We start from the raw sequence: 56,705 nt of genomic DNA, 5'->3' as shown, positions 1-56,705 counted from the left end.
CGCTATCCTGTCCCGCGCGAACCAGGCCCTGGCGACCCTGGAGCGCTACAAGCTCCGCCTCGACGAGGTCGCGGGCACGCTGTCCGCGCTGGAGATCGAGGACCTGGTGACGGTCCGGGACGTCTCCGCGGTGGTGCAGCGCCTGGAGATGGTCCGCCTCATCGCGATGGAAATCGCCGGGTACGTGCTCGAGTTGGGCACCGACGGGCGGCTTCTGGCCCTCCAGCTGGAGGAATTGATCGCGGGCGTGGAGCCGGAGCGCGAGCTGGTGGTCCGGGACTACGTCCCCGAGCCGACCGCCAAGCGCTCCCGCACGGTCGACGAGGCGCTCGGTGAACTCGACGCGCTCAGCCACGCCGAGCTGCTCGAACTCTCCACAGTGGCCAAGGCCCTGGGCTACACGGGTTCACCCGAGACGCTCGACTCGGCGGTCTCCCCCCGCGGCTTCCGCCTCCTGGCGAAGGTGCCGCGCCTGCCCGGCGCGATCATCGACCGCCTGGTGGAGCACTTCGGCGGCCTCCAGAAGCTGCTGGCGGCGAGCGTCGACGACCTCCAGACGGTGGACGGGGTGGGCGAGGCGAGGGCACGCAGCGTCCGGGAAGGGCTGTCGCGGCTGGCGGAGTCGTCGATTCTGGAGCGGTACGTGTAGGAGGCGGGATGTACGGAGATGGGCTTGTAGGGCCGAGCAGGTCGGCCCTACAAGCCCATCAGGCCTTTCCCAGCCCTGCTCAGCCCTTCTCGGTACTGCTCAGTCCTTGTCCAGGACGAAGGACGTCTGGGCCTTCGGGAAGCCCTGGGCCTGTGCCTCCACGAGGTAGGTGTCGGCCGTTGCCGAACCCGCCTTCGGGGTGGCGCACTCGGGGGCACTCGCCCTGCGGTCCCACTCGAAGGTGTAGGTGATGCTGCCGCCGGCCGGGACCCGGAACATCAGACCGGCCGTGTCCTTGGGGCAGTCGTCCGAGGCCCAGATGTCGTCGTCGCTGCTCGCCTGTGTGATGGTCACGACCGCCGCCTTCGGACCGAGGTCGATCTTGCAGTCGTTGGCGGAGGAGTTCCGGGCGACCAGCTGGAAGGTGGGCGTCTCGTCGGGCGCGTAGGTGTTCTGGACACTGCGCAGGCTCAACCGGACGACGCCGGCGGTGCAGTTGGGCAGGGTGGAACCGGCCGGAAGGGTATCGCCGCTTCCTACGCTGCCGTTGACACTGCCACTGACGCCGTCGTCCGTGCCGGTGTCGCCGCCACCCGTCCCGGCGGAACCGCTGTCGCCGCCGGAGCCCGCCGAACCCCCGGAGCCCGCCGAGCCGGAGCCCGAGCCGCCGGTGTCCGTGCTGCCCGACCCGCCGGTGCCCGTGCCCCCCGACTCGTCGCGTCCGCCCGGGGCTTGACTGATCGCGGGCCCCGAACCGGACGGTCCCGGGGTGATCGTCTGCACGGGATCCTTGCCGTTGGCACCGTCCGTGCCCTTGTTGCCACCTCCACCGCCGGAAGCCACGATCCAGATGCCCAGCAGCGCCAACAGGGCGAGCACGGACAGCAGAACAGCCCTCCGTCGCCAGTAGATGGAGGAGGGAAGCGGCCCGACCGGATTGCGCATAGATCCCACGGCGCAAACTGTACGAGAGATCGGGCAGTTCACTCGCCCCACCCGCCGCCCAGGACGCAACTTTTCCGGATCATCATCCCGGCGAAGGGGGTTGGTGACGTGGGTGAACTCCTGTCGGGCGGGAAGCAGTTCACGGCGGGCCGGCGCTGACCCTCCGGCTCGGCAGTACCTCTTCAGCGCCGGCCGGCACCCTCCAGCCCGTCTGGGGTCCCCCCTCTGGGGGAGGGATGGGACGGGTAGGGGCGGCGGGGGCGACGAAACCACCCGAGCCGTACCGCACCGCATCGCACACCCCCGCACCCCCACATGGCAGGATCGGAACCGCCATGACTGCGCCCACGAAACCCCCGCACCGCGACGCCGGCCCCACACCCCTCCCTGACCCCGCCACCGACGGCACCCCCCTCCACTTCCCCGTCATCGACTGGTTCGACGAGCACGCCCGCGACCTCCCCTGGCGGCGCCCGGACGCCGGCCCCTGGGGCGTGATGGTCAGCGAGTTCATGCTGCAGCAGACGCCGGTCAGCCGCGTCCTGCCCGTCTACGAGCAGTGGCTCGCCCAATGGCCCCGCCCCGCCGACCTCGCCGCCGCCCCCTCGGGCGAAGCCGTCCGCGCCTGGGGTCGGCTCGGCTACCCGCGCCGCGCCCTGCGCCTGCACGGCGCCGCCGTCGCCATAACGGAACGCCACGGTGGCGACGTACCCACCGAGCACGCCCAGCTGCTCGCCCTGCCCGGCATCGGCGAGTACACCGCCGCGGCCGTCGCCTCCTTCGCCTACGGTCAGCGCCACGCCGTACTGGACACGAACGTCCGCCGGGTCTTCGCCCGCGCCGTCACCGGCGTCCAGTACCCCCCGAACGCCACCACCGCCGCCGAACGCAAGCTCGCCCGCGCCCTGTTGCCGGACGACGAGCCCACCGCCGCCCGGTGGGCCGCGGCCTCCATGGAACTCGGCGCGCTCGTCTGCACGGCCAGGAACGAGACCTGCCACCGCTGTCCGATCGCCGCCCAGTGCGCCTGGCGGCTCGCCGGGAAGCCCGAGCACGAGGGTCCGGCGCGCCGGGGCCAGACGTACGCGGGCACGGACCGTCAGGTGCGCGGCAAGCTGCTCGCCGTACTCCGCGAAGCCCACACCCCCGTACCGCAGGCCGCGCTCGACAGCGTGTGGCACGAGCCGGTGCAGCGCGCCCGGGCCCTCGACGGTCTTGTCTCCGACGGGTTGGTCGAGCCCCTGCCGGGCGGGCTGTACCGCCTGCCGCACAGCTGAGACAGACGGCCGGAGACCCGCACAGCCACAACACATGCCCGGCCCTCCGTAACGCCGCAACCCGCTTCCGCAACACACTCACCGCCCCACCAAATCACCCCAGACCACCACCAATTACCCCACCCGCTTACCCCTTCCCTATTTCCGTTACACAACCGACGGACAGCCGAGCGCTCCCCGAAGGCTGGCTCGGACAACCCCGTGACAACGGCTCCGTAACTTCATCCCTGTACAGACCACAGGGCAGTGAAAGCCGACCGGCAGGGCGGGTCGGAAACGGGGACGGAGGCGGTCGAGATGGCGCAGCAGGGCGAGGTGCTCGAGTTCGAGGAGTACGTCCGCACACGGCAGGACGCGCTGTTGCGCAGCGCCCGTCGACTGGTGCCGGACCCCGTCGACGCACAGGACCTGCTGCAGACCGCGCTCGTACGGACGTACGGCCGCTGGGACGGCATAGCGGACAAGCGGCTCGCTGACGCCTACCTCCGCCGGGTGATGATCAACACCCGGACCGAGTGGTGGCGGGCGCGCAAGCTCGAAGAGGTGCCCACCGAGCAGCTCCCGGACGCCTGTGTCGACGACTCCACCGCGCAGCACGCGGACCGCGCGCTCCTGATGGATGTCATGAAGGTTCTCGCACCCAAGCAGCGGAGTGTCGTCGTGCTGCGACACTGGGAGCAGATGTCCACGGAGGAGACGGCCGCCGCCCTCGGCATGTCGGCCGGAACGGTCAAGAGCACGCTGCACCGGGCGCTCGCCCGGCTCCGGGAGGAGCTGGAGGCCCGCGATCTGGACGCACGCGCGCTGGAACATGAGGAGCGGGAGCGTTGCGCGGCCTAGGCACAGGGGCGACCGATCCCGGGACCCCACGGACAGGGACTGAGAGAGAGAAAGGAACCGGGACCGGGACAGGGACAGGGACGACGGATTCGGACGTGGCCTCACCCCCGGGCCAAAGCGCTCGTCCTCATCCGGGTCCTGGCCCTGGTCCCGGTCCCGGCGCGGGCTCACGGGGGTGGTCGGGGCATGGTCCCGGGCTGCTCATGGGGCCGGCTCCGTCCGCCCCCGCCCGGCGGGCCTTTCAGGCGGCGATCACGGCTACGGCCGTGCTCGCCGCCCTCACCCTTTTTGTCTCCGCCTGCGCCACCGGCGGCACCGGCGCCCGTGACGAGGGTCCGGCCGGCGCCGACGCCGTCGCGGGCAAGCTGAGCGCCACCCCCATGCCCTCCGCGTACGCCACTCCGGACGACGTGGACGCGGTCGCGCTCGTCAAGGACGACCCGGGAGTCGCTCCCTCGGTCAAGCGCGCGCTGAAGCCGTGCGTCGGGGACGAGTACCCGGTCGACGTGTCGTACGGGGATCTGACCCACGGAACCGCCGACGACGTCGTCGTCAACGTCATGACGTGCAGCGATGCCGTCGGCGTCGGTTCCTACGTGTACCGCGCGGCGGGGGACGGGTACCGGAACGTCTTCAGGGCCGAGGAGTCACCGGTGTACGCGGAGATCGACCGCGGCGACCTGGTGGTCACCAAGCAGGTGTACAAGAAGGACGACCCGGTGACGAGCCCGTCCGGCGAGAATGTGATCACCTATCGCTGGACCGCGGGTCGCTTCGCCCTGGAGTACCGCACGCACAACGAGTACAGCGGCGCGGTCGACGGCGACGCACCGACGACGGCCCCGAACTGACCCGCACCACCCCTGTACGAGCACCGCCCCCGTACCCCGTACTCCCATTACCTCCTACCGCGTACCGACCCCGTACCGCCGCCACACACGAGACGAGAACTGAGAGCACCCGGGATGGCAGACCAGACCCACGTCCTCTTCGTCGAGGACGACGACGTCATCCGCGAGGCCACCCAACTCGCCCTGGAGCGGGACGGCTTCGCGGTCACCGCCATGCCCGACGGGCTGTCGGGCCTGGAGGCGTTCCGCGCCGACCGCCCCGACATCGCCCTCCTGGACGTGATGGTCCCGGGCCTCGACGGGGTCAGCCTGTGCCGCCGTATCCGCGACGAGTCCACCGTGCCGGTGATCATGCTCTCCGCGCGCGCCGACTCGATCGACGTGGTCCTGGGCCTGGAGGCGGGCGCCGACGACTACGTCACGAAGCCCTTCGACGGTGCTGTGCTGGTCGCCCGGATCCGCGCGGTCCTGCGCCGCTTCGGTCATGCGAGCGGCCCCAACGCGGCGGCTTCGGAAGCCGGTGGGCCCGTGACCGGCGGGGTGCTGGTCTTCGGGGACCTGGAGATCGACACCGAGGGCATGGAGGTCCTCAAGGAGGGCCGGCCGGTGGCCCTGACACCCACCGAGATGCGGCTGCTGCTGGAGTTCTCGTCCGCGCCGGGCACGGTCCTGTCCCGCGACAAACTCCTCGAACGCGTGTGGGACTACGGCTGGGGCGGCGACACCCGCGTCGTCGACGTCCATGTGCAGCGGCTGCGTACGAAGATCGGCCAGGACCGGATCGAGACGGTCCGCGGCTTCGGCTACAAGTTGAAGGCCTGAGCGGGCCCATGCGTCTCAGAGGAATCCGGTTCACGGGCATCGCCGGCATCGCGGGCATCGCCGGCATCCGCACCGGGCTCAGATGGAAGCTGAGCGCCGCCATCGCCCTGGTGGGCGCGCTCGTGGCGGTCACGCTCAGCCTGGTCGTGCACAACGCGGCCCGGGTCTCGATGCTGGACGGTGCGCGCGACCTCGCGGACGAGCGCGTCCTCATCGGGCAGAGCAACTACAACCTGTCGGGGCGGCCCAACTTCCCCGGCATCAAGGTCGACGACCCGAACCTGCCGGAGGAACTGCGGGAGAAGGCCGCGCAGGGCCGCCGGGCGACCTATGTGACCGACCGGCCGGACGGAGGGCCGGACATCTGGGCGGCCGTACCGCTCAAGGACGGGCACATCATGTCGCTGCACACCGGGTTCACCGACCGCAGTACGGACATCATGGCCGACCTCGACCAGGCGCTGATCATCGGCTCGATCGCCGTCGTCCTCGGCGGCAGCGCGCTCGGTGTGCTCATCGGCGCCCAGTTGTCGCGCCGACTGCGCAAGGCGGCGGCTGCCGCGAACCAGGTCGCCAGGGGCGAGACGGACGTACGGGTGCGGGACGCCATCGGCGGTGTCGTACGGGACGAGACCGACGACCTCGCCCGGGCGGTGGACGCGATGGCGGACACGCTGCGGCAGCGACTGGAGGCGGAACGGCGCGTGACGGCGGACATCGCGCACGAGCTGCGTACGCCGGTGACGGGCCTGCTGACAGCCGCCGAACTCCTCCCACCCGGGCGCCCGACCGAGTTGGTCCTGGACCGGGCGCAGGCCATGCGCACGCTGGTCGAGGACGTCCTGGAGGTGGCCCGTCTCGACGGCGCGTCGGAGCGGGCAGAGTTGCAGGACATCATGCTGGGGGAGTTCGTGGCCCGGCGGGTGCTCGCGAAGGACCCGGAGATCGCCGTACACGTGGTGCACGAGTCGGAGGTCACGACCGATCCGCGGCGGCTGGAGCGAGTGCTGTTCAATCTGCTGGCCAACGCGGCACGACACGGCAAGGCGCCCATAGAGGTCTCCGTCGAGGGCCGGGTCATCCGCGTACGCGACCACGGAACCGGCTTCCCCGAGGACCTGCTGGCGGACGGACCGAGCCGCTTCCGTACGGGGAGCAGCGACCGTTCGGGACACGGCCACGGCCTCGGCCTCACCATCGCCGCAGGCCAGGCCCGCGTCCTGGGCGCCCGCCTCACCTTCCGCAACATACGCCCACCGGGCGCCCCTGAGCACGTCCCCTCAGAGGGGGCGGTAGCGGTCCTGTGGCTCCCGGAACACGCCCCGACCAACACGGGCAGCTACCCCATGCTGCCGCGCACGGGGGGTCGAGGGGGCGGCAGCCAGGCCTGACATCCAGCCGTCCGGCACGAGTGCCAGGCCCGCCCTGCCAGCCCGTCTGGGGGTCCCCCTCTGGGGGAGTTTGAGGACAAGGCCCGTTCAGGGCCGGAGGGGGTCTGGGGGCGCAGCCCCCAGGAACGGGATGGGACGGGTAGGGGTGGCGGGGGCGAAGAACCACAGCCGAAGACCCCCGGGGCAGACACCACCCGAGGGCCTTCGACACCTCACCGCCCCCACCACCACGTCAAACCGCCTCGACCACAGCCCCCTTGGCCGAACCCGAACCCGAACCTGAGCCCGAGCCCTCATCCCCCTTCTCCGGCTCCGCCCCCTTCAACGGAACCTCCGTCACGAACACCGCCGCCACCAGCACCACGACCGCCACCACAGCCCCCAGCAGAAACGCCGAGTGCGTCCCCGAAGCCACCGCGTACTGGTACGCCTCCCGCGCCGCCGCCGGCAACTTCGCCAGACTCGCCGCATCCAGCTGCGCCGACTGCTCGGTCACCTTGGATCCCAGCGCCCCGGCCCGCTCGTTCATCACGTCCTGCACCCGGCTGTTGAACAGAGCCCCCATGATCGCGACCCCGAACGAGGACCCGAGCGTACGGAACAGCGTGGTCGTGGAGGACGCGACACCCATGTCCTTCATCTCGACGCTGTTCTGCGCGACCAGCATGGTGATCTGCATCAGACAGCCGAGGCCCGCCCCGACCACCGCCATGTACACACCGGACGTCAGCCGCGAGGTCTCCGTGTCCATCTGCGCGAGCAGGTACAGCCCGACGCTCAGCAGCACACCGCCGGCCAGCGGGAACACCTTGTACTTGCCGCTGCCCGTCGTCACCCGTCCCGCGACCATGGACACGACCATCATCGCCGCGAGCATCGGAAGCAGCAGCAGCCCGGAGTTGGTCGCGGACGCGCCCTGCACGGACTGCTGGTACAGCGGCAGGAACAGCACCGCGCCGAACATCACGAACCCGGTGATGAAGCCGATGATCGACATCAGCGTGAAGTTGCGGCTGCGGAAGATGTGCAGCGGAATGATCGGCTCGGCGGCCTTGGTCTGCCAGAACACGAACCCGACGAGCGAGGCGACACCGATCCCGATGAGCTCCATGATCACGACGGAGCCCCACGCGTACTCCGTACCGCCCCAGGTCGTGACGAGCACGATCGACGTGATGCCGACAGTCAGCAGCGCGACGCCCGGATAGTCGATCCGCGTCTTCGTCCGCCTCTTCGGCAGGTGCAGCACAGCGCTGACGGCGGCCAGCGCCACCACACCCAGCGGCAGATTGATGTAGAACGACCAGCGCCAGCCCAGGTGGTCCGTCAACGCCCCGCCGACCAGCGGCCCGCCGATCATGGCGAGCGCCATCACGCCGGCCATCATTCCCTGGTACTTGCCACGCTCACGCGGCGGAATCAGGTCCCCGATGATCGCCATGACCCCGACCATCAGGCCACCGGCACCGAGTCCCTGCACGGCCCGGAAGCCGATCAGCTGTCCCATGTCCTGGGCCATACCGCTGAGCGCCGACCCGATCAGGAAGAGCACGATCGAGCTCATGAAGACGCCCTTGCGCCCGTACATGTCGCCGAGCTTGCCCCAGATCGGGGTGGAAGCGGCGGTGGCGAGCGTGTAGGCGGTCACGACCCACGCCAGGTGTTCGAGCCCACCCAGTTCACCTACGATCGTCGGCATCGCCGTACCGATGATCATGTTGTCCAGCATCGCGAGCATCATCGCGATCATGAGCGCGAGCAGCACCACCCGCACGCTCCGCGGCTGCTTGCCCTGCTGAACCGGCTCGCCCTGCTCGTCCCGCTCGTCCGCCACTGCCCGCGTGTCCGCCATCGTCTCCGCCCCACTTCCCCGCGCACTCCTACTTACTTGCCGCCCGGCAAGTTGACTACACTGGGGAAGCTAGACCCGTAACTAGCCGGGCGTCAAGTAAGTTTTTCCCCAAGGGCACCCCCGAGGGTTCAGCAGCGGAAGCAGGAGTACGGGCATGGACCGCACCAAGCAGCGCCGACGCGGGGACACCCGTCAGCGCATCCAGGACGTGGCGCTCGAACTCTTCGCCGAACAGGGCTACGAGAAGACCTCACTGCGGGAGATCGCCGAGCACCTCGACGTCACGAAGGCGGCGCTCTACTACCACTTCAAGACCAAGGAAGAGATCATCGTCAGCCTGTTCGAGGACCTGACGAAACCGATCGAAGATCTGATCGAGTGGGGCCGGCAGCAGCCGCACACCCTCGACACGAAGCAGGAGATCGTACGCCGCTACAGCGAGGCGCTCACCGAGGCCGCCCCCCTCTTCCGCTTCATGCAGGAGAACCAGGCGACGGTACGGGACCTGAGCATCGGCGACATGTTCAAGACCCGCTTGCTCGGCATGCGGGAGATCATCATGGACCCGGACGCTCCCCTGGTCGACCAGGTCCGCTGCATCAGCGCGATGTTCACGCTGCACGCCGGGATGTTCGTGCTCCAGGACCTCGCGGGCGACGCGGACGAGAAGCGCCAGGCGGTCCTGGAGGTCGCGATCGGTCTCGTGACCCAGGCGCACGAGGGCACGGAACGACCCGCGTAACCGCAGCGCCCCGACCGGCCCGGTCACACACCGCCCAGGCAGGGCGGACAGGCAGCCGGGCCAGTCGGGTCAATTGAGTCAGTCGGGTCAATCCAGTTAGACAGTCACGCCCTTGGCCCGCAGAAAGGCCACGGGGTCGACGGCGGACCCGTAGTTCGCCGTCGTACGGATCTCGAAGTGCAGGTGCGGCCCGCTGGAGTTGCCCGTGTTGCCGGACAGGGCGATGCGCTGCCCGGTGGCCACGACCTGGCCGACCTTCACGTTGATCCGCGACAGATGGGCGTACTGCGAGTACGTCCCGTTGCCGTGCTTGATGACAACGGCGTTGCCGTACGCCGGCCCGTCACCGGCGCCGTTGCCGCCGGCCTTGACGACGGTGCCGCCGTGCGCGGCGACGACCTTGGTGCCGCTCGCCACGGCGAAGTCCTGGCCGGAGTGGGTGGACGACCACATGGTGCCGGCCTGGTTGAAGCTGGCGCTGAGCCTGTACTTCTTGACCGGGTCCACCCAGGAGGCGGCCTTCTTCGCGGCGACCTGGACCCGGACGGCACCCGTCGCACCGCTTTCGGCGGCAGCGGCGACCCCGGCCGTCCCCAGGACGAGCGATGCCCCGAGGCCGGCGGCGAGAACTGAGACGCGGGAGAGACGGGCCGTACGGGACTCACGGGACGGGGTGATGGCGCGCTGGAACATCGAGACCTCATGGGGACGGGGACAGAAAAGCCACCCGGCACGAGCGTTCCCGCCGGATGGGCAACCCCTTGGTACCCCCGGGCCCCGCCCATCCCCAAACCCCCGATCTACGACGCAAGTTCGTAGACGACCACAAATTTACCCACTTCTTGACAAAGCAACCAAGGCAACCGCCCCTCACAAACCGCTACTCACCCGCACCCTCACCCACTAATCACCCTAGTAACGGACATTTCGCCTGTGCGTCATGTCACCGGCCCGCAAGATCCATCCACGTACGACTGTGACGCGCACAACTCGCCGCCGTGGGACCGGCGGTGGGCCGAATAAACCCGCTCCGACTACTGGCACCTCGCCGCTACCCGTGAGTAATGTGCCCTTCCCGTCAGCGCCACTCACTCCCGCAAGCATGTCCCTGACATTTGCATGCCCTGGTACCGCACGGCCCTACGTGAGAGGACCCCCACCCTGATGACAAGAGGCTCCTGGACGCCCTGGACCCGCCGCATCGGCCTGACCGCAGCCGCCGCGGTCGCCGCGGTGACACTGGCCGGCCCCGGCACCGCCCAGGCCGCGACCACCACGGCCGCCACGGCCACCGCGTCCGTGTCGGCAGCCGCCGCCGAGGACGTCGACTACGCCACCTGGCAGCGGGACTGCCAGGCCGTGATGGACCAGGCCCTGCCCTATCTGAAGCAGCGCATAGCCGCCGCCTCCAAGGGCGAGAAGCAGGCGATCGTCTTCGACATCGACAACACCACCCTGGAGACCGACTACGGGTTCAGCTACCCCTCGCCGGCCAACGCACCCGTGCTGAAGGTCGCCCAGTACGCCCAGGAGCACGGCGTCGCCCTCTTCTTCGTCACCGCGCGCCCGGACATCATCAAGCCCTTCACGCAGTTCAACCTCACGCACGTCGGCTACGACGTGACCGGGCTGTACGTCCGCAATCTGATCGACCTCTTCAAGAACGTGGCCGACTACAAGACCGCGCAGCGCGTCGACATCGAGTCGAAGGGCTACACGATCATCGCCAACATCGGCAACAGCGCCACCGACCTGTCGGGCGGCCACGCGGAGAAGACGTACAAGCTGCCGGACTACGACGGCCAGCTGTCGTAGGTCGTCAGGGCACGCGAGAGGGGCCGGTGCTTTTCACAGCACCGGCCCCTCTCGTCCGGGCAGTACCCGCAGGCGGAACCTCGGGCACAACCCTCAGGCGAACCCCCGGAGGGTCACGCCTCCTTGCTCAGGTTCGGTCCGGCACCGCCGGCCGCCTGCTCGATCGGCGGGACGTCGGGCAGCGCCGACTTCTCCTCACCCCGGAAGGTGAAGGTCGCGGTCTCGCCCTCGCCCTCCGTGTCGACGACCACGATGTGACCGGGGCGCAGCTCGCCGAAGAGGATCTTCTCAGAGAGCGTGTCCTCGATCTCGCGCTGGATCGTGCGACGCAGCGGGCGGGCGCCCAGGACAGGGTCGTAACCCTTCTTGGACAGCAGCTCCTTGGCGGGCTGGGAGAGCTCGATGCCCATGTCCCGGTCCTTGAGGCGCTCGTCCACCTTGCCGATCATCAGGTCGACGATCTGGAGGATGTCCTCCTGCGTGAGCTGCGGGAAGACGACCACGTCGTCCACACGGTTGAGGAACTCGGGGCGGAAGTGCTGCTTGAGCTCGTCCGAGACCTTGTTCTTCATGCGCTCGTAGTTGGACTTCTTGTCACCGGAGGCCGCGAAGCCCAGGTTGAAGCCCTTCGAGATGTCCCGCGTGCCGAGGTTGGTCGTCATGATGATGACCGTGTTCTTGAAGTCCACGACCCGGCCCTGGGAGTCGGTCAGGCGACCGTCCTCCAGGATCTGCAGCAGCGAGTTGAAGATGTCCGGGTGCGCCTTCTCGACCTCGTCGAAGAGGACGACGGAGAACGGCTTGCGGCGGACCTTCTCGGTCAGCTGGCCGCCCTCTTCGTAACCCACGTATCCGGGCGGGGAACCGAAGAGACGCGACACCGTGTGCTTCTCGCTGAACTCCGACATGTCGAGGGAGATCAGCGCGTCCTCGTCACCGAAGAGGAACTCGGCCAGGGCCTTGCTCAGCTCGGTCTTACCGACACCGGACGGGCCGGCGAAGATGAACGAACCACCGGGACGCTTCGGGTCCTTCAGACCGGCACGCGTACGGCGGATCGCCTTCGAGAGCGCCTTGACGGCGTCCTTCTGGCCGATGACCCGCTTGTGGAGCTCGTCCTCCATGCGCAGCAGGCGGCTCGACTCCTCCTCGGTCAGCTTGAAGACCGGGATGCCGGTGGCGGTCGCCAGGACCTCGGCGATCAGCTCGCCGTCGACCTCGGCGACGACGTCCATGTCGCCGGCCTTCCACTCCTTCTCCCGCTTGGCCTTCGCGGCGAGGAGCTGCTTCTCCTTGTCACGGAGAGACGCGGCCTTCTCGAAGTCCTGCGAGTCGATCGCGGACTCCTTGTCCCGGCGCACGCCGGCGATCTTCTCGTCGAACTCGCGCAGGTCCGGCGGAGCGGTCATCCGGCGGATGCGCATCCGGGAACCGGCCTCGTCGATGAGGTCGATCGCCTTGTCGGGCAGGAACCGGTCGGAGATGTACCGGTCGGCGAGCGTCGCCGCCTGCACCAGGGCCTCGTCGGTGATCGAGACGCGGTGGTGCGCCTCGTACCGGTCGCGCAGGCCCTTGAGGATCTCGATCGTGTGGGGGAGGGAAGGCTCCGCCACCTGGATCGGCTGGAAGCGGCGCTCAAGGGCCGCGTCCTTCTCGAGGTGCTTGCGGTACTCGTCGAGCGTGGTCGCACCGATGGTCTGGAGCTCTCCGCGGGCCAGCATCGGCTTGAGGATGGAGGCCGCGTCGATGGCGCCCTCTGCGGCACCCGCTCCGACGAGCGTGTGCAGCTCGTCGATGAACAGGATGATGTCGCCGCGGGTGCGGATCTCCTTGAGGACCTTCTTCAGGCGCTCCTCGAAGTCACCGCGGTAGCGGGAGCCGGCGACCAGCGCGCCGAGGTCCAGGGTGTAGAGGTGCTTGTCCTTGAGGGTCTCGGGCACCTCGCCCTTGACGATGGCCTGGGCGAGACCCTCGACGACGGCCGTCTTGCCGACGCCGGGCTCACCGATGAGGACCGGGTTGTTCTTCGTGCGGCGGGACAGCACCTGCATGACCCGCTCGATCTCCTTCTCGCGCCCGATGACCGGGTCGAGCTTGGATTCGCGGGCGGCCTGGGTGAGGTTCCGGCCGAACTGGTCGAGGACCAGGGACGTCGAGGGGGTGCCCTCGGCGGGGCCGCCACTGGCGCCGGCGGTCTCCTTGCCCTGGTAGCCGGAGAGCAACTGGATGACCTGCTGCCGCACCCGGTTGAGATCTGCGCCCAGCTTGACGAGAACCTGGGCGGCGACGCCCTCGCCCTCGCGGATCAGGCCGAGCAGGATGTGTTCCGTGCCGATGTAGTTGTGGCCCAGCTGAAGGGCCTCGCGGAGCGACAGCTCCAGGACCTTCTTGGCACGGGGGGTGAAGGGGATGTGGCCGGACGGGGCCTGCTGCCCCTGCCCGATGATCTCCTCCACCTGCTGGCGGACCGCCTCGAGCGAAATCCCGAGGCTCTCCAGGGCCTTAGCGGCGACACCCTCACCCTCGTGGATCAGGCCCAGGAGGATGTGCTCGGTGCCGATGTAGTTGTGGTTGAGCATCCGGGCTTCTTCCTGAGCCAGGACGACAACCCGCCGCGCGCGGTCGGTGAACCTCTCGAACATCGTTAATCGCTCCTCAGAGCGGTCAGGCAGTAAGGGGACGCTCCCCTCCCTGTCCTTCCGCAGCTTAGTCCCGCAAGCGGGGACCGCTCATTCCAACTGCCGACACCGGACCGAGAACCAACACAGCCTCCTGACCCCGTACGCCGACATATGCTCCAACCCGATCGTGCGAGACGATGTTCCCGCAGGCCAGGGAGATACCCTCACTATCAGTACGCCGATGGCGAACGTGAGACGCCCTTTTCTGCGTGTCGCCCCCTCCCACTAGGGATGTCTTACCCGTACGGACCGACACTCCATGCCGGATGCACGGGTTCCCTCCGCTACGGGCGAACAACCTTGCGCCGCCGAACTACTCTGGGCCTCCCCGGAATCGGCACTCTGCGCGTCCGAGTGGACACCCAGCGTAACTCGCGGCCTCTCCCGGCGGTTGGCTTTGGCATGGTCCCCACGGTCCCCCCTCCTCGTCGCCCTCTTGATACGGGCGACACGTCCGCTGGTCTCACGAGCGACGCCGGCAGCGATGCCACCGGTGACGTCACCCGTGACGTCCGCCGCTGGTACGAGAACGAACTGGGATGGGCGACAGTGCCCGGTCCCGGCTCCTCGGGGCTTCCGCCGTTACTGGCCGTGGGTCTGCGCTTCGACGTGCTGGACGTGCCGGCCGAAGCGGGCTTCGCGGCGCTGAGCCACCGGGCGCGGACGCGAGCGCCGGGTTCCCCGGTGGCCCTGTGCGGGGACCGGATGCTGCTGCTGGTGGCCGCGGGCAGCGCGGACGAGTTGCCGGGGCTGCTGGACTGGCTGGAGTGGGGCGGGCTCACACCGGAGCTGAAGGCGATCGGCACGGGCGGTCACATCGAGGCACCCCTGCCGCCGGGGCATCCCGCACGTCCCGCGCTTCCCGGATTTCCCGGCGGTACGGGCGACGTGCCGGGCCGGAGAAATCCGCAGGGGGCCGCTGTCTGGCTGCGGCCCCCTGAAACAGGGTGCGGGACGGAAATCCCGCTGCCGACGATGTCGGCCCTGGGGGACGTCGGAGGCGCCCCCGATCTCGTACGGCTGGTGGACACGCTGGCGACGCAATGCCATCGCATCCGACTGCGGCGCGCGAGCGCTCAGCCGTTGGCCTTCTCGTAAGCCTCGCGAATGGACGCGGGAACACGACCGCGGTCATTGACCTCGTGGCCGTTCTCCTTCGCCCAGGCACGGATCTGTGCGGTGTCCTGGCTGCCGCCGGCGGCGACGCGCGCCTTTCCACGCCCACCCGAAGCACGGCCTCCGGTACGACGGCCGCCCTTGACGTAGGCGTCGAGGAGACCGCGAAGCTTGTCGGCATTGGCAGTCGTGAGGTCGATCTCGTACGTCTTGCCGTCCAACGCGAACGTCACGGTCTCGTCGGCCTCGCCGCCGTCGAGGTCGTCGACAAGAAGGACCTGAACCTTCTGTGCCACCGGATTTCCTTTCATCGATAACTCGGGAGCCGAGGCCGCGGCGTGCGCCGCCGATTCGCGTCCCCTGTTATATGCAGTACTGCAGTACATCGGAAAGCAAACCGCTTTTGCCGGAAAAACACAAACCCCCGGGAGAGACCGACCTCCCTTCCCCGGGCCGGAAACGTGCGCGTTTCGGACATAGGGAACCAGGGCAGGGCGACCGACGGGAATTGCCCGATGCCCGATCACAGATGCAGAAGCATCCGGCTGTTGCCCAAGGTGTTCGGTTTCACTCGTTCGAGACCGAGGAACTCCGCGACACCCTCGTCATAGGAACGCAGCAGCTCGGCGTAGACATCGGTGTCGACAGGCGTCTCACCGATCTCCACGAAGCCGTGCTTCCCGAAGAAGTCCACTTCAAAGGTCAGACAGAAAACGCGACGAACACCGAGCCAGCGGGCGGTCTGCAGCAACTTCTCCAGCAACTGATGCCCTACACCGGAACCTCTGAGGTCGGGGTTCACGGCGAGAGTGCGGACTTCGGCGAGGTCTTCCCACATGACATGGAGAGCACCGCACCCCACGACCTCACCGTTGTCGTCGCGTTCCGCGACCCAGAACTCCTGGATGTCCTCGTAAAGCGTCACCGTTGCTTTGTCGAGCAGGATACGGCCACGGACGAACGAGTCAAGGAGTCCGCGTACGGCCTGGACATCGCTGGTCCTGGCCCGCCGGACGGTGATGGCTTTCGCTGTGACTTCGGGACGGATCGCTGACATGAGCGGACGCTATCGCCCGGTGGGGTCCTGGACCGAGGCGGGGTTCTCGTCGGCGGTATGTTCCGCGGCTTCGGTCCGTTCGGTCTGTTCGGTCTGTTCGACCTGCTGGGACCGTTCGACCTGTTCCGGCCCTTCGACGATGTGAACGGCATCCCTGAGGGCGAGCCGCTGTTCTTCGCTCATCATGCCGAAGAAGGCGACGAGAGCGGCGGCGGGGTTGTCACTCTGGGACCACGCGTCGTTCATCAGCGCCGCCGAGTAGGCGGCGCGGGTGGAGACCGCCTCATATCGATAGGCACGGCCTTCCGCCTCGCGACGGACCCAGCCCTTCTGATGGAGATTGTCCAGAACGGTCATCACCGTGGTGTACGCGATGGACCGTTCCTGCCGAAGGTCTTCCAGGACTTCCCGAACGGTGACCGGGCGGTTCCACTTCCACACCCGCGTCATGACCGCGTCTTCGAGTTCTCCCAATGGGCGAGGCACAACTCAGCACACTAGTGGGAGAAACGGTGAATAGCGCGAAGGACGTGCGCATTCACCACCAAACACCTAGGAAACGGGGCGATCCTGTCCGGCCTGCCGGGCGTGCTCGGCCGAAGCGAGAGCGGCGTCGACGACCGCGTCCTCCTTGGCCTTGTTGGCACCGCCCTGACTCTTCACCATCGTCACGATCACAGCGGTGAAGAGCACGGCCATCACTACGGGGGGCACGAGCGCGGAGACGTAGTCCATGGGGTCCAGAGTAGCCAGGCCCGAAGAAAGGCCCGGGCGGGGGCCCGGGCCTTCGGCAATCGCCGCTCTGTTCAGCCTGTCTGTTCAGCCTGTCTGTTCGGTCTGTCTGCTCGGTCTGTCTGCTCGGTCTGCCTGTTCAGCCCACGGCGAGTTGTTGTGGGGGATTCGCCGGCGGGGTGGGCTTGCGGCGCGGGAAGACCTCGCCCGGGGTGGGGACGGGGCGGGCGGGCCTGGGGGCGTTGGGCGCGGGCCGGGGAGCGGGGGCGGGCCGCTCGTGCGGCTGCTTCTCCGCGGGCTTCTCCCCGGGCTTCCTGGCGGGCTCCTCGGTGGCGAGACCGCCGGGCAGGGCCAGGAGACGGGTGCGGGAGGCGGGCACCGTGGGCGCGACCGGTGGCCGGCCGGCCACTCTGGCGCCCAGTCGGGCCCGTACGTCCCGCTCGGCGTGCCGCAGACAGCGGTCCAGGAGGGCCGCGGCGACCGGATTCCCCCGCAGCGCCCGGAGGGCGGCGAGGTCGTCCGCGATCGGGCGGTACCCCGAACTCAGCGCCTCCTCCAGGAGCGTGAGGAAGCCGGCGGTGGTGCCGGGCAGGGCGGCGCGGTAGCGGGCGAGGTCGGCCACGAGGAAGGCCCGCAGCCTGGCCCCCTCGTGCGCCGCCTCGTCGACGGACTCGGCGAGCCGGAGACAGTCCTGGACGTCCTCTGCGGAGGCGGGGCCGGGGTGGAGGGCGAGGGCGAGGGCGCGACGGAGCACACGCAGCTCCTCCGCACCGAACGCCATGCCGCCGCGAGATCCGAATGGCGTGGGCATGCGGCGACGATACGCGCTAATCAGACAAATCCGGCATCACGGAAGGGCGTGGCGCGCCTTTTCAGCCCGTCCGGCGTGTGAGGACGAGCGCGTTCAGCGCGAACGGGGGTTCGGGGGCGGAGCCCCCGAGGACGGGACGGGTCAGGGCGGCGGGGGCGGATCTCACATACGGGACACGTTCCGCTCGTACACCAGCCGCAGCCCGATCAGCGTCAGCCACGGCTCGTGCTCGTCGATCACCGACGCCTCGCCCAGCACCATCGGCGCCAGGCCGCCCGTGGCGATCACCGTCACCTCGTCCGGGTCCTCCGCCAGCTCCTTGGCCATCCGTGTCACCACACCGTCCACCTGACCGGCGAACCCGTAGATGATGCCTGCCTGCATCGCCTCGACCGTGTTCTTGCCGATCACCGCCCGGGGCCGCGCCACCTCGATCTTCCGCAGCTGCGCCCCCTTCACCCCGAGCGCCTCGACCGAGATCTCGATCCCGGGCGCGATCACCCCGCCGACGTACTCCCCGCGCGCGGACACCGCGTCGAACGTGGTCGCCGTACCGAAGTCGACGACGATCGCGGGACCGCCGTAGAGCTCGACGGCGGCGACCGCGTTGATGATGCGGTCCGCGCCGACCTCCTTCGGGTTGTCGGTGAGGATCGGTACGCCCGTCTTCACGCCGGGTTCGACCAGCACCGCCGGCACATCGCCGTAGTACCGCCGCGTCACCTCACGCAGCTCGTGCAGCACCGACGGCACGGTCGCGCAGATGGCGATGCCGTCGATGCCGTCGCCCAGCTCGTCCCCGAGGAGCGGGTGCATGCCCATGAGTCCCTGGAGGAGGACCGCGAGTTCGTCGGCGGTGCGGCGCGCGTCCGTGGAGATGCGCCAGTGCTCGACGATCTCGTCGCCGTCGAAGAGGCCCAGGACGGTGTGGGTGTTTCCTACGTCGATGGTCAGCAGCATGGCCGTGTACCTACTCCGCCGCTCGCAGGTCGAGACCGATGTCGAGGATCGGCGAGGAGTGGGTGAGGGCGCCGACCGCCAGGTAGTCGACGCCGGTGTCGGCGTATTCCTTGGCGTTCTTCAGGATGAGCCGGCCCGAGACCTCCAGCACGGCGCGGCCGTCGACGACCGCGACGGCCTCGTCGCACTCGCCGGGGGTGAAGTTGTCCAGGAGGATCAGGTCGGCGCCCGCGTCGACGACCTCGCGCAGCTGGTGCAGCGTGTCGACCTCGACCTCGATCGGTACGTCCGGGAAGGCGTCCCGTACGGCCTTGAAGGCCTGGGCGACGCCGCCGGCGGCGACCACGTGGTTGTCCTTGACGAGGGCCGCGTCCGACAGGGACATGCGGTGGTTGACACCGCCGCCGCAGCGGACCGCGTACTTCTCCAGGGAGCGCAGGCCGGGAGTCGTCTTGCGGGTGTCGCGCACGCGGGCCTTGGTGCCCTCCAGGACGTCCGCCCACGCGCGCGTGGCGGTCGCGATGCCGGACAGGCGGCACAGGAGGTTGAGGGCGCTGCGCTCGGCCGTCAGGAGGTCACGGGTGCGGGTCGTGACGCTGAGCAGCTTCTGGCCGGCCTCGACCCGGTCGCCGTCCTCGACGTGCCGCTCGACCTCGAACTCGTCGGTGCAGACCACGGAGACGACCGCCTCGGCGATCCGCAGGCCGGCGACGACGCCTCCCTCGCGGGCGGTGAAGTCGGCGGTGGCGCGGGCCTCCTCGGGGATGGTCGCGACGGTCGTCACGTCCACGCCGTGGTCGAGGTCCTCCTGGATGGCGACGTTGGCGATGTCCTCGACCTCCAGGGGGTCGAGGCCGGCGTCGGCGAGGAGGGCGGCGAGCGCGGGGTCGAGGCCGCACTCCAGGTACACCTCGTCCGTCATGTCGGAGGCAGCGCCGCAGGCGCAGCCGTCGCCGCAGCCGCCGCTCTGGGCGAGGGGAAGGTCGGGGGTGCTCACTCTGTCACTGCTCCTGGGGACGGTGCTCCGGCTGATGATGCCGGGTCGGGGGGAAGTCTGCGGTGTCGGTGGTGTGTACGGCCAGCGTCCGGTCCGGATTCAGCCGTACGACGATGTGGCGGTGCCAGGTCGTGTCGTCGCGATCGGCGTGGTCCTCGCGCCAGTGGCAGCCGCGGGTCTCCTCGCGCAGGCGGGCGGCGGTGACCAGGACGCGGGCCACGCACAGGAGGTTGGTGGCCTCCCAGGTGTCGACGCCGGGCTCGGCGGTCTTGCCGTTCTCGTCGAGGGCGTCGCGGGCGTCGGTGTGCAGTTTCTGGATGGCCGCGGCGGCCGTGTCCAGGGAGACCGCGGAGCGCAGCACTCCGGCGCCCTCGGTCATGATGCGCTGGATCGCGAAGCGGGCCTCGGGGGCGAGCAGCGGGTGCGCGGGCTTCTCCGGGTGCGGGACGGGTGCGGGCACGCGCGCGTGGAGGCCGCTTCCGGCGTGGGCCGCGGTGATGTCGGCGACGATGCGCTCGGCGTAGACCAGGCCCTCCAGGAGGGAGTTGGACGCGAGTCGGTTGGCGCCGTGGACGCCGGTGCAGGCCACCTCGCCGCACGCGTACAGGCCGGGGACGGTCGTGCGGCCCCGCGAGTCGGTGCGGACGCCGCCGGAGGCGTAGTGGGCGGCCGGGGCGACCGGGACGGGCTCGGTGATCGGGTCGATGCCGTGGGCGCGGCAGGCGGCGAGGATCGTCGGGAAGCGGTGTTCCCACATGTGGGCGCCGAAGTGCCGGGCGTCCAGGAACATGTGTTCGGCGCCCTGTTCCTGCATGCGGCGCATGATGCCCTTGGCGACGATGTCCCGGGGCGCGAGTTCGCCGAGTTCGTGCTGGCCGGTCATGAAGCGCACGCCGGCGGCGTCGACGAGGTGGGCGCCCTCACCGCGTACCGCCTCGGAGACGAGCGGCTGCTGGCCCTCGGCGTCGGCCCCCAGGAAGAGCACCGTGGGGTGGAACTGGACGAACTCGAGGTCGCTTACCTCGGCGCCCGCGCGCAGGGCGAGGGCGACGCCGTCGCCGGTCGACACGGACGGGTTGGTGGTCGCGGAGAAGACCTGCCCCATGCCGCCGGTGGCGAGGACCACGGCGGGCGCGTGGACGGCTCCCACGCCGTCGTGCTGGCCCTCTCCCATGACGTGCAGGGTCACGCCCGCCGTACGGCCGTCGGCGTCCGTCAGGAGGTCCAGGACGAGCGCGTTCTCGACCGTGCGCAGGCCGCGCGCGCGGACGGCCTCGACGAGGGCGCGGGAGATCTCCGCGCCGGTCGCGTCGCCGCCCGCGTGCGCTATCCGGCGGCGGTGGTGGCCGCCCTCGCGGGTCAGTTCCAGTCCTCCCTCGGAGGACTCGTCGAAGTGGGCGCCTGTCTCGATGAGCCGCCGTACGGCGTCCGGTCCCTCGGTGACGAGGATCCGGACGGCCTCCTCGTCGCATAGGCCCGCGCCGGCCACCAGCGTGTCGTCCAGGTGCTGTTCGGGGGTGTCGCCCTCGCCCAGGGCCGCCGCGATGCCGCCCTGGGCCCAGCGGGTGGAGCCGTCGTCGAGGCGGGCCTTGGTGACGACGACCGTCTTCAGGCCGGCCGCGTCGCAGCGCAGGGCGGCGGTGAGCCCGGCGACACCGGAGCCGACGACCACGACGTCCGCGGACAGGGCCCAGCCGGGGGCGGGGGCGTGCAGCCGTATGCCGGTGGAGGTGCCGGCGCCAGGGCCTGCCGTCACATTCCCGTCGTCCGCCCGGAGGGCGGGCCTGGCGCCCGCCGCGGCAGCGGCTCGTGTCTGAGTAGGTGCGTGCTCTCGGCGTGCCGGGCGCGGGCCCTCGTACTGGTTGTACGTGGGACTGTGCCCGGTGCGGCGAATGGGGGTCCCCCCGGCCGGAGGCTGGGGGAGCGTGCATGGCGTCGCCAGGCAGGCGGGAACGTGACGACAGGCCCTAGGGCCGGCGGTGGGGCCTGTGGTGCTCACGAGGCGGCTCCGGGGGGTCCGAAAACGAGAGGGATGTTGTCGATCAGCCGGGTCGTCCCGACCTTGGCCGCGACGGCGAGGACGGCTTCGCCCGTGAAGTCGTCCGGGATCTCGGTGAAGTCGGCGGGGTCGACCAGGGCGAGGTAGTCGAGGACCAGCGGGGGGCGGAGGCGGGCCGCGTCGTCCAGGAGGAGGCGGGCGGCGGCCCGGACGGCGGCGGGAGCGCCACCGGGGACCTTCGCGACGGCGTGCGCGTCGGCGGCGGCGCGGGATTCGCCGAGCGCGCTGAGTGCCTGGGCACGCGCGTGCGTGGCGGGCACTTCGCGGGCCCGCGCGCGCAGCGCCTCCTGGGCGGCGTGCCGGTCGCTGCCGGCGAGCAGGGCCTGGGAGAGGGCGAGCGCCGTACGCCGTTCCTCCGGGGAGAGGTAGCGGTTGCGGCTGGACAGGGCCAGGCCGTCGGCCTCGCGGACGGTCGGGACGCCGACGATCTCCACGCCGAAGTTCAGGTCGCGGACCATCCGGCGGATCATCGCGAGCTGCTGGGCGTCCTTCTGGCCGAAGAAGGCCACGTCGGGCCGGGTGAGGTGGAGCAGCTTGGCGACGACGGTGAGCATGCCGTCGAAGTGCCCGGGACGCGTGGCCCCTTCCAGCCGCTCCCCCATGGGGCCCGCGCTGATCCGCACCTGGGGCTCGCCGCCCGGGTAGACCTCCTCCACGGAGGGGGCGAACACGGCGTCCGCGCCCGCCTGTTCGGCGAGTTCGACGTCGGCGTCGAGGGTGCGCGGGTAGCGGTCGAGGTCCTCGCCCTTGCCGAACTGGAGAGGGTTGACGAAGACGGTGACGGTGACGAAGCCCTTGGGACCGACGTGTTCGCGGGCGGCCCGGATCAGGGTGGCGTGGCCTTCGTGGAGGGCGCCCATGGTCATGACGACGGCGTTGTGTCCCGGCACACCGATGTGCCCGTGGGCGTCCGCCAGAGCGTCGGTGTCGGACACGAGTCCCCAGAAACGGCTGCTCATCGGTCTCCCCCGTCGCTCTCGGGGCTTTCGGTGCTCGCGGGCGGGTTCGTGCCCTCCGCGAGGACCCCGAGGAGGTCTTCGGCCAGCTCCGGCTTGAGCAGGCCGTGCGCGAGCGCGCGGTCGGCGGTCGCGCGGGCCATCGCCAGATAGCCGGCGACGCTCTGCGGGGAGTGCTTTCGCAGCTCGGCGACATGCGCGGCGACGGTGCCCGCGTCGCCGCGCGCGACGGGCCCGGTGAGCGCCGCGTCCCCGGAGCGCAGCGCGTTGTCCAGGGCGGCGCCCAGCAGCGGGCCGAGCATCCGGTGGGGGGATTCGACGCCGGCCGCGCGCAACAGGTCCATGGACTCGGCGACCAGGGTCACCAGGTGGTTGGCGCCCAGGGCGAGGGCCGCGTGGTAGAGCGGGCGGCTCTCCTCGGCGATCCATTCGGGCTCGCCGCCCATCTCGATGACGAGGGCCTCGGCGGCCAGCCGCAGCTCGGGGCGCGCGGTGACCCCGAAGGAGCACCCGGCGAGCCGCTGGACGTCCACGGGGGTGCCGGTGAACGTCATGGCGGGGTGCAGGGCCAGCGGCAGCGCGCCGGCCCGCAGAGCGGGGTCCAGGACCTTCGCGCCGTACCGCCCGGAGGTGTGCACGAGCAGCTGTCCCGGGCGTACGGCGCCGGTCTCGGCGAGGCCCTCGACGAGACCGGGCAGGGCGTCGTCCGGGACGGTCAGCAGGACCAGGTCGGCGCGCTCCAGTACCTGGGCGGGCGACACGACGGGCACGTCCGGGAGCAGTTGTGCGGCTCTGCGGACGGAGGCGTCGGAGACCGCGGAGACGGCCACCGGACGGTGCCCGGCGAGCTGCAGGGCCGCGGCCAGCGCGGGGCCGACCCGTCCGGCACCGACCACGCCGACGGTGAGCCGCGCGGGGCGGTCCCTGGGGTCTGGCTGTTGGAATGTACTCACTCGACGGCGGCCTTCCCGTTCCAGTCCGCTCGGGGTACCGGACGATGTACCGGACGATTTCTCGTCATGTTAACGCGATCGGTCGAAGAGGCGTCCGGTTGTCCACAGGCTGTGGGTGCTCGCGCGCCCTCCGCGCACGGTCCCGCCGAAATCCGCGTGCCCTCCCGATCCCGCGCGCGGGATGATCCCGGGCATGAGCGATACGGCGGACGAGTGCGGGCGGCCGGGCGAGGAACCCGGCACGGACCAGGGCCCGGATCAGGCCACTGAGCAGGGCGGTAAGGAACGGCGGCAGCGGCGCCGGGCCGCGCTCCGGGGCGCCGAACGGGTCCTGGCGCGCCCGGGGTACCTGGGGACGGTCGGTCAGCGGCTGGCGCTGCTCGACGAGGCACGGGAGTCGTACGACCTGGACGAGCCGTCCGACATCTACGGCGGCGGGATCGTCGAGACCCTGGAGGAGCGGGTCGCCGGACTGCTCGGCAAGGAGGCCGCCGCCTTCTTCCCGACCGGCACGATGGCCCAGCAGGTGGCCCTGCGCTGCTGGGCGGGCCGGACCGGTAACCCAGCGGTCGCCCTGCACGCGCTCGCCCACCCCGAGGTGCACGAACGGAACGCGTTCAGCGTGGTCAGCGGACTGCGCCCGCTCCGGGTGACGAGCGAGCCCCGGATGCCGACGGCCGACGAGGTGCGCGACTTCGACGAGCCCTTCGGGACGCTGATGCTGGAACTGCCCCTCAGGGACGCCGGTTTCGTGCTGCCCACCTGGGAGGAGCTGTCCGAGGTGGTGGGGGCGGCTCGGGAACGCGACGCGGTGGTGCACTTCGACGGGGCCCGCCTGTGGGAGTCCACCACCCACTTCGGCCGCCCCCTGGACGAGATCGCGGACCTCGCGGACAGCGTGTACGTGTCGCTCTACAAGTCCCTCGACGGTTACGGCGGTGCCGTCCTGGCGGGCCCGCGGACCCTCGTCGAGGAGGCGAAGGCCTGGCGGCACCGGTACGGCGGCGCGGTCTTCCAGCAGTTCCCGACAGCCCTGTCCGCCCTCGTCGGCCTGGACCGTGAGCTGCCGCGCCTCCCGGAGTACGTGGCCCACGCGCGCGTGGTCGCCGCCGCGCTGCGCGAGGGCTTCGCGGCGGCCGGGGTGCCGTGGACGCGTGTCCACCCGGAGGTGCCGCACACGAACGAGTTCCAGGTCTGGCTTCCGTACGACCACGAGGCCGCCGCGGAGGCCGCGGTCCGGCAGGGCGAGGAGACGAGGACCCTCCTGTTCGCCGACGCGTGGAACCGCGGCGGCCCGGGCCTCGCGGTCACCGAGGTGTCCGTCCGTGCCGCCGGCCTGGAGTGGACGGCGGACGACGTGAAGGCGGCGGTGGCAGAGTTCGTGGGGCGGCTGTAGGGGCCCGCGGAAGCGTTCACGGGCACCTTGTCAGTGGCGGAGTGGACGCCACGAACGGCCCGGCCGGGCGGCGACTTCCTGGAGGGCGTCCTCGGGCAACCGGAGGGCCGACGGATCGCCCGACGGCGAACAGGCGGTCAGCCGGCCCCGCCGGCCCGCACGAGTCCCGTCTCGTACGCGAGGACGACCACCTGTACCCGGTCCCGCAGGCCCAGCTTGGTCAGGATGCGGCCCACATGGGTCTTCACGGTCGCCTCCGACAGGACCAGCCGGGCCGCGATCTCGCCGTTCGACAGGCCCTGGGCGACCAGGATCATGACCTCGCGCTCACGGTCGGTGAGCCGTTCCAGTTCCTTGTACTCGGGCTGCTTGCCGGTGGCCGGCAGCATGGGCGCGAAACGGTCGAGGAGCCGCCGGGTCGTCGAGGGGGCCACGACCGCGTCACCGCTGTGCACGGAGCGGATGGCGGTGAGGAGCTCGCCGGGCGGCACGTCCTTGAGCATGAAGCCGGAGGCACCCGCCTTCAGCCCCGAGAAGGCGTACTCGTCGAGGTCGAAGGTGGTGAGGATCAGCACCTTGGGCGGGTTGTCACCCTGGCAGATGCGCCGGGTGGTCTCCACCCCGTCGAGCTTCGGCATGCGTACGTCCATCAGCACCACGTCGACCTCGGTCTCCCGGAGCACCTGGAGAGCCTCGACGCCGTCGCCCGCCTCCGCCACGACGTCCATGTCCGGCTGAGCTGCGAGCACCATCCGGAACCCGGTGCGCAGCAGCACCTGGTCGTCGACGAGCATCACACGGATGTGCATGGCGGGGTCCTCCGGTCGGTACGTATCGAACATCAATGCGTTGATCGAACGTGCACGTGTCAATGGGCGGGTTTGAGCGGAAGCAGGGCGCTGATGCGAAAGCCGCCACCCGGGCGCGGGCCCGCGTCCAGGGTGCCGCCCACCATGCCGACCCGCTCGCGCATGCCGATCAGGCCGTGGCCCTGTCCGTCGGCGCCGCCCTCCTCGTAGTGCTCGTGCGGGGCGCCCTTGCCGTCGTCCTCGACGAGCAGGCCGAGACCGTCGTCGAAGTAGACCAGACGCACACTCGCTCCGGTGTTCGGGCCGCCGTGCTTGCGGGTGTTGGTGAGCGCCTCCTGCACGATGCGGTACGCCGTCAGCTCCACGCCGCTGGGCAGCGGACGCGGCGTGCCCTCGACCTTGTAGTCGACGGGCAGGCCCGACGTACGGCACTGCTCGATCAGGTCGTCGAGCTGCTCGACGTCGGGCTGCGGCACGTAGTCGCAGCCCTCCTGGTGTTCGCCGGTGCGCAGGACACCGAGCAGTCGGCGCATCTCGGCGAGGGCCTGGCGGCCGGTGCCGGAGATGGTCTCCAGGGCCTTCTTGGCCTGCTCGGGGGCGGTGTCGAGGACGTAGGCGGCGCCGTCGGCCTGGACCACCATCACGGACACGTTGTGCGCGACGACGTCGTGCAGCTCGCGGGCGATCCGGGCACGCTCGGCGGCGACCGCGACCTTGGCCTGTGCCTCGCGCTCCCGCTCCAGGCGGGCGGCACGCTCCTCCAGCTGGGCGAAGTAGGCGCGTCGGGTGCGCAACGAGTCGCCGAGCACCCAGGCGAGTGCGAAGGGCACCGCCAGGAAGACCACCACGGCGAGATTGCCCGCGGTGCTCGACTCCTGTTCCGGCCAGCGCAACTGGGCCAGCGGGGACGCGCACAGACCGCCGATCAGCGCGAAGCGCGAGGCCCAGGGGGGCCCGCTCGCCGCCACGGTGTAGACGATCACCAGCAGGGCGAAGTCGGCGGCCACCGGCTCGACGTCCAGGGCCAGCTGCGCCAGCCCGACCACGGCGGCCAGCACGAGCATCCGTTCGGGCATGCGCCGACGCAGCGCGATCACCAGGCACAGCAGGAGCGTCAGGACGGCGATCACCGCCGGGAACGCGGTGCCCGGAGTGTCCTGGAGGGCTCCGCTCACCATGGAGATCCCGAAGAGGAAGACGGCCCAGAAGCCGTCGACCCATGCCGGGTGTCTGCGGAGGAAGTCATAGACGCGTTGCACGTAACCCAGCGTAGGGAAGCGTTGTGCGTGCCGGGGTCAACCGGAGGGTCGATCCGCAACGCCCTCGCGTACTCCGCAAGGTGGAGACCCTCTCCCCTGGGTGGCGGGGGTCCAAGCCCTAGCCTGACCCCGTGGCAGGAGAGACGAGGGGCGCAACGGCGGGCTGGACGGCGGGCGAGTGGCGAGGCTGGCGTGCGGCGGCACAGGAGGCGCTCTACGGCGAACAGGGGTTCTACCGTCGGCCCGAGGGGCCCGCCGGGCACTTCCGTACGTCCGTCCACGCGTCGCCGCTCTTCGCCGGCGCCGTGGCGCGACTGCTGTGCCGGGTCGACGAGTCGCTGGGCCGCCCCGCGTCGCTCGGCTTCGTCGACATGGGCGCGGGCCGGGGCGAACTCGTCACCGGTGTCCTCGCGGCTCTTCCCCCGGAGGTGGCCGCCCGCGCGCGCGGGTACGCCGTCGAGCTGGCCGACCGCCCCGCGGACCTCGATCACCGCGTCGAGTGGCTGGCCGAGCCCCCCGGCGGCGTCACCGGACTGCTGTTCGCCAACGAGTGGCTGGACAACGTCCCCGTGGAGGTGGCGGAGGTGGACCCGGCGGGCGTACCGCGCCTGGTCCTCGTCCGCCCGGACGGGACCGAACGGCTCGGGGAGCCGGTCACCGGTGCGGAGGCGGAGTGGCTGGCGCGCTGGTGGCCGCTGCCCCCGGAGGCGGGGACGCGGGCCGAGATCGGGCTCCCCAGGGACACCGCCTGGGCCGCTGCCGGATCCACCGTCGACCGGGGGCTCGCCGTCGCCGTCGACTACGCCCACACGGCCGGTGCCCGGCCGCCCTTCGGGACGCTCACCGGTTTCCGGGCCGGCCGCGAGACGGCGCCCGTGCCGGACGGCTCGTGCGACCTGACCGCCCATGTGGCGCTGGACGCCTGCGCGGGGCCGGGGGCGCGCCTGCTGACCCAGCGGGAGTCCCTGCACGCCCTCGGGGTGGCCGGCGGGCGCCCTCCGCTGTCCCTGGCGTCCACGGACCCCGCGGCGTACGTACGGGCCCTGGCGGGCGCCGGAGAGGCCGCCGAGCTGACGGCGACAGGCGGGCTCGGGGACTTCGGATGGCTGGTGGAGCCGAGGGGGATCCCCGACCCGCTCCGCTGAGGGCCCGGCCCTGAGAACTCGACTCGGCCCTGCTTGGTGCTGCTTGGTGCTGCTTGGCGGTGCTGGGCGGTGCTGGGTGTCACCTGTCTTACTTGTCGATGTCTCCGACGACGAAGAACAGCGACCCCAGGATCGCCACCATGTCCGCGACCAGCGTGCCGGGCAGCAGGACCGCCAGCGCCTGGATGTTGTTGTAGGAGGCCGAGCGCAGCTTCAGCCGGTACGGGGTCTTCTCGCCCTTGCTGACGAGGTAGTAGCCGTTGATGCCGAGGGGGTTCTCGGTCCACGCGTACGTGTGCCCCTCGGGCGCCTTCAGGACCTTCGGCAGGCGCTGGTTGATCGGGCCGGGCTCCAGTTCGGCGAGGCGGTCGAGGCAGGCGTCGGCCAGGTCGAGCGCGTTGTGCGTCTGCTCCAGGAGGCACTCGAAGCGGGCGAGACAGTCGCCCTCCTGGCGGGTCACCACCTTCAGGGTGTCCTGGAGTTCCCCGTACGCCAGATACGGCTCGTCGCGGCGCAGGTCGAAGTCGACACCCGAGGCGCGCGCGATCGGCCCGCTCACGCCGTACGCGTGCACGGCCTCCGGCGGGAGCACGCCCACGCCGCGCGTGCGCCCCCGGAAGATCTCGTTGCCGAGGACCAGGTCGTCGAACCGGTCCATGCGCGAGCGCAGGGACGCGACGGAGTCACGCGCGCGCGTGGTCCACCCCGCCGGCAGGTCCTCCTTGAGGCCCCCCACGCGGTTGAACATGTAGTGCATGCGCCCGCCGGAGACCTCCTCCATGACGTGCTGGAGTTCCTCGCGTTCCGTGAACGCGTAGAAGATCGGCGTGATCCCGCCCAGCTCCAGCGGGTACGAGCCCAGGAACATCAGATGGTTCAGCACCCGGTTCAGCTCCGCGAGCAGCGTGCGCGTCCACACCGCGCGCGTGGGGACCTCCATGCCGAGCATCCGCTCCACGGCGAGGACCACACCCAGCTCGTTGGAGAACGCCGACAGCCAGTCGTGCCGGTTGGCCAGCATGATGATCTGACGGTAGTCACGCGCCTCGAAGAGCTTCTCCGCACCGCGGTGCATATAGCCGATCACCGGCTCCGCGTGCTGGATCCGCTCGCCGTCGAGCACCAGCCGCAGCCGCAGCACACCGTGCGTGGAGGGGTGCTGGGGCCCGATGTTGAGCACCATGTCGGTGCTCTCCGCGGCGCCGCCGATACCGACCGTGGTCTCCGTGGGCTCCGTCATGGGACTCATGGACACAGTCTGTCGTACGTACGCTTGCGGTATGGAGACGGGGAGCCCGGAAACCGCGGGCGAAACGCGAGGCGACGGGCACGGCGAAGGGCACGACGAGCCGGTGTGGACCGGGCTGCCGCGGGACCTGCTGCGGATGCGCCGGCTGCTGCTGGTGGTCTGGCTGGTGCCGCTGACGCTCGCTGCGGGGCTGCTGCCCGGCCTGCTCGCCGGGCCCGCCTGGGCGGCCTTCGCGCTGCTGCCGCTGGGCCTGCTGCTGTGGGGCTGGCCGATGCTGGGCCGCAACTGGGCCTCCTGGCGGTACGCCGAGCGCGCCGACGACCTGCTGATCAGCAGGGGGGTGCTGTGGCGCGAGGAGACGATCGTGCCGTACGGGCGGATGCAGCTGGTCGAGGTGACGTCGGGGCCCGTCGCACGGCACTTCGGGCTGGCCAGCGTGCAGTTGCACACGGCCGCCGCCGCGACCGACGCGCGCATCCCGGGCCTCGAACCGGCGGAGGCGGAACGGCTGCGGGACCGGCTGACCGAGCTCGGCCAGGCCCGATCGGCGGGACTGTGACGACCCCCGGCACCGAGACGGACGTACCCACGGAGAACGGCAAACAGCCGGTCGTCGAGCAGCGACTGCATCCCGTCACGCCGCTCAGGCGCGCGTGGGCGCCGATCGCCGTGCTCATCGGGTGGGCCGTGCACGACCCCAACCAGGCGCAGCGGCAACTGACCCGGCTGACCACCACGACCCTGCTGCTCGGACTCGCCGTGTGCCTCATCGGAGGCGCCCTGTACGGCTTTCTGACCTGGTGGTTCACCCACTTCGCGGTGACCGACAGCGAACTGCGCATCCGTACCGGTCTGTTGTTCCGGCGCACCGCGCACATCCGGCTCGAACGCATCCAGGCCGTCGACATCACCCAGCCGCTGCTGGCCCGGGTCGCCGGGGTCGCCAAGCTCAAGCTGGACGTCGTGGGGACGGACAAGAAGGACGAGCTGGCGTACCTGGGCGAGGGGCACGCGCGTGCCCTGCGGGCCGAACTCCTCGCCCGCGCTGCCGGGTTCGCCCCCGAGACCGCGCACGAGGTGGGCGAGGCGCCCGTCCGGCAGCTGCTGCACATCCCCGCGCGCGTGCTCGCCGTCTCCCTGGTGCTGACCGGCGCGACCTGGGGATCGCTGGCCGCCGCACTGGTCGTACCGCCGGTCCTCTGGTTCGCCACCCACAGCCTGTGGACAGTGCTCGCGACGGGCGTCCCACTGCTGGGCGCGGCGGGCGCGAGCAGCGTGGGCCGGTTCATCAGCGAGTACGACTGGACGGTCGGCGAGTCCCCGGACGGGCTGCGCATCGACCACGGCCTCCTGGACCGCACCCACGAGACGGTCCCGCCGGGGCGCGTGCAGACCGTGCGGATCGTGGAACCGCTGCTGTGGCGGCGCCGCGGGTGGGTCCGGGTGGAGCTGGACGTGGCGGGCTCGTCGAACTCGGTGCTGGTGCCGGTGGCCCCGCGTGAGATGGCGGAGGCGGTGATAGGCCGGGTGCTCCCCGGGGTGACGGTGCCCGCCTCGCTGTCGCGTCCGCCGCGCCGGGCGGGCTGGTGCCTGCCGTTCTGGTGGCGGGGCTACGGCATCGCCGTCACCGACAGCGTCTTCGTCTCCCGGCACGGGCTGCTGCGCCGCAGCCTGGCCCTGGTCCCGCACGCCAAGGTCCAGAGCGTACGGGTGGAGCAGGGGCCCTGGGCGCGCTTCAAGGGCCTCGCGGACGTCCACGTGGACACGGGAGCCAACAAGACCGTCACCGCCGGTCTACGGGACGCCCAGGAGGCCGCGGAGCTGCTGCGGGGGCAGGCGGAGCGCTCCCGGACGGGGCGGAGGGACGCGCGCCCGGACCGGTGGATGGCGTAACGGGCGCATGTGATCGAACGCGGCACGGGGTGACCGACCGTCAGGAATCAGGAGACCGCGCTCCGCAGCCCCTGCAGGTCGATCTGCTCGGTCTCGTCGTGCGCCGTCAGGTCGATCACCTGACCGATGCCGACTCCGCGCGACTCCTCGTCCACCGGCTTGAACTGCGCCTCGGACTCCGCCTTGTGCAGCGCGAGCGCCTCCTGCCCGACGACATCGGCGAGGTCCTCGTTCTGCACGGCGTCCAGCGCGGCCGACGCCTCCTCCTTCTCCGTACCGAAGAAGTCGAACCCGCCGGGGACGGCGGGCCTGCGCAGAGGCTCGGTCGTCGGTACGACGGCCACCGCGGTCGGCACGGTGTAGTGCCCGAAACCGCGCACGGGCTTGGCGGGCTTCGCCTCGGCGGGGGTGGCGGCGGCGCGCGTATGGCCGCGGGCCGCCTCGGACTTCCCCTTCGCCTCGTCCTCCCGCGCGGCCTCCGCCTTGTCGGCGTCGGGGCCGTCGGACCCGGCGGGCCCCGAGACCTCAGCCGGTATCTTCACGACGGCAGGAGCCGGAGCCGGAGCCGCCTTCGCCGGAACCTCGCCGTCGAACCTGGCCAGCGCCGCCCGCGCACGCAGGAACAGCGAGGAACCCGCCGGGGAGAAGATCGCCGGTGCCGCCGGGCTCTCCTGCGACTCCGTGTCCTTTACTGACTCCGTGTCCTCCGTGACGTCCGCAGTCCGTGCGCCGACCGCGCCCAGCGCCGCCGACACCCCGGCCGCCGCCGCGTCCAGCGCCGCCGCGTCGGAGTCGGTCTCTTCCACCTCGTCCGCCGGGTCCACCGACTCGCCCGACCCGGCCGGCAGCACCCGCGCCGCGCCCTTGGCCGCAGCCGGCTTCACGTCGACGTCCGTATCCGCGTCCGCATCGACGTCCGTATCCACGTCCGCGTCCTGCGGTCCCGAGGCCTCCAGCTCCAGCAGGCGCCTGCCCTCCAGCGCGCTGGCCCGCTCGGTCTCCGCCGTGGCGTACCGCCGCAGCAGCGCCGCGTGCTCGTTGCGCAGCCCCTGGAGCTCGGACCGCTTCGCACGCAGCTTCTGCTCCAGCTTGACGCGCAGCTCGCGGGACTCCTCCAGGTCGGTCTCCAACTCGGCGGCACGCTCCTCGTGCCGCCATTCGTCGCCCGCACGCGCGCGCGTGAGGTCGGCGACCTGCTTGCCCGCCTCCCCGTCCCAGCGGCGCATGACGGCCGCGCCGACGACCGTGACCGCCGCGGCGAACGCGGCGATCACCCGGAGGACGCCGGTATCCGTGAACACCCATGGCCCCAGGGCGCAGACGAGCGAGACGCCCGCGATCGCCGCAGGAGGCAGCAGCCGGTGCAGAGGTGGTGAATGGCGGTGACGTCCACGTGGCATGGCCAGAAACTTACCGCGCGTAGGCGAATCTTGGTGCCTCGCGCGGTAAAAACACGACAGCACCAGACCCTCCACAGGCCTTGGGGCATCAGCGCTCCGTCAGCCGCCCGCTGAGCCACTCCAGCGAACCCGGGATCTCCCGCCGCCAGGTGTTGAAGTTGTGGCCGCCGCTCTCCAGGACGATCGTCGAGATCCTGGTCGGGGCCTTCGTCCTGACGAGGTCCACGAACCGCATCGTCGGACCGTAGTTGGCCTCTCCGTGCCTGCTGGTGGTGACCAGCAGGGAGACGTCCGGCGGCGGCATGTGCTGGATGTACCACTCCAGGTCCGCGTGGCGCCGCAGCTTCTCGTCACCCTGGAAGAGGTCTCCCGTGGTGGCGTCGATCGGCGCCTTGTAGGACGGCGACAGACCCACCGCCGCCGTGTACACGCGCGGGTGGTGCATCGCGAGCTTCAGCGCGCAGTAGCCACCCGTCGAGTCGCCGATGATGCCCCAGCTGCCGGGCCTCGGTCCCACCCGGTAATGACCGGCGATCGCCGTCGGCAGGTCTTGGGCGAAGAACGTCTCCGTCTGCGGCCCGCCCGGCACGTCCACGCACTCGGTGTCCCGGGGCGGCGCCACGGTCGGCCGCAGCATCGCCAGGATCATCGGCTGCGCCCTGCCGTCCCCCGCCAACTCGTGCGCGGTGTTGGGGAAGTCGAGCTTGGTGATGAGGGCCTTGGCGGTCCCCGGATAGCCGGTCAGGACGACGACCACCGGGAAGGTGCGCTTCGCGTACTGCGGCTGGAAGTACTCCGGTGGCAGATAGACGTACGCCGGAGAGGTGATCCCCGTCTTCTTGCCGGCGACGCCGATCTTCTGGATCTGGCCGCCGACCCTGGGCAGATGACCGCCCGGCACACTCACCGACTGGGTGGACAGCACCTGGAAGCCGCCGTGCGCCCCGCTGCTCCGGTCGACGACCACCCCCTGGTCGGTCTCCTTGCCCAGGAGATCGTCCCAGGAGGCGTAGAAACCGAAACTCTGGTTGACGGCGAGACCGACCGAGGCGAACACCGCGACCTGGGTGGCCAGCAGCAGCACCGTCCGGCCGCCGACGGCCCGCCAGTTGCGGCGCGCCAGCCGGGGCCAGAACACGATCGTGCCGATGAACAGCAGGGCGGCGGCCAGGATCGCCAGCGCCAGCACTGTCTTGCTCGTGAGACCCATGACTGCAGTCGCCCACTCTCTTCGCCGGCGGCGCGCCCGCTTCCTTCACTGCGGCTTGCCCCGGGCTTTGGGTGTCCTTTGAAACGGCTTTCCACGGGGGAGTGAACCTCGTCCCCCGAGACACCGTCCTAGAGGGCGCAATGTCGCCGGATGCCGGATTGGCTCCGGATTCCAGGTCTCTCGCAGAACTACGGGATGCGATGTCTGTCAGGATAGATGGGGAAATGTCGGGCGAGGTTCCGGGACGAGCAAGCCGAGTACGGCGCATACTGCGCGGTCCGCGTCCCGAGGCCGTCCCCGCCGTCGTCGCCCGGGCCTGTGCGCTCGTGGGTCTGGTCGACATCGCCGCGGGAGTCTTCCCGCGCTTCAGGCACAGCCGGATGCACACCATCGCCGAGGTACTGCCCGGCGCGCTCGGCCCGTTCGCCGCCGCGCTCTCCCTCAGCACCGGCGTCCTCCTGCTGCTCCTCGCGCACGGCCTCAGGCGCCGCAAGCGCCGCGCCTGGCGCGCCGCGGTGGCCCTGCTGCCGGCCGGCGCCGTGGCCCAGTTCGCCTACCGGCACTCGCTCGTGGGGCTCGTCATCTCCGTACTCCTGCTGGTGGTGCTCCTGCGCCACCGCACCGAGTTCGAGGCGCTGCCCGACCCGCGCAGCCGCTGGCGCGCACTCACCAACTTCGTGCTGATGAGCGCCGGATCGCTCGCTCTCGGGCTGGTCGTGGTGAGCGCGCACGGCGACCGCATGTACGGCGACCCGAGCCTCGCGGACCGCATCACCCATGTCCTGTACGGCCTGTTCGGCTTCGAGGGCCCCGTCGACTACGACGGGCCCACCTCCTGGACCGTCGGCTACTCGCTAGGCGCCCTGGGCCTGCTGACCGCCATCACGACGATCTACTTCGCCTTCCGGCCCGAACACCCGGCCGCACACCTGACCGAGGAGGACGAGGACCGGCTGCGCGTGCTGCTCGACAAGCACGGCCGCCGCGACTCCCTCGGCCACTTCGCACTGCGCCGCGACAAGGCGGTCGTCTTCTCCCCCAGCGGCAAGGCCGCCGTCACCTACCGGGTGGTGTCCGGCGTGATGCTCGCCAGCGGCGATCCGATCGGCGACGTGGAGGCCTGGCCGGGCGCCATCGAACGCTTCATGGACGAGGCCAAGGCCCACTCCTGGACCCCCGCGGTCATGGGCTGCTCCGAGACCGGCGGCGAGGTCTGGACCCGCGAGACCGGCCTCGACGCCCTCGAACTGGGCGACGAGGCGGTGGTGGACGTCGCGGATTTCTCCCTCGCCGGGCGCGCGATGCGCAACGTGCGCCAGATGGTCAAGCGCATCGAACGCGCGGGCTACGAAACCCGGGTACGACGCATCCGTGACCTCGGGGAGAACGAGTTGGAGCGCGTCCGGCTCGCCGCGGAGGCCTGGCGCGGCACCGACACCGAGCGCGGCTTCTCCATGGCGCTGGGCCGCATCGGCGACCCGGGCGACGGCGACTGCCTGATCGCCACCGCCCACAAGACCGACGAGACCCCGGGCGAGTACGGCGACCTGAAGGCGATCCTGCACTTCGTGCCCTGGGGCGCCGACGGCGTCTCCCTGGACCTGATGCGGCGCGACCGCGCGGCGGACCCCGGCATGAACGAACTGCTCATCGTGGCAGCCCTGGAGGCAGCCCCCCGCCTCGGCGTCGCCCGTGTCTCCCTCAACTTCGCCATGTTCCGCGCGGCGCTGGCCCGCGGCGAGAAGATCGGCGCCGGGCCGGTCCTGCGCGCCTGGCGAGGCCTGCTGGTGTTCCTGTCCCGCTGGTTCCAGATCGAGTCCCTGTACAAGTTCAACGCCAAGTTCCGCCCCCGCTGGGAGCCGCGCTTCGTGGTCTACCGCACCTCCAGCGACCTGCCCCGCATCGGCCTCGCCGCGATGCAGGCGGAAGGCTTCGTCACCCTGGCCCTCCCCCGCTTCCTCCGCCGCCGCACCTCGCACCCGCGCCCGTGCGCCCACGGGGCGGCGGACAGAGGAACGACGGTCCGCGCGGTGTGAGGCGGTGCCGAGTACGGGGGGCTTTCGACCGAGCCGATTAACGAACCGAGACGGGTGGTTGGGTGGGAAACAAAAGGCCCAAGCCACAACGCACCCGCACCAAAGAACCCGCCCCACCGCCGGGGGCCTACGCTGAACGCATGAACAACCAGAGCGGACGCCGCCGCGTCAGCGGCCTCCCGGCCTGGGACCGCTGCGCGGTCATGGGCGTCGTGAACGTGACCCCGGACTCCTTCTCCGACGGGGGCCGCTGGTTCGACACGACCAACGCCGTCAAGCACGGCCTAGACCTGGTCACCGAGGGCGCCGACCTGGTGGACGTCGGCGGCGAGTCCACCCGCCCCGGCGCCACCCGAGTCGACGAGGCCGAGGAACTCAAGCGCGTCGTCCCCGTGGTCCGCGGCCTCGCCGCCGAGGGCGTCACCGTCTCCGTCGACACCATGCGCGCCTCGGTCGCCGAACAGGCCCTCGCGGCCGGCGCGGTCCTCGTCAACGACGTCAGCGGCGGCCTCGCGGACCCCGCGATGATCCCGGTCGTCGCGGACACGGGCGCCCCCTTCGTCGTCATGCACTGGCGCGGCTTCCTGGAGGGCGGCAACGTCAGGGGCGTGTACGCGGACGTCGTCTCCGAGGTCGTCGACGAACTCCACGCGCGCGTGGACGCCGTACTGGCCGGCGGTGTCTCCCCCGACCGGATCGTCGTCGACCCGGGCCTCGGCTTCTCCAAGGGCGCCGATCACGACCTGGCCCTCCTGGCCCACCTCGACCGTCTGCACGGCCTGGGCCACCCCCTCCTGGTCGCCGCGTCCCGGAAACGGTTCCTGGGGCGCGTACTGGCCGGCCCCGAGGGCGCCCCGCCGCCCGCGCGGGAACGCGACGCCGCCACCGCCGCCGTCTCCGCGCTCGCCGCCCACCAGGGCGCCTGGGCGGTCCGCGTCCACGAGGTCCGCGCCACCGCCGACGCCGTACGGGTCGCCCGCGCGGTCGAGGACGCTCGCGGCGCCGAAGCGGTCCGCAACGCCGGGGGAGCCCGGTGAGCGCGCCCCACCTCGACGTCGAGCAGGTCGAACTCGCCAACACCGCCTTCTACGAGGCACTGGAACAGGGCGACTTCGACGAGTTGTCCGCGCTCTGGCTCACCCCCGCCGACCTGGGCGTCGACGAGGAATACCACGACCCCGCGGAGAGCGGCGTGGTCTCCTGCGTGCACCCGGGCTGGCCGGTGCTGACCGGACGCGGCGAGGTGCTCCGCTCCTACGCGCTGATCATGGCCAACACCGAGTACATCCAGTTCTTCCTCACCGACGTGCATGTCTCCGTCACCGGTGACACCGCGCTGGTGACCTGCACCGAGAACATCCTCAGCGGCGGCCCGCCGCCGGAGGACGGCGACGAGCTGGGTCCGCTGGTCGGCCAGCTGGTCGTCGCCACCAACGTGTTCCGCCGCACCCCCGTCGGCTGGAAGATCTGGGCGCACCACGCCTCCCCGGTCCTCGCCGAGAGCGACGAGGACGACGCGGACGCCGACGACACGCCCTCCTGACGCCCATCTGTGGACCCTCCGCGCCCCCTTTGTGGTCCTTCTGTGGTCCTTCTGGCGTCCTCCTGGGCCGAACGCAGCAGAACGCGGTCGGACGTGGTTGGAATCACGAACACGGGGTAAGTGCGGCTACCAGCCCGTGAGCAGCCGTGTTCCCACGGGGAAACGCTCGATGAACCCTCTGGGTCATCACGTGGACCGGTCCTTCGCGGGGCCGGCACTGTCAGTGCTCGCGGGTAGATTCGGAAGTGGCTGCCGGGCCGACCGCCCCCGGACCGAAATGGCCGCCAACGACGATTGCAGGAGTGATTCGCGTGGATCGTGTCGCGCTGCGCGGCCTGAGGGCCCGTGGACACCACGGTGTGTTCCCGCAGGAGCGGGAAGAGGGCCAGACCTTCGTCGTGGACCTCTCCCTCGGCCTGGACACCCGTCCGGCCGCGGCCGACGACGACCTGGCGAAAACCGTGCACTACGGCATCGTGGCGGAGGAGGTCGTGGCCGTCGTCGAGGGCGAGCCCGTCGATCTCATAGAGACACTCGCCGAGCGCATCGCGCAGGTCTGTCTGAAGCACCAGGGCGTCCAGGAGGTCGAGGTGTGCGTCCACAAACCGGACGCGCCGATCACGGTCCCCTTCGACGACGTGACCATCACCATCACCCGGAGCCGAGTATGACCGCCTCGTTCACCGAGAGTCACAGCGACCCGACCGTCCAGCCGGTGCCCGCCTCCGTGGTGCAGCAGGTGGACGCCGCCGACACCACCCTGCACAACCCGAAACGCGCCGTCATCTCCCTCGGCTCGAACCTCGGCAACCGCCTGGAGACACTCCAGGGGGCCATCGACGCCCTGGAGGACACCCCGGGCGTCCGCATCAAGGCGGTCTCCCCCGTCTACGAGACGGAGCCGTGGGGGGTCCCGGCGGGCAGCCAGCCGTCGTACTTCAACGCGGTGGTCGTCCTGAAGACGACGCTGCCCCCGTCCTCGCTCCTGGAGCGCGCCCACGCGGTCGAGGACGCCTTCCACCGCGTCCGCGAGGAACGCTGGGGCGCGCGCACGATCGACGTCGACATCGTCGCGTACGCCGACGAGGTCTCCGACGACCCGACGCTCACCCTCCCCCACCCGCGCGCCCACGAGAGGGCTTTCGTTCTCGCCCCCTGGCACGACGTGGACCCCGAGGCCCAGCTCCCCGGCCGCGGCCCGGTGGCCACGCTCCTGGGGACCGTCGCCCTGGAAGGTGTCGCGCCCCGCGCCGACCTGGAACTCCAGCTGCCGGAATAGCCGTTAAGGTCATGACGACCGCAGGTCGGCGGTCCGGTCCGGGGAGCTGAAGGGGCACCGTGAGAGAGCTGCGCATCAAGATGCTGGCCGGCGTGTTCGTCGTCGCCGGAGTGCTCTCCTGGGCGGGCGCCCGGCTGTGGAACGCGGTGGGGACGCTCCCGAGCGTCCCGCTGGCCGCCCCCGTCGTCCTCGCGCTGATCGCCGTGGTCCTGCTGGCCACGGCCCTCTCCCTGCGCGCCCGCCTCAGGGCCCAGCGCGACCGGCAGCCCGGCGCCAAGGGTGTCGACCCCCTGATGGCCGCCCGCGCGGTCGTCTTCGGCCAGGCCAGCGCCCTGGTGGCCGCCCTGGTCGCCGGAATGTACGGCGGCACGGGCGCCTTCCTCCTGGAGTCCCTGGACATCCCGGCCCGCCGCGACCAGGCCGTCTACGCCGGCTTCTCGGTCCTGGCGGGCATCGCCGTCATCGCGGCGGCCTTCTTCCTGGAACGGGTCTGCAAACTCCCGGAGGACGAGGACAACAACGCGGGCACGGCCCCGGCGTAGACCCCCCGCCGGGAGCAGCGACCAGGGATCAGCGATCAGCGATCAGCGATCAGCGATCAGCGATCAGCGAGCCATGATCAGGCTCATCGCTTCGTTCCGGGTGGCCGAATCCCGCATCTGGCCACGCACCGCCGACGTGATGGTCTTCGCACCCGGCTTCCGGACCCCTCGCATCGACATGCACATGTGCTCGCACTCCACGACGACGATCACCCCGCGCGGCTCCAGGATCTTCATGAGCGAGTCGGCGACCTGCGTGGTGAGTCGTTCCTGCACCTGCGGCCGGCGGGCATAGACGTCCACGAGCCGGGCCAGCTTCGACAACCCGGTGATCTTGCCGTCGACGGACGGGATGTAGCCGACGTGGGCGACCCCGACGAACGGCACCAGATGATGCTCACAGCTGCTCAGGACCTCGATGTCCTTCACCAGCACCATCTCGTCGTGCCCCAGGTCGAACGTCGTCGTCAGCACGTCCTCGGGCTTCTGCCACAACCCCGCGAATATCTCGCGGTACGCCCGCGCCACCCGCCCCGGCGTCTCCTTCAGACCCTCGCGGTCCGGGTCCTCGCCGACCGCGATCAGCAGCTCACGTACGGCGTTCTCCGCCCGCTTCTCGTCGAAGTCGCCGATCGTGCCCTCGCCGTCCAGCGTCACGGGGTCGGTCATCTGGGTGCCTCGTTCCTGTCCCTGTCACGCGTGTGGACCACGCGGCGCACGTGCGGACATACCGAAATGCCGCGCCCCCCAGGCTAGATCCTGGGGGGCGCGGCATCCATTCCGGGCCCGCTGAGCGGGAGGAGGCGGGAGAGCCGGGGGTCAGCTCTCGGTGCGGTCCTCCGGCACCGGCTCCGTCGCGGGGACGGACTCGGTGGCTCCGGCCTTGGCGGTGATCGCCGGCGCCGAGCCGTTGGTCCCGTTCGTCAGCGACAGCTCCTTGGGGGAGAGCACCGGCGGGCGGGTGGACGGCGTACGGCGGGAGGAGCCGGTCCACGCGGGGCGGGCCGGGCGCTTGATGATGGGAGCGAAGACCTCGGCGATCTGCTCCTTGCTCAGCGTCTCCTTCTCCAGCAGCTCAAGCACCAGGGCGTCGAGGACGTCGCGGTTCTCGACCAGGATCTCCCAGGCCTCGTTGTGCGCGTTCTCGATGAGCTTCTTGACCTCTTCGTCGACGAGCGCGGCTACCTCTTCCGAGTAGTCGCGCGGATGCGACATCTCCCGGCCCAGGAAGGGCTCGGTGTTGTCGCCGCCGAACTTGATCGCGCCGAGGCGCTCGGTCATGCCGTACTGCGTGACCATCGCGCGGGCCGTCGCCGTGGCCTTCTCGATGTCGTTCGCGGCACCCGTCGTCGGGTCGTGGAAGACCAGTTCCTCCGCCGCCCGGCCGCCCAGCATGTAGGCCAGCTGGTCGAGCATCTCGTTGCGGGTGGTGGAGTACTTGTCCTCGTCCGGGAGCACCATCGTGTAACCGAGGGCCCGGCCGCGGGACAGGATCGTGATCTTGTGGACCGGGTCGGAGTTCGGGGAGGCCGCCGCGACCAGGGCGTGGCCGCCCTCGTGGTACGCGGTGATCTTCTTTTCCTTCTCCGACATGATCCGGGTCCGCTTCTGCGGGCCCGCCACGACGCGGTCGATGGCCTCGTCGAGCGACGCGTTGTCGATCAGCTTCTTGTCGCTGCGGGCGGTGAGCAGCGCGGCCTCGTTGAGGACGTTGCTCAGGTCCGCACCGGTGAAGCCCGGTGTGCGACGGGCGACCGCCGACAGATCGACGTCCGGAGCGACCGGCTTGCCCTTCTGGTGAACCTTGAGGATCTCCAGACGGCCCAGCATGTCCGGGCGGTCGACCGCGATCTGGCGGTCGAAACGGCCGGGACGCAGCAGCGCCGGGTCGAGGATGTCGGGACGGTTCGTGGCGGCGATGAGAATCACACCGCCCTTGACGTCGAAGCCGTCCATCTCCACGAGGAGCTGGTTGAGCGTCTGCTCGCGCTCGTCGTGACCGCCGCCGAGGCCGGCGCCGCGATGACGGCCGACCGCGTCGATCTCGTCGACGAAGACGATCGCCGGGGCGTTCGCCTTGGCCTGCTCGAAGAGGTCACGGACCCGGGAGGCACCGACACCGACGAACATCTCGACGAAGTCGGAACCCGAGATCGAGTAGAACGGAACGCCCGCCTCGCCCGCGACAGCACGTGCGAGCAGCGTCTTACCCGTACCGGGAGGCCCGTAGAGGAGCACACCCTTGGGGATCTTGGCGCCGACGGCCTGGAACTTGGCCGGCTCCTGGAGGAACTCCTTGATCTCGTGGAGTTCCTCGACGGCCTCGTCCGAGCCCGCCACGTCCGCGAACGTCGTCTTCGGGGTGTCCTTGGTGATGAGCTTGGCCTTGGACTTCCCGAACTGCATGACGCGGGAGCCGCCACCCTGCATCTGGTTCATCAGGAACAGGAACACGACGACGATGAGAACGAAGGGGAGCAGCGACAGCAGAATGCTGACGAAAGCGTTCTGCTTGGTCGGGGAGACCGTGTAGCCGTCCGGAATCTGCTTGTTCTGGTACTTGTCCTGGAGAGTGTTCGCCAGGTTGACGCCCTGATCGCCGATGTAGCTCGCCTGGATCTTCGAGCTGCCCTCGATCTTCTGGCCGTCCTTGAGCTGGGCCTTGACGACCTGCTCATCACCGGTGGTGATCTTGACCTGCTCGACCTTGTTGTCGTTGATCGCCTGGACGACCTGGCCTGTGTCCACCGTCTTGTAGCCGCCGGACGAGCCGACGACCTGCATCAACACGACCACGGCAAGGACGGCCAGCACGATCCACATGACCGGCCCACGGAAGTATCGCTTCACGTCCATCCATACGGAGCGGTGCCGCCCCGTCCCTCCTGCCATAGTGAGTTTGACAAAGACTGTTCTCAAGACTGCTCTTCGGACGGTACCCCAGCATTGTCACCCGAAGGCGCACGGGCGGGCTGGCAATACCGTCCACGCATGCTCCAACGGCGGGAAGGCCGCCGGGGTTCCCGGACGTCCCACAGGACTCGCCCTTTGGCTCAGCGGCCTCGGGACTCAGCCGCCGTAGACGTGGGGCGCGAGCGTACCGACGAACGGGAGGTTGCGGTACTTCTCCGCGTAGTCGAGGCCGTAGCCGATCACGAACTCGTTCGGGATGTCGAAGCCGACCCACTCCACGTCGATGGCGACCTTCGCGGCCTCCGGCTTGCGCAGCAGGGTGCAGATCTTCAGCGACTCGGGCTCGCGGGAGCCGAGGTTGGAGATCAGCCAGGAGAGGGTCAGCCCGGAGTCGATGATGTCCTCGACGATGAGGACGTGCTTGCCCTTGATGTCGGTGTCGAGGTCCTTGAGGATCCGCACCACACCGGAGGACTGGGTGCCCGCGCCGTACGACGACACGGCCATCCAGTCCATGGTGAGGGGGGTGGACAGCGCCCGGGCCAGGTCGGCCATGACCATCACCGCGCCCTTGAGGACACCGACGATCAGCAGGTCCTTGCCCGCGTACTCCGCGTCGATCTTCGCGGCCAGCTCGACCAGCTTCGCGTCGATCTCTTCCTTGGTGATGAGTACCGACTTGAGGTCGGCACCCATGTCTTTCGCGTCCACCCGCATCACTTTCGGTCGCCCGTCGCCATTCGCCCGGCTCGCCGACCCCTGCCCCGCCCCGAAGAGGGGGTGAGATTCAGCCTTGCCGAATCACCAGTCTGCCACCCTGCCGCTGGGCGACGACCCGGCCGGGGAGATTGATGGCTCCCTGACCTCGCCAGCCGGTGATCAGCCGGTCGACTTCCTCGATGTGGCGGGCGAACAGCGAACCGGCCGGAGCGCCCGCCTCGATGGCGGCACTGCGCAGGATCCGGCGGCGTACGGCGGGCGGCAGGGCGTACAGCTTGGCGCACTCCAGGAGGCCCGCCGTGTCCCGTACGGAGGCCTCGGCCTGGCGGGCCCAGGTGTCGAGGGCGTCGGCGTCGTCACGGGAGAGCTGGGCCGTGCGGGCGAGGGCCTCGACGACGCCCTTGCCGAGGGCCTTCTCCAGGGCGGGCAGTCCCTCGTGGCGCAGCCGGGACCGGGTGTAGGCGGGGTCGGCGTTGTGCGGGTCGTCCCAGACCGGGAGGGACTGGACCATGCACGCCTTGCGGGCGGTCTGCCGGTCGAGCTGGAGGAAGGGCCTGCGGTAACGGTCGGGGGCCCCCGGCCGCCCGGAGACGGCCGCCATCCCGGACAGGGAGCGGATGCCGGAGCCGCGGGCGAGGCCCAGCAGCACGGTCTCGGCCTGGTCGTCGCGGGTGTGGCCGAGGAGGACCGCGGTGGCGCCGTGACGCTCCGCAGCGGCGTCCAGGGCGCCGTAGCGGGCATCGCGGGCGGCGGCCTCGGGGCCGCCCTCACGGCCGACGGCGACGGCGATCGACTCGACCGGGGCGAGGCCGAGTTCGGTCAGGCGCAGGACGACCTCGTCGGCGCGGAGGTCGGAGCCGGGCTGCAGACCGTGGTCGACGGTGACGCCGCCGGCGCGCAGACCGAGTTTGGGCGCTTCGAACGCGAGAGCGGAGGCGAGCGCCATGGAGTCGGCGCCGCCGGAGCACGCCACGAGGACGAGTGGGGCGGACTCATTGGGGATGTTGGGGCCGGGGAGGATGCTGTCGGGCGGGGTGTGCGCGGTCAGGATGTCGTGGAGAGCGCGGCGAACCGCCAGGCGTATCGCCGCGACCGCAGGATGGGGACCCATGTCCGGTTCCCTTCATGAAGTTTTCGGGGGGTGAGCCGACTTCGGTCACTCAGAGTGTGTAGATGGTGACAGAAACGGGGCGTTCCCCGAGCATTGCACGCCTACCCATGCTCCACGGTCCCTCGGACGGGTGATTGAAGGGGCGTTCACCTGCCGTCGGCCGGATTCGTTCACCAGGTACTCCGAGGGCTTACTGGTCCGCCTTGCGGTGCACCCGCGCGACCCAGTCCGCCGGTTTGGCGATCTCCGCCTTAGTAGGAAGGGTGTTCGGGGAGGTCCATACGCGGTTGAAGCCGTCCATGCCGACCTGGTCGACGACGGCCCGGACGAACCGTTCGCCGTCACGGTACTGCCTGAGTTTGGCGTCCAGACCGAGCAGCTTGCGCAGGGCGAGGTCCAGCCGTGAGGCGCCCTTGGCCCGTCGTTGCTGGAACTTCTCCCGGATCTCGGCGACGGAGGGCACCACCGCGGGGCCCACCCCGTCCATCACGAAGTCGGCGTGCCCCTCCAGGAGGGACATGACAGCGGTGAGCCGGCCGAGGATCTCCCGCTGGGCCGGCGTCTGCACCAGCTCCACCAGGGAACGCCCGCCGTCGTCCTCCTCGCCCTCCGGCCTGCCGCCCGCGAGGGACTGCGCGGCCTCCCGGATGCGCTCCAGGAACGTCATGGGGTCGACTTCCGTCTCCCCCAAGAACGACTGGATTTCGCCCTCCAGGTGGTCGCGCAGCCAGGGCACGCCCGTGAACTGGGTGCGGTGCGTCTCCTCGTGCAGACACACCCAGAGCCTGAAGTCGTGGGGCTGTACGTCGAGTTCGCGCTCCACATGGACGATGTTCGGCGCGACGAGGAGCAGCCTGCCGCCGCCGTTCGCGCCCGCCGGGAGTTCGCGGGTGGCCGGGGCGAAGGTCTCGTACTGGCCGAGGACACGGGACGACAGGAACGACAGCAGCATGCCCAGTTCGACACCGGTGACCTTGCCGCCTACCGCGCCGAAAACGGCCCCGCCCGGTGAACTCCCGCGCCGCTCCTGCATCTTGTCCAGCAGGGGCCTGAGCACCTCACGGAACCCGGCGACGTTCGCCCGTACCCAGCCGGGGCGGTCGACGACGAGTACGGGGGTGTCGTGGGCGGCGTCGCCTCCCATCCGGGTGAAGCCCCGGACATGCTCCTCCGACGCCTTCGCGTGCCGGCGCAGTTCCGCGACGATGGCCCGCGCCTCGTCACGGCTCACCTCTGGTCCCGGCCGTACCAGCCGGGTCGCGGTCGCCACCGCGAGATTCCAGTCGACCATCCCAGCAGATGCAGCACCACCGATGCTCGTCATGCGTCAACCGTACGGGAGCGGCTCCGCCTGGGGCAGGGTGGCGAGGTCGGCGAGGGCCGGGCCCTGCTGGATCGGCACCCGGCGTTGCCCGCTGCGCCCACCCTCCCCCAGTCTCGGCTTCGCTCGACCGGGGGGACCCCCATCGCCCTGCGGAACGACTGCCCACAGCGGGGGTGCCGGTGCGGAGTGGCTGTCCACGGCGGCACAGCGGGCAGGGATGCGGGGACCGCGCCCGAAGGGCGCGGGGAACTGCGCGGCCGGCCCCCACCGGCCCCCGGACGAAGCCACCGTCAGCCCACCGGAGCGGTCAGCAACCGCAGGCGGCCAGGGCTGTTGCCATGCGGTCCAGCGCTGTTTGGGCCGCGTCCCTGCTCGCGGTGTTGGCGGTCAGGAACGCGAACGCCAGAAGGCGGCCGTCACGGTCGACGACCGTGCCCGCCAGGGCGTTCACGCCGGTCAGGGTGCCTGTCTTGGCCCGTACGACGCCTGCCGCGCCGTCCGTGTAGCGGGCGCTCAGGGTGCCCGTGAAGCCCGCCACCGGGAGGCCCGTTAGGGCCGCGCGGAGTTCGGGGTGGGACGGGTCGCCGGCCTTGGCCAGGAGGGCCGTGAGGAGGTTCGGGGTGAGTAGGTCGGCGCGGTTCAGGCCGCTGCCGTCCGCGAAACGGGTGCCGGACAAGGGCAGTCCGAGCTTCGCCAGCTGGGCACGGATGGCCCGGGCGCCGCCCGCGAAGTCGGGCCGGACGCCCGTGGCGAGCGCGGTCTGACGGGCGAGGGCCTCCGCGAGGTCGTTGTCGCTGTTGGTCAGCATCCGCTCGACAAGGGCGGAGAGCGGCGGCGACGAGACCTTCGCGAGGGTGGTCGCGCGGCCCGTGGCCTTGGACGGGCCGGGGGAGGTCGCCTTGATGCCGTGCTTCGCCAGCAGGGTCGCGAAGGTGCGGGCCGCGTCCGCCGCCGGCTCGGTGCTGCGGTCGGCCGTTCCACTGGTCGAGTCGTTCATGCGGGCCTCGTCGACCATCAGCGCGGTGACCAGGGCGATGTTGCCGCCGTTGTCGGCCCCGATCGGGTGGAGTTCCGGGCCCGCGTAGAGCGTGGTGTCGTACGACAGCGTCACCTGGCGTACGCCGCGCTCGGTCAGGGCGGCGGCCGTCGAGTCGGCCAGGGTGCGCAGGCTCGCCCAGCCCTCCGGGTCCGTACGGGCCGTCAGGGTGGGGTCGCCGCCGCCGACCAGGACGAGTTCGTCGGTGTCGGGCTCCAGGGCGGCCCGGGTGGTGAGGCGGTGGTCGGCGCCCATCGCGGAGAGCGCGGCGACGGCCGTGGCGATCTTCGTGGTCGAGGCCGGGACGAGCGCCTCGCCCGCCCCCAGGCCGTACAGGCGCTTCCCGGTGGCGACGTCGACGACGGCGGCCGTCCGGCGGGTGCCGAGCGCGGGGTTCTTCAGGAGCGGGTCCAGGACGGCCGCGAGGGTCTTTCCGGCGGGTGCCGCCCGCAGGGTGCCGGTGGCGCTGCCGAGGCCGGTCAGTACGGAGGGGGCGCTCGGCGCGGGTGCGGGCGCCCCGGCCGACGTACCGGAGGTGGCCGAGGTGTCGGACGTACCGGAATTACGACCGTGATCTGTACCACCGGATCGCTCCTGGACGGCGGCCCAGTCCCGCTCGGCCGTACGCTGGCCGGAGGAGTCCCAGGGGCCTGCCGCGGTCACCACGCCGGCGGTCAACGCCAGTCCGGCGGTGGCGGCGCCGGCGGTGTAGTGCCAGGTCCGCAGGGTCTTCGGCGTCGACAGCGAGAAGGTCGTCAGGGGCTTCGGCCTCGGGAGGGCGGCGAGCCTCGGGCCGACAGTCCGTGTGATCCTCACGACCCTGGGTTTCACTGCGGCCGTGGCTCGTCCGGCTCGTTCGAGTTGCGGTCTGACCGTCGCCGTCGCTCGTTCGAGTTGCGGTTTCACGGCTGCCCTTGCCCGTCCGAGCTGGGGTTTCACCGTTGCCGTGGCCCGGGTGAGACGGGGTCGTACGGTGCGCGCGAGCCGCGCCACCCGTGGCCTCGCGGCCCGCCAAGGCCTCAGCTCTGGCACGACCACCAGCCCCTTTCGCGATCACACACCTGCGTGAGGGACACTTAACCACCCGAACTATGTGCTGATCATGGAGGAGCCACCGGTGGAGTTCGACGTCACGATCGAGATTCCGAAGGGTTCACGGAACAAGTACGAGGTGGACCACGAGACCGGTCGGATCCGTCTGGACCGTCGCCTCTTCACCTCGACCAGTTACCCGGCCGACTACGGCTTCGTCGAGAACACCCTCGGCGAGGACGGCGACCCGCTGGACGCGCTGGTCATCCTGGACGAGCCGACGTTCCCCGGCTGCCTCATCCAGTGCCGCGCGATCGGCATGTTCCGGATGACGGACGAGGCCGGCGGCGACGACAAGCTGCTGTGCGTGCCCGCGCACGACCCGCGCGTGGAGCACCTGCGGGACATCCACCACGTGTCGGAGTTCGACCGTCTGGAGATCCAGCACTTCTTCGAGGTCTACAAGGACCTGGAGCCCGGCAAGTCCGTCGAGGGCGCCAACTGGGTGGGCCGCACCGAGGCCGAGGCCGAGATCGAGCGGTCGTACAAGCGCCTCAAGGAGCAGGGCGGCCACTGAGGCCTCTCCGTCCCCGTGACGCTCAGCGGGCCGCACGCGTACGCGTGCGGCCCGTTCGTGTGTCTGTGCGCATACTGAAAGGCGTACTGGAGGGGCGCGCGCAGGGAGCGACACGGAGTGACGGACGAGGACCGCAGGCCGGTATCGCACGAGGCCAGGGGCGTCTACGCGATTCCCCGCGGAGGTTCGGCCTCGCCTGGCGGCGACGGGGAGTCGTCCACCACCTCCGAGTTCGCGCTTCCCCAGGGGATGGCCCCGCCGAAGCCTGCCGTCGGTGAGGCCGAGACGACCTCCGAGTTCGCGCTGCCGGACGGTCTCGACGTTCCGCAGCCGCCCGTCGGCGATGCCGGTGGACCGGCCTCGGCCTTCAGCACCCCGCGTACGTATCGGGCTCCCGCGTTCACGCCTCCCCTGGGTATCCCTGTGGTGACTCTCACCACAGACGTGCCCTGGCAGGACCGGATGCGCACGATGCTGCGGATGCCGGTGGCCGAGCGGCCCGCGCCGGAACGGCTGCAGAAGGCGGCCGAGGAGGACGGGCCTGCCGTCCCGCGCGTGCTCGACCTGACGCTGCGCATCGGCGAACTGCTGCTCGCGGGCGGCGAGGGTGCCGAGGACGTGGAGGCGGCCATGTTCGCCGTCTGCCGGTCGTACGGCCTCGACCGCTGCGAGCCGAACGTCACCTTCACCCTCCTGTCGATCTCGTACCAGCCCTCGCTCGTCGAGGATCCGGTGACGGCGTCACGGACGGTCCGGCGCCGGGGCACCGACTACACGCGCCTGGCGGCCGTCTACCGGCTTGTGGACGACCTGAGCGACTCGGAGACCGCCACGTCTCTGGAAGAGGCTTACAGGCGCCTTGCGGAGATCCGGCGCAACCGGCACCCGTATCCCGGCTGGGGGCTCACCGTGGCCGCCGGGCTGCTCGCGGGTGCCGCCTCCGTGCTCGTCGGCGGTGACCTGGTCGTGTTCGTGGCGGCGGCGCTCGGCGCGATGCTGGGCGACCGGCTGGCGTGGCTGTGCGCGGGGCGCGGGCTGCCGGAGTTCTACCAGTTCACGGTGGCCGCGATGCCACCGGCCGCGATCGGGGTCGCGCTGACGGCCGCGCACGTGGATGTGAAGGCGTCCGCCGTGGTCACCGGTGGGCTGTTCGCGCTGCTGCCCGGGCGGGCGCTGGTGGCCGGGGTGCAGGACGGGCTGACCGGGTTCTACATCACCGCGTCCGCGCGCCTGCTGGAGGTCATGTACTTCTTCGTGGGCATCGTCGTCGGGGTGCTGCTGATCCTGTACTTCGGCGTGAAGCTGGGCGCCGAGCTCAATCCGGACGCGGCGCTGGGGAGCGTGGAGCGGCCGCTGTGGCAGATCGGCGCGTCCATGCTGCTGTCGCTGACCTTCGCGGTCCTGCTCCAGCAAGAACGTTCCACCGTGCTCGTCGTGACGCTCAACGGCGGTGTGGCGTGGAGCGTGTACGGCGCGATGCACTACACCGGCGGCTTCTCACCGGTGGCGTCGACGGCCGTCGCGGCGGGGCTGGTCGGGCTGTTCGGCCAGTTGCTGTCGCGGTACCGGTACGCGTCGGCCCTGCCGTACACGACGGCGGCGATCGGGCCCCTGCTGCCGGGGTCGGCGACGTATTTCGGGCTGTTGTCGATCGCGCAGAACGACATGGACGCGGGGTTGGTCTCACTGTCCCAGGCGGCGGCGCTGGCTATGGCCATCGCCATCGGGGTGAATCTGGGGTCGGAGATCTCGCGGTTGTTCCTGAGGGTGCCGAGCGGCTCCGCCGGGGGCAGGCGGGCCGCCAAGCGGACGCGAGGGTTCTAGTTCCGGGTACGTTCGCTTGGCATTGGGCGCCTGGGAACTCGGGGGGCTGTGTGGGGCGGGTGCGGGTGCGTGGAGGCTTGTCGCGCCCACGCGGCGGGGCCGCACATGTCACAGCCCCGCGCCCCTGGGTGGGTGGCCCCAGCCGTCAGTTCTGGGGGTAGCCGTTGTTCTGGTTGCCGTACGGGTACTGCTGCTGGTCCTGCTGGTAGCCCTGGGGGTACTGCTGGGCGTAGGGCTGCTGGTCGTAGTACTGGTTCTGGTCGTAGTACTGGTTCTGGTCGTAGCCCTGGTTCTGGCCGCCGTACTGCTGCGGGTACTCGTCCTGCTGCTGGGCCGGGGGGACGCGGCGGAGCTGGGTCGTCGCGTCGTCCATGGGGGCCGGCGGGTACTGCTGCTGGGCCGGGGGCTCGGGTCGCTGGGGCTGCTGGGGCGGGTTCTTCTTGGCCTTGCTGCGGGCTCGGGCGAACTCGATGACGATAGGGAGGACCGAGACGAGGACGATCAGCAGCAGGATCGGTTCGATGTTCTTCTTGACGAAGTCGATGTTGCCGAGCCAGGAGCCGAGCAGGGTGACGCCCGCGCCCCAGAGGATGCCGCCGAGGACGTTGAAGACGAGGAACGAGCGGTACTTCATGCCGCTGACGCCGGCGATGATCGGCGTGAAGGTGCGCACGATGGGCACGAAGCGGGCCAGGACCAGGGACTTCGGGCCGTACTTCTCGAAGAACTCGTGGGCCTTGGTGACGTTCTCCTGCTTGAAGAGGCGGGAGTCCGGCCGGTTGAAGAGCGACGGGCCGACCTTCTTGCCGAACATGTAGCCCGCCTGGTCGCCGAGGATCGCGGCGACGCAGATGAGGACGACCGCTCCCCACAGGGGGAAGTCCAGCGTGCCCGCGGTGATCAGCAGGCCCGCCGTGAACAGCAGTGAGTCACCGGGCAGGAAGAAGCCGATGAGCAGACCGGACTCGGCGAACACGATCAGGAGCAGACCCCAGATGCCGAACTGGTCCAACAGGTAGTCCGGATCCAGCCAGCTCGGTCCGAGGGCAAGCGTCGTCACTGTTCCGGGCTCCTGAGGCTTGGCAGAGGTGAGGGGGCCAAAGCTATCAACGCAAGGGAGCCCCTCCAGGTTCCCTCAGCCTCCATGCGCCACTTCGGGGTGCGCTCTGCGGCAACTGGGGCCACCCTGTGAGGTTATGGGCATCGAAGAGTACGGCGGCGGCCAGGGACCTCAGTCCGACGTCCTCGTCGTGACGACGAACGACATCCCCGGCCACCGGGTCGAGCAGGTCATCGGTGAGGTCTTCGGACTGACCGTACGGTCGCGACACATCGGCAGCCAGATCGGGGCCGGGCTGAAGTCGATGATCGGCGGCGAGTTGAAGGGCCTGACGAAGACGCTGGTCGAGACGCGCAATCAGGCGATGGACCGTCTGGTCGAGCAGGCACGCGCGCGTGGCGCCAACGGTGTGCTGGCGTTCCGCTTCGACGTGACGGACGCGCAGGACGTGGGCACGGAGGTGTGCGCGTACGGGACCGCGGTGGTCCTGGCCCGGGAGTGACCCCGGGCCAGGGGGTTATGAACCGTGCCGGGCCGCGTTCGCCGTGATCGCCTCCCGGAGGTGTTCGGCGAGGCCCGGTCGCATGGAGTCGTAGAACTCCTTGAAGCGCTCGTCGGAGACGTACATGTCGGCGAGGCCGAGCTGGGCCTCGTACGTGCATTCGTAGAACCAGGTACTGATGTGCCGCCGGTGTTCCTCGGCCATGGCCATGGCCGCTTCGCCGGACGGGGGCTCGCCTGCGGCCATCAGGGCGTCGTAGCGCTCGCCCCAGGAGGCCACCTCGGCCTGCATGCGCTGCCAGTCGTCCTTCGTGTACGTGGCCGCGCGGCGCTGCGACTCCGCGTACGCCTCCGTGCCGCCCCAGCGGCGCTCGGCCTCCTCCGCGTGCGCCTCCGGGTCCTTGTCTCCGAAGACCTCGAACTTCTCCTCGGGGGTGAGGTTGATGCCCATTCTGCGTGCCTCCATGGCGTGCTCCACGGCCGCCGCCATCTGCTGGAGCCGTTCGATCCGGGCGGTCAGCAGCTCGTGCTGCCGGCGCAACTGCGCGCGCGGGTCCGCCTTCGGGTCGTCCAGCAGGACGGCGACCTCTTCGAGCGGGAAACCGAGCTCCCGGTAGAACAGGATCTGCTGCAGCCGGTCGAGGTCGGCGTCGTCGTAGCGCCGGTGGCCCGCGTGGCTGCGTCCGCCCGGCACGAGAAGGCCGATCTCGTCGTAGTGGTGCAGGGTGCGCACCGTCACACCGGCGAAGCCGGCGACCTGTCCCACGGAGTAGCTCACTTCCGCTCCCTTCTCGGTACGAGCTTCACACTGCTTCCTCACGCGGCGTGAGGTGCAAGCCCCGCGACCCGGACCTACCGTCGTACCCATGCCACTGCACCGCGGAGACAGCGAAACACCCGACGACAAGGGCGACGGGCGCAGGCTCGCCGTCAACCCCTTCTACGGGGAGGCCAACCCGGTCGGCGGTATGACCGAGGCCCCGCCCACGCACCGGCTGGCGGACTCCCCGCTGCCGCCGTCGACGGCGTACCAGCTCGTGCACGACGAACTGATGCTCGACGGCAACTCCCGGCTCAACCTGGCCACCTTCGTCACCACCTGGATGGAGCCGCAGGCCGGCGTCCTGATGGGCGAGTGCCGGGACAAGAACATGATCGACAAGGACGAGTACCCGCGCACCGCCGAGCTGGAACGGCGCTGCGTGGCGATGCTCGCCGACCTGTGGAACGCGCCCGACCCGGCCGCCGCCGTGGGCTGTTCGACCACCGGTTCGAGCGAGGCGTGCATGCTCGCCGGGATGGCGCTGAAGCGGCGGTGGGCGGCGCGCAACGCCGACCGGTATCCGGGGCGGGACGTCCGGCCGAACCTCGTCATGGGCGTCAACGTGCAGGTCTGCTGGGACAAGTTCTGCAACTTCTGGGAGGTGGAGGCGCGCCAGGTGCCCATGGAGGGCGACCGGTTCCATCTCGATCCGCAGGCGGCGGCCGAGCTGTGCGACGAGAACACCATCGGGGTCGTCGGGATCCTCGGGTCCACCTTCGACGGGTCCTACGAGCCGGTCGCCGAGCTGTGCGCGGCCCTGGACGCGCTCCAGGAGCGGACCGGGCTCGACATCCCGGTGCACGTCGACGGGGCCTCCGGCGCCATGGTGGCGCCCTTCCTGGACGAGGACCTGGTGTGGGACTTCCGGCTGCCTCGCGTGGCCTCCATCAACACCTCGGGGCACAAGTACGGGCTGGTCTACCCGGGCGTCGGCTGGGCACTGTGGCGGGACAAGGAGGCGCTCCCCGAGGAGCTCGTCTTCCACGTCAACTACCTGGGCGGCGACATGCCGACGTTCGCGCTCAACTTCTCGCGCCCCGGTGCCCAGGTGGTGGCGCAGTACTACACGTTCCTGCGGCTGGGCCGCGAGGGCTACCGGGCCGTGCAGCGGTCCACGCGGGACGTGGCACGCTCCCTCGCCGGGCGGATCGAGGAGCTGGGCGACTTCCGGCTCCTCACCCGGGGTGACGAGCTGCCCGTGTTCGCCTTCACCACCGGGGCGGACGTGACCGCGTACGACGTCTTCGACGTCTCGCGGCGGCTGCGGGAGCGCGGCTGGCTGGTGCCCGCGTACACCTTCCCGGAGAACCGGCAGGACCTGTCCGTACTGCGGGTCGTGTGCCGCAACGGCTTCTCCGCGGACCTCGCCGAGCTGTTCCTGGAGGACCTGGAGCGGCTGCTGCCCGAACTGCGCCGGCAGCCGCGCCCCTCGACGCACGACAGGGACGCGGCCACCGGTTTCCATCACTGAGCGCGGCCCATGGGCACCGGCCGGACCGACCCTGGTGAAGTCGGGTGCGCGACCGCGCCCCTTTCGGGGCGCGGGGCTGTGACATCTGCGGCTCCGCCGCGTGGGCGCGACCAGGTCCCACCGGCCCGCAGGTGCATCACCGCGCATCCAGCGGAACGCTCAGCGGCTCAGGCGGCCGAACCTCCGTACCGCCAGCGGGAAGAAGACCGCCAGCAGGGCCAGCGGCCAGGCGACGGCCGCCCAGAGGTGGCCCGGTTCGCCGCCGGGGTTGCCGAACAGATCGCGTACCGCGGTGGCCGTCTGGGACATCGGGTTCCACTGGACGGCCGTGCCCAGCCAGCCCGGCATGGACTCGGGGACGGCGAAGGCGTTGGACAGGAAGCCGACCGGCCAGACCAGGATCTGGACCGCCTGCACCAGCTCCGGTTTTCCGGCCACCATGGCCAGGTGGATGCCGATCCACAGCATGGCGAACCGGAAGAGCAGGAGCAGGCCCACGGCCCCCAGGAGGGCCTCCACGCCCCCGTGGGCGCGCCAGCCGATCGCGTACCCCACCGCGAGCATCACGGCGAGTCCCAGCGCCGACTGGAGCATGTCTGCGGCCGAACGGCCCACCAGCACCGCACCGTTGGCCATGGGCATCGAGCGGAAGCGGTCGATGACGCCCTTGTTGAGATCCTGGGTGACGGCGAGCATCGTGCCCTCCAGGCCGAAGGCCATGGTGAGGACGAGCATGCCGGGGACCAGGAAGTCGACGTAGTCGCCCGCGACGCCCCGGCCGCCGCCGACCAGATAGCCGAACATCAGCAGCAGCATCACCGGGAAGACCAGCCCGACCAGCACCTGGACCGGCTGCCGTGCCCAGTGGGCGAGTTCGCGACGGGTCATGGTCCAGCAGTCGGCCAACGCGCGCGTGCCCGGCCCACCGGTCGCCCTGTACGTCTCGTACGTCGTCACACGGCCTCCTTGGCCCGCTCGTCGCCCCCGGTGAGGTCCAGGAACACCTCGTCCAGCGTCGGGCGCCGCAGGGCGATGTCCTCGGCCTCGATCCCGGCCGCCTCCAGGGCCCTTACGACCCCGGAGAGTGCCGCCATGCGGTCGGTGACCTGGGCACTCAGGAGCCGCCGGTCGGGGTCCACCGAGACGCCCTCGGCGGGGACGGGCAACAGGGCGACGGCAGCGCCCAGTTGGCCCGCGTCGCGCAGGACGACGTCGATGCGGTCGCCGCCCGTGGCGGCCTTCAGCTCGTCCGGTGTGCCGTCGGCGACGACCCGGCCCCGGTCGACGACCGAGACACGGTCGGCGAGCTGGTCGGCCTCCTCCAGGTACTGGGTGGTGAGCAGGACCGTCGTACCGCCGCCGACGAGGGAGCGGACCGCGGTCCACACCTCCGTCCGGCCGCGCGGGTCGAGGCCGGTCGTCGGTTCGTCGAGGAACAGCACCTCCGGGTCGGTGACGAGGGAGGCGGCGAGGTCGAGGCGGCGGCGCATTCCGCCGCTGTAGTGCCTGGCCGCCTTGCGGCCGGTGTCCGCGAGCCCGAAGCGGTCGAGGAGCTCGTCGGCCCGCACGCGCGCGTGGCGGGCGCCCAGGTGGTGGAGGCGGCCGAACATCTCCAGGTTCTGCCGGCCGCTCAGCTCCTCGTCGAGCGCCGCGTGCTGGCCGAGCAGGCCGATGCGGAGGCGGACCTCCCGGGCCTCGGTCAGCACGTCGTGGCCGGCCACCTCGACCCGGCCGCCGTCGGGCCTGAGGAGCGTGGACAGGATGCGGACCAGGGTCGTCTTGCCCGCGCCGTTCGGCCCGAGCACCCCGTGCACCGTGCCGCGGGCGACCAGGAGATCGAGGCCGGACAGTGCCAGGGTGTCGCCGTACTTCTTGTGTGCGCCTTCGACGGTGATCGCCGCATCGGCCACAGAGCCCTCCTTATCGATCCAACTTACTAGTCAAACTTGAGCACCTGCCCGAGAGTAACTCGCCGGAGTCCATTGGTCAAACTTGATTAGCGAGCGTCCTCGGGGTGCTTCTCCCCCGTCGCGTACGGGTTCTCATCGCCCTCGGCCAGGACGCCGACGAACGGTTCACCCTCCCCCGCGAAGGTGTACGCCCCACTCTCGATCCGGGCGATCAGACCCAGCGTCCACTCCACCTCGGCGTCGGCCGTGTGGATCCAGAGGTTCATGATCTCGCCGATGTGGCCGAGCTGTTCGGGGCCGTCCTCGGGCACGTAGTGCTCGGTGACCGAGGACCGCCACTCACCGATGCGCCGGGTGCGCTCCTTGAGGAGGGTCACCGCCTCGTCGCGCGGCAGGTCGACGATGAAGCCGATGGCCGCCGACTTGACGTCCATCTTCTGGTCGTACGAGGTCAGGGCCTCGCGCAGCAGCCGCAGGAACTCCTCGGTGCCCAGGTCGGTGATCTCGTACTCCGTGCGGGGCGGGCCGCCGGCCGTGGAGGGCGCGATCTCGTGCGCGTGCAGCAGCCCCTGCTTGGCCATCTGCTTGAGCGCGTGGTAGATCGAGCCGGGCTTGGCGTTGGACCACTCGTGCGCGCCCCAGTACTCCAGGTCGCCCCGCACCTGGTAGCCGTGGGCCCGCCCGTGCTGACGGACCGCACCGAGCACGAGGAGACGGATCGCTGACATGCGGTCCACAGTAGGACCCCGATGTCAGGCGCCCTGCTCCCGGGCCACCAGCTCGAAGGCGGTGGCGCCGTCGAGGGACTCACGGATGATGTCGGCGTGACCGGCGTGCCGGGCGGTCTCGCGGATCAGGTGCAGCGCCAGCCAGCACATCGAGACCCGGCCCTCCGGCGGGAACCACGGGTCCGGCGGCAGCGCGAACGTGTCGTCGAGGCTCGGTACGGACCGCAGGAACGCCTCGGTCTCGGCGGCGACCTTCTCCCAGTAGGCGAGCCGCGAGGCGACGGTCTCCCCCTCGACGAGCACGAAGCACTCGTGCCAGTTCGACTCGTCCCGCGCGACGTCCGGCGCCTCGCCCTTGGCCCGCGCGATCCAGCCCTGCTCGACCTCGGCGACATGCTTGAGCAGCCC

Annotated in this window: 54 protein-coding genes (2 of these 54 cut by a window edge); 23 read left to right on the top strand and 31 right to left on the bottom strand. The window is 70.6% G+C overall.

All coding sequences use genetic code 11. The features are described from left to right. Positions 1–649 carry the 3' portion of a DNA integrity scanning diadenylate cyclase DisA gene (gene disA, locus IEY89_RS29595; RefSeq protein WP_189150580.1) on the top strand. It extends 476 nt beyond the left edge of the window, so the window shows 649 of its 1,125 coding nt (coding positions 477–1,125); the start codon falls outside the window, past its left edge; its stop codon occupies positions 647–649. A 99-nt stretch (positions 650–748) separates the two neighbouring features. Here disA and IEY89_RS29590 read toward each other — a convergent pair whose 3' ends face one another. Continuing rightward, complete coding sequence (locus tag IEY89_RS29590) at positions 749–1,603, bottom strand: hypothetical protein (protein WP_189150579.1); 855 nt, start codon at positions 1,601–1,603, stop codon at positions 749–751. Between the two features lie 326 nt (positions 1,604–1,929). On the opposite strand from IEY89_RS29590, the gene IEY89_RS29585 reads away from it, so the two are divergent. From IEY89_RS29585 to cseC, 5 genes are all read left to right on the top strand, one after another. Next, a complete protein-coding gene (locus IEY89_RS29585) occupies positions 1,930–2,871 on the top strand; it encodes an HhH-GPD family protein (RefSeq protein WP_189150578.1) in 942 nt (313 codons plus the stop codon). A 297-nt stretch (positions 2,872–3,168) separates the two neighbouring features. After that, positions 3,169–3,711 (top strand): SigE family RNA polymerase sigma factor, encoded by a 543-nt coding sequence (locus IEY89_RS29580; protein ID WP_189150605.1) that lies wholly within the window; start codon positions 3,169–3,171, stop codon positions 3,709–3,711. 203 nt (positions 3,712–3,914) lie between these two features. After that, the gene (locus IEY89_RS29575) at positions 3,915–4,562 is read left to right on the top strand and encodes a hypothetical protein (RefSeq protein ID WP_189150577.1); all 648 of its coding nucleotides are present in this window, start codon (positions 3,915–3,917) and stop codon (positions 4,560–4,562) included. A 114-nt stretch (positions 4,563–4,676) separates the two neighbouring features. After that, a complete protein-coding gene (gene cseB / locus IEY89_RS29570) occupies positions 4,677–5,384 on the top strand; it encodes a two-component system response regulator CseB (RefSeq protein ID WP_189150576.1) in 708 nt (235 codons plus the stop codon). An 8-nt stretch (positions 5,385–5,392) separates the two neighbouring features. After that, complete coding sequence (gene cseC / locus IEY89_RS29565) at positions 5,393–6,775, top strand: two-component system sensor histidine kinase CseC (protein WP_189150575.1); 1,383 nt, start codon at positions 5,393–5,395, stop codon at positions 6,773–6,775. Between the two features lie 232 nt (positions 6,776–7,007). Here the strand turns inward: cseC and IEY89_RS29560 are convergent, their stop codons facing one another. Beyond that, positions 7,008–8,627, bottom strand: a complete 1,620-nt coding sequence (locus IEY89_RS29560; protein WP_189150574.1) for an MDR family MFS transporter — start codon at positions 8,625–8,627, stop codon at positions 7,008–7,010. A gap of 154 nt (positions 8,628–8,781) precedes the next feature. On the opposite strand from IEY89_RS29560, the gene IEY89_RS29555 reads away from it, so the two are divergent. After that, positions 8,782–9,369, top strand: coding sequence for a TetR/AcrR family transcriptional regulator (locus IEY89_RS29555; protein WP_189150573.1), 588 nt, complete (start codon positions 8,782–8,784; stop codon positions 9,367–9,369). 96 nt (positions 9,370–9,465) lie between these two features. Here the strand turns inward: IEY89_RS29555 and IEY89_RS29550 are convergent, their stop codons facing one another. Beyond that, positions 9,466–10,062 (bottom strand): M23 family metallopeptidase, encoded by a 597-nt coding sequence (locus IEY89_RS29550; RefSeq protein WP_189150572.1) that lies wholly within the window; start codon positions 10,060–10,062, stop codon positions 9,466–9,468. A 471-nt stretch (positions 10,063–10,533) separates the two neighbouring features. Here IEY89_RS29550 and IEY89_RS29545 point away from each other — a divergent pair, with 471 nt between their 5' ends. Further along, positions 10,534–11,184, top strand: a complete 651-nt coding sequence (locus tag IEY89_RS29545) for an HAD family acid phosphatase (RefSeq protein WP_189150571.1) — start codon at positions 10,534–10,536, stop codon at positions 11,182–11,184. 113 nt (positions 11,185–11,297) lie between these two features. On the opposite strand, the gene IEY89_RS29540 is transcribed toward IEY89_RS29545, so the two are convergent. Further along, entirely contained in the window at positions 11,298–13,826 is a 2,529-nt protein-coding gene (locus IEY89_RS29540) for an ATP-dependent Clp protease ATP-binding subunit (protein ID WP_189150570.1), read from the bottom strand. Positions 13,827–14,267: 441 nt separating this feature from the next. Between IEY89_RS29540 and IEY89_RS29535 the strand changes: the two genes are divergently transcribed. Next, positions 14,268–14,963, top strand: a complete 696-nt coding sequence (locus IEY89_RS29535; protein ID WP_189150569.1) for an SCO3374 family protein — start codon at positions 14,268–14,270, stop codon at positions 14,961–14,963. Here IEY89_RS29535 and IEY89_RS29530 read toward each other — a convergent pair. The 10 genes from IEY89_RS29530 to IEY89_RS29485 all read right to left on the bottom strand — a co-directional run bounded on the left by IEY89_RS29530 (position 14,942) and on the right by IEY89_RS29485 (position 23,506). Beyond that, a complete protein-coding gene (locus tag IEY89_RS29530; RefSeq protein WP_189150568.1) occupies positions 14,942–15,277 on the bottom strand; it encodes a histone-like nucleoid-structuring protein Lsr2 in 336 nt (111 codons plus the stop codon). The two genes, IEY89_RS29535 and IEY89_RS29530, sit on opposite strands and share 22 nt — an antisense overlap. 227 nt (positions 15,278–15,504) lie before the next feature. Continuing rightward, the gene (locus IEY89_RS29525) at positions 15,505–16,038 is read right to left on the bottom strand and encodes an amino-acid N-acetyltransferase (protein WP_189150567.1); all 534 of its coding nucleotides are present in this window, start codon (positions 16,036–16,038) and stop codon (positions 15,505–15,507) included. Positions 16,039–16,047: 9 nt separating this feature from the next. Next, positions 16,048–16,488, bottom strand: a complete 441-nt coding sequence (locus tag IEY89_RS29520; RefSeq protein WP_229695471.1) for a BlaI/MecI/CopY family transcriptional regulator — start codon at positions 16,486–16,488, stop codon at positions 16,048–16,050. 102 nt (positions 16,489–16,590) lie between these two features. Continuing rightward, positions 16,591–16,773: a hypothetical protein gene (locus IEY89_RS29515; RefSeq protein ID WP_189150565.1), complete on the bottom strand. Its 183-nt coding sequence runs from the start codon at positions 16,771–16,773 to the stop codon at positions 16,591–16,593. Between the two features lie 136 nt (positions 16,774–16,909). Beyond that, positions 16,910–17,551, bottom strand: coding sequence for a hypothetical protein (locus IEY89_RS29510; protein ID WP_189150604.1), 642 nt, complete (start codon positions 17,549–17,551; stop codon positions 16,910–16,912). 192 nt (positions 17,552–17,743) lie between these two features. Next, positions 17,744–18,541 (bottom strand): type III pantothenate kinase, encoded by a 798-nt coding sequence (locus IEY89_RS29505; protein ID WP_189150564.1) that lies wholly within the window; start codon positions 18,539–18,541, stop codon positions 17,744–17,746. A gap of 10 nt (positions 18,542–18,551) precedes the next feature. Next, the gene (gene nadC / locus IEY89_RS29500; protein ID WP_189150563.1) at positions 18,552–19,538 is read right to left on the bottom strand and encodes a carboxylating nicotinate-nucleotide diphosphorylase; all 987 of its coding nucleotides are present in this window, start codon (positions 19,536–19,538) and stop codon (positions 18,552–18,554) included. A gap of 4 nt (positions 19,539–19,542) precedes the next feature. After that, on the bottom strand, positions 19,543–21,294 hold the full coding sequence (locus tag IEY89_RS29495) for an L-aspartate oxidase (protein ID WP_189150562.1): 1,752 nt from the start codon (positions 21,292–21,294) through the stop codon (positions 19,543–19,545). A gap of 239 nt (positions 21,295–21,533) precedes the next feature. Next, positions 21,534–22,556, bottom strand: a complete 1,023-nt coding sequence (gene panC / locus IEY89_RS29490) for a pantoate--beta-alanine ligase (RefSeq protein WP_189150561.1) — start codon at positions 22,554–22,556, stop codon at positions 21,534–21,536. Beyond that, positions 22,553–23,506 (bottom strand): Rossmann-like and DUF2520 domain-containing protein, encoded by a 954-nt coding sequence (locus IEY89_RS29485; protein ID WP_189150560.1) that lies wholly within the window; start codon positions 23,504–23,506, stop codon positions 22,553–22,555. Before IEY89_RS29485 ends, panC begins: the two co-directional genes overlap by 4 nt. A gap of 193 nt (positions 23,507–23,699) precedes the next feature. Between IEY89_RS29485 and IEY89_RS29480 the strand changes: the two genes are divergently transcribed. After that, the gene (locus IEY89_RS29480) at positions 23,700–24,902 is read left to right on the top strand and encodes a threonine aldolase family protein (protein WP_189150559.1); all 1,203 of its coding nucleotides are present in this window, start codon (positions 23,700–23,702) and stop codon (positions 24,900–24,902) included. A 137-nt stretch (positions 24,903–25,039) separates the two neighbouring features. On the opposite strand, the gene IEY89_RS29475 is transcribed toward IEY89_RS29480, so the two are convergent. Together IEY89_RS29475 and IEY89_RS29470 are read right to left on the bottom strand one after the other, a co-directional pair. Further along, complete coding sequence (locus tag IEY89_RS29475; RefSeq protein WP_189150558.1) at positions 25,040–25,711, bottom strand: response regulator transcription factor; 672 nt, start codon at positions 25,709–25,711, stop codon at positions 25,040–25,042. A gap of 59 nt (positions 25,712–25,770) precedes the next feature. Next, positions 25,771–26,970, bottom strand: a complete 1,200-nt coding sequence (locus IEY89_RS29470; RefSeq protein WP_189150557.1) for a sensor histidine kinase — start codon at positions 26,968–26,970, stop codon at positions 25,771–25,773. Positions 26,971–27,101: 131 nt separating this feature from the next. On the opposite strand from IEY89_RS29470, the gene IEY89_RS29465 reads away from it, so the two are divergent. Then, positions 27,102–28,115, top strand: a complete 1,014-nt coding sequence (locus tag IEY89_RS29465) for an SAM-dependent methyltransferase (protein ID WP_189150556.1) — start codon at positions 27,102–27,104, stop codon at positions 28,113–28,115. A gap of 88 nt (positions 28,116–28,203) precedes the next feature. On the opposite strand, the gene IEY89_RS29460 is transcribed toward IEY89_RS29465, so the two are convergent. Beyond that, positions 28,204–29,355: an NADH-quinone oxidoreductase subunit D gene (locus IEY89_RS29460; protein WP_189150603.1), complete on the bottom strand. Its 1,152-nt coding sequence runs from the start codon at positions 29,353–29,355 to the stop codon at positions 28,204–28,206. Positions 29,356–29,395: 40 nt separating this feature from the next. Between IEY89_RS29460 and IEY89_RS29455 the strand changes: the two genes are divergently transcribed. Further along, a complete protein-coding gene (locus tag IEY89_RS29455; protein ID WP_189150555.1) occupies positions 29,396–29,923 on the top strand; it encodes a PH domain-containing protein in 528 nt (175 codons plus the stop codon). Continuing rightward, complete coding sequence (locus IEY89_RS29450; RefSeq protein WP_189150554.1) at positions 29,920–31,257, top strand: PH domain-containing protein; 1,338 nt, start codon at positions 29,920–29,922, stop codon at positions 31,255–31,257. The genes IEY89_RS29455 and IEY89_RS29450 overlap by 4 nt, the downstream gene beginning before the upstream one ends. A gap of 47 nt (positions 31,258–31,304) precedes the next feature. Here IEY89_RS29450 and IEY89_RS29445 read toward each other — a convergent pair whose 3' ends face one another. Together IEY89_RS29445 and IEY89_RS29440 are read right to left on the bottom strand one after the other, a co-directional pair. After that, on the bottom strand, positions 31,305–32,657 hold the full coding sequence (locus IEY89_RS29445) for a coiled-coil domain-containing protein (RefSeq protein WP_189150553.1): 1,353 nt from the start codon (positions 32,655–32,657) through the stop codon (positions 31,305–31,307). A gap of 88 nt (positions 32,658–32,745) precedes the next feature. Next, on the bottom strand, positions 32,746–33,867 hold the full coding sequence (locus IEY89_RS29440; protein ID WP_189150552.1) for an alpha/beta hydrolase: 1,122 nt from the start codon (positions 33,865–33,867) through the stop codon (positions 32,746–32,748). A 224-nt stretch (positions 33,868–34,091) separates the two neighbouring features. Here IEY89_RS29440 and IEY89_RS29435 point away from each other — a divergent pair, with 224 nt between their 5' ends. The 6 genes from IEY89_RS29435 (at position 34,092) to IEY89_RS29410 (ending at position 39,267) form a co-directional block, all read left to right on the top strand. Next, positions 34,092–35,903 carry a phosphatidylglycerol lysyltransferase domain-containing protein gene (locus IEY89_RS29435; RefSeq protein WP_189150551.1) on the top strand — a complete coding sequence of 604 codons (1,812 nt, stop codon included), beginning with the start codon at positions 34,092–34,094 and terminating at the stop codon, positions 35,901–35,903. Positions 35,904–36,043: 140 nt separating this feature from the next. Then, positions 36,044–36,940 (top strand): dihydropteroate synthase, encoded by an 897-nt coding sequence (gene folP, locus IEY89_RS29430; protein ID WP_189150550.1) that lies wholly within the window; start codon positions 36,044–36,046, stop codon positions 36,938–36,940. Further along, entirely contained in the window at positions 36,937–37,446 is a 510-nt protein-coding gene (locus tag IEY89_RS29425) for a nuclear transport factor 2 family protein (RefSeq protein WP_189150549.1), read from the top strand. The genes folP and IEY89_RS29425 overlap by 4 nt, the downstream gene beginning before the upstream one ends. A gap of 311 nt (positions 37,447–37,757) precedes the next feature. After that, positions 37,758–38,117, top strand: coding sequence for a dihydroneopterin aldolase (gene folB, locus IEY89_RS29420; RefSeq protein ID WP_189150548.1), 360 nt, complete (start codon positions 37,758–37,760; stop codon positions 38,115–38,117). Then, the gene (gene folK / locus IEY89_RS29415; protein ID WP_189150547.1) at positions 38,114–38,725 is read left to right on the top strand and encodes a 2-amino-4-hydroxy-6-hydroxymethyldihydropteridine diphosphokinase; all 612 of its coding nucleotides are present in this window, start codon (positions 38,114–38,116) and stop codon (positions 38,723–38,725) included. The genes folB and folK overlap by 4 nt, the downstream gene beginning before the upstream one ends. A gap of 59 nt (positions 38,726–38,784) precedes the next feature. Beyond that, positions 38,785–39,267 (top strand): DUF3180 domain-containing protein, encoded by a 483-nt coding sequence (locus IEY89_RS29410; protein WP_189150546.1) that lies wholly within the window; start codon positions 38,785–38,787, stop codon positions 39,265–39,267. Between the two features lie 63 nt (positions 39,268–39,330). Here IEY89_RS29410 and folE read toward each other — a convergent pair whose 3' ends face one another. The 6 genes from folE to dacB form a co-directional block, all read right to left on the bottom strand. After that, positions 39,331–39,936 (bottom strand): GTP cyclohydrolase I FolE, encoded by a 606-nt coding sequence (gene folE, locus IEY89_RS29405; protein ID WP_189150545.1) that lies wholly within the window; start codon positions 39,934–39,936, stop codon positions 39,331–39,333. A 150-nt stretch (positions 39,937–40,086) separates the two neighbouring features. After that, complete coding sequence (gene ftsH / locus IEY89_RS29400) at positions 40,087–42,123, bottom strand: ATP-dependent zinc metalloprotease FtsH (protein WP_189150544.1); 2,037 nt, start codon at positions 42,121–42,123, stop codon at positions 40,087–40,089. A 213-nt stretch (positions 42,124–42,336) separates the two neighbouring features. Beyond that, positions 42,337–42,897, bottom strand: a complete 561-nt coding sequence (gene hpt, locus IEY89_RS29395) for a hypoxanthine phosphoribosyltransferase (RefSeq protein WP_044471976.1) — start codon at positions 42,895–42,897, stop codon at positions 42,337–42,339. A gap of 70 nt (positions 42,898–42,967) precedes the next feature. Further along, on the bottom strand, positions 42,968–44,011 hold the full coding sequence (gene tilS, locus IEY89_RS29390; protein WP_189150543.1) for a tRNA lysidine(34) synthetase TilS: 1,044 nt from the start codon (positions 44,009–44,011) through the stop codon (positions 42,968–42,970). Between the two features lie 190 nt (positions 44,012–44,201). Then, positions 44,202–45,335, bottom strand: a complete 1,134-nt coding sequence (locus tag IEY89_RS29385) for an Rv3626c family coenzyme F420 biosynthesis-associated protein (protein WP_189150542.1) — start codon at positions 45,333–45,335, stop codon at positions 44,202–44,204. 307 nt (positions 45,336–45,642) lie between these two features. Then, a complete protein-coding gene (gene dacB, locus IEY89_RS29380) occupies positions 45,643–47,409 on the bottom strand; it encodes a D-alanyl-D-alanine carboxypeptidase/D-alanyl-D-alanine endopeptidase (protein ID WP_189150541.1) in 1,767 nt (588 codons plus the stop codon). 79 nt (positions 47,410–47,488) lie between these two features. Between dacB and IEY89_RS29375 the strand changes: the two genes are divergently transcribed. Both IEY89_RS29375 and IEY89_RS29370 read left to right on the top strand, forming a co-directional pair. Beyond that, complete coding sequence (locus IEY89_RS29375) at positions 47,489–47,980, top strand: inorganic diphosphatase (protein ID WP_189150540.1); 492 nt, start codon at positions 47,489–47,491, stop codon at positions 47,978–47,980. A gap of 117 nt (positions 47,981–48,097) precedes the next feature. Further along, positions 48,098–49,804 carry a threonine/serine exporter family protein gene (locus tag IEY89_RS29370; RefSeq protein WP_189150539.1) on the top strand — a complete coding sequence of 569 codons (1,707 nt, stop codon included), beginning with the start codon at positions 48,098–48,100 and terminating at the stop codon, positions 49,802–49,804. Between the two features lie 145 nt (positions 49,805–49,949). Here the strand turns inward: IEY89_RS29370 and IEY89_RS29365 are convergent, their stop codons facing one another. Beyond that, positions 49,950–50,864: a DedA family protein gene (locus tag IEY89_RS29365; RefSeq protein ID WP_189150538.1), complete on the bottom strand. Its 915-nt coding sequence runs from the start codon at positions 50,862–50,864 to the stop codon at positions 49,950–49,952. 136 nt (positions 50,865–51,000) lie between these two features. Between IEY89_RS29365 and IEY89_RS29360 the strand changes: the two genes are divergently transcribed. After that, positions 51,001–51,366, top strand: a complete 366-nt coding sequence (locus IEY89_RS29360) for a YbjQ family protein (RefSeq protein ID WP_189150537.1) — start codon at positions 51,001–51,003, stop codon at positions 51,364–51,366. 15 nt (positions 51,367–51,381) lie between these two features. Here the strand turns inward: IEY89_RS29360 and IEY89_RS29355 are convergent, their stop codons facing one another. After that, on the bottom strand, positions 51,382–52,143 hold the full coding sequence (locus IEY89_RS29355) for a MerR family transcriptional regulator (protein ID WP_189150536.1): 762 nt from the start codon (positions 52,141–52,143) through the stop codon (positions 51,382–51,384). Positions 52,144–52,231: 88 nt separating this feature from the next. Between IEY89_RS29355 and gad the strand changes: the two genes are divergently transcribed. Next, the gene (gene gad / locus IEY89_RS29350) at positions 52,232–53,659 is read left to right on the top strand and encodes a glutamate decarboxylase (RefSeq protein ID WP_189150535.1); all 1,428 of its coding nucleotides are present in this window, start codon (positions 52,232–52,234) and stop codon (positions 53,657–53,659) included. 159 nt (positions 53,660–53,818) lie between these two features. Here the strand turns inward: gad and IEY89_RS29345 are convergent, their stop codons facing one another. From IEY89_RS29345 to IEY89_RS29330, 4 genes are all read right to left on the bottom strand, one after another. Next, on the bottom strand, positions 53,819–54,547 hold the full coding sequence (locus IEY89_RS29345; protein ID WP_189150602.1) for an ABC transporter permease: 729 nt from the start codon (positions 54,545–54,547) through the stop codon (positions 53,819–53,821). A gap of 65 nt (positions 54,548–54,612) precedes the next feature. Next, positions 54,613–55,569 (bottom strand): ATP-binding cassette domain-containing protein, encoded by a 957-nt coding sequence (locus IEY89_RS29340; RefSeq protein ID WP_189150534.1) that lies wholly within the window; start codon positions 55,567–55,569, stop codon positions 54,613–54,615. A gap of 86 nt (positions 55,570–55,655) precedes the next feature. After that, a complete protein-coding gene (locus tag IEY89_RS29335; RefSeq protein ID WP_189150533.1) occupies positions 55,656–56,297 on the bottom strand; it encodes a PadR family transcriptional regulator in 642 nt (213 codons plus the stop codon). 24 nt (positions 56,298–56,321) lie between these two features. Then, positions 56,322–56,705, bottom strand: the 3' portion of a protein-coding gene (locus IEY89_RS29330) for a DinB family protein (protein ID WP_189150532.1). Its footprint extends 156 nt past the window's final position; the window shows 384 of its 540 coding nt (coding positions 157–540); its start codon lies off the right edge, out of view; its stop codon occupies positions 56,322–56,324.

The organism is Streptomyces lacrimifluminis (assembly GCF_014646095.1).
Lineage (GTDB): Bacteria > Actinomycetota > Actinomycetes > Streptomycetales > Streptomycetaceae > Streptomyces > Streptomyces lacrimifluminis.
Note: the sequence above shows the minus strand (reverse complement) of the source record. Positions and strands in the feature narration are given on the sequence as shown.

Bases quoted from the DNA above. Each gene is read 5' to 3' on its own strand.
- IEY89_RS29585 (WP_189150578.1), top strand. From the start codon at position 1,930: ATGACTGCGCCCACGAAACCCCCGCACCGCGACGCCGGCCCCACACCC.
- IEY89_RS29435 (WP_189150551.1), top strand. From the start codon at position 34,092: ATGTCGGGCGAGGTTCCGGGACGAGCAAGCCGAGTACGGCGCATACTG.
- IEY89_RS29580 (WP_189150605.1), top strand. From the start codon at position 3,169: ATGGCGCAGCAGGGCGAGGTGCTCGAGTTCGAGGAGTACGTCCGCACA.
- IEY89_RS29475 (WP_189150558.1), bottom strand. From the start codon at position 25,711: ATGCACATCCGTGTGATGCTCGTCGACGACCAGGTGCTGCTGCGCACC.
- IEY89_RS29525 (WP_189150567.1), bottom strand. From the start codon at position 16,038: ATGTCAGCGATCCGTCCCGAAGTCACAGCGAAAGCCATCACCGTCCGG.
- IEY89_RS29575 (WP_189150577.1), top strand. From the start codon at position 3,915: ATGGGGCCGGCTCCGTCCGCCCCCGCCCGGCGGGCCTTTCAGGCGGCG.
- folP (WP_189150550.1), top strand. From the start codon at position 36,044: ATGAACAACCAGAGCGGACGCCGCCGCGTCAGCGGCCTCCCGGCCTGG.
- IEY89_RS29560 (WP_189150574.1), bottom strand. From the start codon at position 8,627: ATGGCGGACACGCGGGCAGTGGCGGACGAGCGGGACGAGCAGGGCGAG.
- IEY89_RS29445 (WP_189150553.1), bottom strand. From the start codon at position 32,657: ATGCCACGTGGACGTCACCGCCATTCACCACCTCTGCACCGGCTGCTG.
- ftsH (WP_189150544.1), bottom strand. From the start codon at position 42,123: ATGGACGTGAAGCGATACTTCCGTGGGCCGGTCATGTGGATCGTGCTG.
- IEY89_RS29440 (WP_189150552.1), bottom strand. From the start codon at position 33,867: ATGGGTCTCACGAGCAAGACAGTGCTGGCGCTGGCGATCCTGGCCGCC.
- IEY89_RS29460 (WP_189150603.1), bottom strand. From the start codon at position 29,355: ATGACGGAGCCCACGGAGACCACGGTCGGTATCGGCGGCGCCGCGGAG.
- IEY89_RS29480 (WP_189150559.1), top strand. From the start codon at position 23,700: ATGAGCGATACGGCGGACGAGTGCGGGCGGCCGGGCGAGGAACCCGGC.
- IEY89_RS29505 (WP_189150564.1), bottom strand. From the start codon at position 18,541: ATGCTGCTGACCATCGACGTAGGAAACACCCACACCGTCCTGGGCCTC.
- IEY89_RS29515 (WP_189150565.1), bottom strand. From the start codon at position 16,773: ATGGACTACGTCTCCGCGCTCGTGCCCCCCGTAGTGATGGCCGTGCTC.
- IEY89_RS29535 (WP_189150569.1), top strand. From the start codon at position 14,268: ATGGTCCCCACGGTCCCCCCTCCTCGTCGCCCTCTTGATACGGGCGAC.
- folE (WP_189150545.1), bottom strand. From the start codon at position 39,936: ATGACCGACCCCGTGACGCTGGACGGCGAGGGCACGATCGGCGACTTC.
- gad (WP_189150535.1), top strand. From the start codon at position 52,232: ATGCCACTGCACCGCGGAGACAGCGAAACACCCGACGACAAGGGCGAC.
- IEY89_RS29555 (WP_189150573.1), top strand. From the start codon at position 8,782: ATGGACCGCACCAAGCAGCGCCGACGCGGGGACACCCGTCAGCGCATC.
- folK (WP_189150547.1), top strand. From the start codon at position 38,114: ATGACCGCCTCGTTCACCGAGAGTCACAGCGACCCGACCGTCCAGCCG.
- IEY89_RS29545 (WP_189150571.1), top strand. From the start codon at position 10,534: ATGACAAGAGGCTCCTGGACGCCCTGGACCCGCCGCATCGGCCTGACC.
- IEY89_RS29455 (WP_189150555.1), top strand. From the start codon at position 29,396: ATGGAGACGGGGAGCCCGGAAACCGCGGGCGAAACGCGAGGCGACGGG.
- IEY89_RS29345 (WP_189150602.1), bottom strand. From the start codon at position 54,547: ATGACCCGTCGCGAACTCGCCCACTGGGCACGGCAGCCGGTCCAGGTG.
- IEY89_RS29510 (WP_189150604.1), bottom strand. From the start codon at position 17,551: ATGGCGTTCGGTGCGGAGGAGCTGCGTGTGCTCCGTCGCGCCCTCGCC.
- IEY89_RS29385 (WP_189150542.1), bottom strand. From the start codon at position 45,335: ATGACGAGCATCGGTGGTGCTGCATCTGCTGGGATGGTCGACTGGAAT.
- IEY89_RS29520 (WP_229695471.1), bottom strand. From the start codon at position 16,488: ATGACGCGGGTGTGGAAGTGGAACCGCCCGGTCACCGTTCGGGAAGTC.
- IEY89_RS29540 (WP_189150570.1), bottom strand. From the start codon at position 13,826: ATGTTCGAGAGGTTCACCGACCGCGCGCGGCGGGTTGTCGTCCTGGCT.
- cseC (WP_189150575.1), top strand. From the start codon at position 5,393: ATGCGTCTCAGAGGAATCCGGTTCACGGGCATCGCCGGCATCGCGGGC.
- cseB (WP_189150576.1), top strand. From the start codon at position 4,677: ATGGCAGACCAGACCCACGTCCTCTTCGTCGAGGACGACGACGTCATC.
- IEY89_RS29360 (WP_189150537.1), top strand. From the start codon at position 51,001: ATGGGCATCGAAGAGTACGGCGGCGGCCAGGGACCTCAGTCCGACGTC.
- IEY89_RS29550 (WP_189150572.1), bottom strand. From the start codon at position 10,062: ATGTTCCAGCGCGCCATCACCCCGTCCCGTGAGTCCCGTACGGCCCGT.
- hpt (WP_044471976.1), bottom strand. From the start codon at position 42,897: ATGCGGGTGGACGCGAAAGACATGGGTGCCGACCTCAAGTCGGTACTC.
- IEY89_RS29335 (WP_189150533.1), bottom strand. From the start codon at position 56,297: ATGTCAGCGATCCGTCTCCTCGTGCTCGGTGCGGTCCGTCAGCACGGG.
- tilS (WP_189150543.1), bottom strand. From the start codon at position 44,011: ATGGGTCCCCATCCTGCGGTCGCGGCGATACGCCTGGCGGTTCGCCGC.
- panC (WP_189150561.1), bottom strand. From the start codon at position 22,556: ATGAGCAGCCGTTTCTGGGGACTCGTGTCCGACACCGACGCTCTGGCG.